This is a genomic window from Janthinobacterium aestuarii (genome assembly GCF_051380835.1).
Lineage (GTDB): Bacteria > Pseudomonadota > Gammaproteobacteria > Burkholderiales > Burkholderiaceae_D > Janthinobacterium > Janthinobacterium aestuarii.
Genome location: NZ_JBNYXU010000009.1, coordinates 166146 through 222457, shown reverse-complemented (window position 1 = coordinate 222457; position 56312 = coordinate 166146). Strand labels below are relative to the sequence as shown.

Here is a 56312-nt window from a genome sequence, read left to right as displayed (position 1 = left end):
GCCCGCCATGTTCAAAAAGCCCGCGTCGGCAAATTCGCGCAGCAGGGCCGATGTGTCGGCCGGCAACTCGTCGAAGCCCGTGTCGCTCATGGGGTTGGGCAAGCCCGCGTTCGGGTAGATGCACACGAAGGTGTCGGCGATCTTGGCCAGCTCTTCCGCGTACGGGCGCATCAGGGCGGCGCCCAGCGCGCAGTTCAGGCCGATGGTCAGCGGTTTCGCGTGGCGCACGGAATTCCAGAAGGCGGGCACGGTCTGGCCCGACAAAATGCGGCCCGAGGCATCCGTGACGGTGCCCGAAATCATCAAAGGCAGGCGCACGACGGTCGGGTTTTGCTCGTAGAACAGGTCGATGGCGAACAGGGCCGCCTTGCAGTTCAAGGTGTCGAAAATGGTTTCCACCAGCAGCACGTCGGCGCCGCCTTCCACCAGGCCCTGCGTCTGCTGCAGGTAGGCGGCCACCAGTTGATCGAAGGTGACGTTGCGCGCGGCCGGGTCGTTCACGTCGGGCGAGATCGACGCCGTCTTTGGCGTGGGCCCGAGGGCGCCGGCGACAAAGCGCGGCTTGTCCGGCGTGGAATACTTGTCGCAGGCGGCGCGCGCCAGCTTGGCCGCCTGCACGTTCATTTCATAGGCCAGGTGGGCCATGTGGTAATCGTCTTGCGCGATCGTCGTGGCGCCGAAGGTATTCGTTTCGATCAGGTCGGCGCCGGCCGCCAGGTAGCGCTCGTGGATTTCCTGAATGATGTGCGGCTGCGTCAGGGTCAGCAGTTCATTGTTGCCCTTGACGAACAGTTCGCGCGCGCCACTGTCGGCCGGTGCGGCGAAATCGATGAAGCGGCCGGCGGGACCGCCACGGTACGCTTCTTCGTCGAGCTTGTACTGCTGGATGATCGTGCCCATGGCGCCGTCGAGGATCATGATCCGCTGCGCCAGAATGGCGCGCAAGGTGGCTTCGGTCGGGGACATGGCGGGGATCACGGTATCGTTCATTTCATGCTTTCAATAGGCAAACGGGCGGCGGCGCGGCGACAGGACTGTACGAGGCGGTTGCGGGTCAGCAGGATCAGCTGACGGAGTGTGCCAGCCGGGTAGGGCAGGCAGAAGGTGGCAATCGCCTGATTTCACCGGGTCTAAAATTATACGGCATCAGGCTGCTTTGGTTTTAAGCAAAAGCGGCCGTTCACCCCACGGCAGGCTTGGTTGCAACACATTGCAACACATCAGCTTGCGCCAAGCCTGCTTCTGAAAATTGCATTCCTGAAAATCTTGCTCAAAACGTTAATTTTTGCATCAAAATTGGCAGGAAGATATGGCCCTCTAGGCTGTGGAAAAATTTCCACATTATTTGCGCCATCTCAGAATCTTTTTAATGAGTTGAATGGCAATAGCTGCCGAGGAAAATAATCTTGGTTTAAGACAATACAGAGTGACGCTAATAATTCCTAGAATAAGTTTTCCAAGTAGATACTTTAACTATTATCAAAACCAATTGAATCAAAAGCATTAATAGTTGTCTTTGGGAATCGAATTAACCCATAATATGGGTTCTTCGAAATCACATTCTCACCAAAAGTCACCAATATGTCACATTTCTTCCGTGTCCTCCCCGGCATCGCGCTGCATCAACATGGTTGCCAGCCATGAAAAACCATCTGCTTGTAGCATTGTTTGTCGTGCTGGGCCTGTCCGCTTGCGGCGGTGGCGGCGGTGGCGGCGGTGACACGGTAGTGGCGACCACGTCGGGCAATCCCGCCGTGATTCCTGCCGTGACGGCTGTCTCGGCGGCGAATGTCGCCGTGGGCGGCAGCCTGGTGGTGACGGGCACGAATCTGAGCCGCGTGACGGCGTTCCAGGTGGGCGGCGTGAACGTTGCCGCCAGCGCCAGCAGCGACACCAGCGTGACCTTGGCCATGCCGGGCGTGCCTGTTACGGGCGCCTTGAGCCTGGTCAGCGCCAGCGGTACGGCGACCACCAGCTATAACGTGAACGTGTACCTGCCGCTGAGCGTGAGTAGTGTCGCGCCGGCAATGGGCGGCGTCGGCTCCAGCGTGACGATCGCGGGCGGCGGCATGGGCGCCGTGACGGCGGTGCAGTTCGGCAATGGTGCGGCGGCAACGCCGCAAAGCCAGACGGCCGGCAGCGTGACGGTGGTGGTGCCTGCGGGCGCGGCGACAGGTGCGCTGACCGTGCGCGGTCCCTACAACGATGTGGCCAGCAGCGACACGTATACGGTCTTGGCAAACGTGGCAGTGACATCGATCGCGTCGGCCGTCAACGGCGCCACCTTGTCGGTGACGCTGCAGGGCAGCAATCTCGACCAGGTCAGTTCGGCCACGGTGGGCAGTACGCCAGCCGTCATCGTCAGCGCCAGTGCCAGCCAGCTGGTGTTGTCCGCGCCAGCGTCGGCAACGGGTAGCGTGATGCTGTCGGCCGCTTCGCGCATCGCCGTGAATGCGGGCACGGTGTCGGCCTTTACCCTGGGCAGCATCGATTTCGCGCAGGTACTGAATCTGAATTCCAGCAATGCAGCCTTGCGCCTGACGCGCGGCAAGCCGGCCGCCGTGCGCGTGTCCGTGCTGGCCACGCAAACAGGCCAGGCCAGCCCGGCCGTGACCTTGAATGCCACGGCCGCCAATGGCAGCAACCTGGGCAGCATCACCATGAGCGGCCCGTCGGTCCTGCCGACGTCGAAAAGCGATTACAGTTTCAACGGCAATTTCAGTGCCGTCCTGCCCTCCGGCTGGATCTTGCCCGGCGTGCGCGTGCGCGTGACGGCTGTGGGCAATGACGGTGTGCAAGTGAGCCAGGAAGCGGCGCCCGTGGTGGCCAGCCTGGCCAGGATCCGCCTGGTACTCGTGCCCTTGAGCACCGATGATGGCGTGGCGCAACTGCCTGACGCCGAGGTGATCCGTGCCGCGCTGCTGCGCGTGTATCCGTATGCGGCGGAAAATATCAGCATCACCACGCGTGCGGCGCTGAGCATGCCTGGCAGCAGCACGGCCGACAGCTGGTGGAGCGATACCCTGGGCAAGCTGGAAAACCAGCGCGCGCTGGAAGACCGCGGTGCCTATTATTATGGTTTTGTGCCGAGAATGTCCTCGACGCGTGCCGCCGGCCTCGCCTACATTAACGTCGCTGGCAGCAGCAACGACTTCACGTCGGCCATCGGCCTGGACGCCAAGTTCAACAGCATTGCCTCCGTCGATCCGTTCGGCAATAGCTGGCCTGAATGGCTGACCACACTTGTACATGAGCTGGGCCACAACCACTCGCTGCAGCACGTTGCCTGCGGCGGTCCAGCCAACGCGGCCACCGACTACCCGTATGCGAATGGCGATCTGGGCCCGCAACCGTTGTACAACAGCAGCTATGCGGGCAGCATTGGCCAGTTGAGCAAGGCAGTCTATGGCAGCACGCCGATGAAAGACGTGATGAGCTATTGCAGCGGCGCCTGGTTCTCCGACTACAGCTATGTGCGCGTGCAGCAATTCCTGGAGAAACGCAGCACGCAGGTTACTGGCAGCAATGTGCTGGCCGCCAGCATGTCCGTGGCCGAGAATGGCTATCTGACGATTTCCGGCCGCATCACGCCAAACGGCGTGGCCTTGCGCCCAGCCGTTGCCTCGTCCACGCGTGTGGGCGCAGCGGCCAGCGGCAGCGGCCATGCTTATACCTTGCGCGTGTTGACGGCGTTGGGACAGACTATCGACTTGCCCTTCGATGGCGTCTCCCTGGCCGACCATGGCGGCAACGCCATGAGCCATTTCCGCGTCAGCTTCGCCAACCCGGGCGACATCAGCGACGTGCAAGTGCTGCAGAATGGCAAGGCTTTGGCCAAGCTGGAGCGCCCGGCGCGCCGCAACAAGGCCGCCGCCAACGATGCCACGTTCGATGCGACACAAAGCGGCGGCAAGCTGGCGCTGGCATGGAATGCCGAGGCGGAACCGTACGCCGCCGTGCTGCACGTGGCCGCCGATGGCCGCAAGACGGTAGTCGCCAGTGACTTGACTGGTGGCAAAGCCAGCGTCGACGTCAGCGCCTTGCCGGCCGGTGGCCGCTTCGAGGTCAGCCTGTCGTCGTCCGTGGGCGCACGCCTGATGAAGGTGCAGCGCCGCTAAGCAAGGGCGCTCGATGCAACAAGGGCTTGCCGCGGCAAGCCCTTTTTTTATGCGCGCAGGCATTGGTGCATAAACTGCACAGATCCTGTGCCTGGCGGGGGCTGCCATTGCCGCCGCCGTCTGCCTAGAATGGGATTCTTATCCACTTGCGGAGCATCCCATGCCCATCCTGAACCTGCGTTTGTCCACGCCACCCGATGCGCGTCAGTCGGTCGCCATTGCCGCCACCCTGAGCCAATTGACGGCGCAACTGTTGCACAAGGCGCCCGAACTGACATCGGTGGCGATCAGCCATCTTGACGCGGCGCACTGGTTTGTCGGCGGGCCCTCGTTGCAGGCGCAAGGCAAGGCCAGTTTTTTCCTCGATATCCTGATCAGCGATGAAACGAATACGGCGGCGGAAAAAGCCGCGTATATCGCCGCCGTGTTTGCCGCCATGCACGAGTATCTGGGCGCCTTGCATGAGGTCAGCTACATCCACGTGCACGACGCGCGCCAGGCGGCCTGGGGCTACGGGGGCTTGACGCAGCAGTTCCGCGCCGTGCGCAAGGCGCTGCAGCAGGCCTGATCAATCCCAGCGGCGATTTTGATAGTGTTGCACGGCAAAATCGACGAAGACCCTGACCTTCGGCGACAGCTGGCGGCTGTGCGGATACAGCGCGTACAAGGTGCGTGGACGCAAGGTGTAGCCGGGCAACACTTCCACCAGCTGGCCGCTGCGCAGTGCGTCGCGCACGATGAAGCCGGCGGCGCCGGCAATCCCGATGCCGCCCACGGCCGCTTCGCGCAGGGCAACACTGGTATTGGCTTGCAGGCTGCCGCGTACGGCCACCTTGTGTGTGGCGCCGTCACCATCGGTGAATGACCATTCCGCCGGCTTCTCGCCGGAGGTGTACATCAGGCAATTGTGCTGCGCCAGGTCTTGCGGCGTGGCCGGATGGCCATGGCGGGCCAGGTAGGCGGGCGAGGCGACGGCTACCGTGCGGCTGCTGGCCAGCCGGCGCGCCACCAGGGTGGAGTCGGGCAAGCCGCGCGCCAGGCGCAGCGCCACGTCGAAGCCGTCGTCGATCAGGTCGACGATACGGTCATTGCAGACGAGATCGATGTGGATGTGCGGGTATTGGCGGCTGAAATCGGGTAGCCAGGTAGCCAGTTCCAGGGTGCCGAAAGCCATCGGCGCATTGATGCGCAGGCTGCCGGACGGCTGTGCCTGATGCATGGCGACGGCGCGGTCGGCCGCATCGAGGGCGTCAAGGATGTCGCGGCTGGCCAGATAGTATTCCTGGCCGGCGGCCGTCAGGGCGAAGCGGCGCGTCGTGCGGTTAAGCAGCTGGGCGCCCAGCTGGCTTTCCAGCTGGCGCACCTGGCGCGAGACGATGGAGTGGGAAATGCCCAACGCGGCGCCGGCGGCCGTGAAACTGCCCAGTTCCACGACGCGGCGCAGGGCGCGCAGGGCGGTCAGCTGGTCCATGGGCGCGTGCCGCCGGTGTCGATTGCTGATTTAAACGAAGCGCTTGCCTTCGAGGGGGAAGCCCTTGATGAACTCGGCTGCGGGCAGGCGCTTGCCGCCCGGTTTCTGCAGTTCCGTCAGACGCAAGGAACCATTGCCGCAGGCCACGACGATGCCGTGCTGGGCGTCGGCCGCCAGTACCTGGCCTGGCGCTTCCTTGCTGTCCGCTTCGATTACCTCGGTGGCCCAGATCTTGATGGTGACGCCATCGACCTGGCCGCAGGCGCCGGGAAACGGATTGAAGGCGCGGATTTTCAGGCCCAGTTCCAGCGCCGGCAGGCTGAAGTCGAGCGCCGCTTCTTCCTTGGCGATCTTTGCCGCGTAGGTGACGCCCGCGTCCGGCTGCGGCACGGCTTCGAGCGGCTGCTGCTGCATCTTGCGCAGGGTTTCGACGATCATCTTGCCGCCCAGGGTGGCCAGCTTGTCGTGCAGCGTGGCGGTGGAGTCGCCCGCTTCGATGGGCGTGCGCTCGATGGCCAGCATGGGGCCCGTATCGAGGCCTTCTTCCATCTGCATGATGGTCACGCCCGTTTCATCGTCGCCCGCTTCGATGGCGCGGTGGATCGGTGCGGCGCCGCGCCAGCGCGGCAGCAGGGAACCGTGGATATTGATGCAGGGTTTGATGTCGAGGGTGCTGCGCGGCAAGATCAAGCCGTAGGCCGCCACCACCATCACGTCGTAGTCCGTGGCCAGCAGGCGCTCGTGGGCTGCCTTTGCCTCGGCGGCGCGCTGCGGGTCCTTGCTGTCCATGCGCAGGGACAACGGTTGCAGCACCTCGATGCCGTGCTGCTGCGCATACTGCTTGACGGCCGAGGCGTGCAGTTGCATGCCGCGTCCCGCAGGGCGGTCAGGCTGGGTCAGCACCAGCGGAATCTCGAAGCCCGCTTCATGCAAGTCTTTCAGGGCCGTGGCGGCGAATTCAGGCGTGCCTGCGAAGATCACTTTCATATGGTTCCTTGACGTGAGGTGCGCAGGCCCGCGCCGAAGGCGCCAGGCTGGCGTGGTGTAACGACTACTGTTGCTTAGTTTATCAGCTGTACTGCAAAAACTCCTTGAACACCTTACAAAACCGTAGCAAGCGGAAGCGAATTGTGGCTGAGAAGCGGAACTGTGCTGGGCACGGGGCCGCCGAGGCAGTGAGCATCGCAGGCCGCAAGTCGCGACGCGCAGTAGGTTTGGTCAGGTGTTTTCAGAAACGGCGGTTCTGCGCACGCAGACTGGCTTCGCGCTCGAGACCACGGATTTCCTTGATCATCTTGGTCTTGATGCGGTTGCGCTTGAGCGGCGACAGGTATTCGACGAATACCTTGCCCAGCAAGTGATCCATCTCATGCTGGATGCAGACGGCCAGCAAGCCATCGGCTTCCAGCTCGTACTGCTTGCCGTGGCGGTCCAGGGCGCGCACCTTGATGCGGGCCGGGCGCTCGACGCCATCGTAGACGCCAGGCACGGACAGACAGCCTTCGTCGTAGACCTGCTTTTCTTCGCTGGCCCAGGTGATTTCCGGGTTGATGAAGACTTGCAGCTGGTTTTTCTCTTCGGTGGTGTCGATCACCATCATCTGGATATGCTCGTCCACTTGCGACGCGGCCAGGCCGACGCCGGGCGCGTCGTACATGGTTTCTGCCATGTCGTCGATCAGGGTTTGCAGGCGCGCGTCAAATTCGGTGACGGGCTTGGCGATCGTGTGCAGGCGAGGATCGGGGTAACGCAGGATATTTAATATGGACATACGGATTCGACTGGTTAAGGTGGGCGCCGGTGCGCCGGATTATTCATGCCTGGGCCATGCGGACGATGGCAGGGCTATTTTATTTTTGAGTACGCTACGGTTGGGCGCGTATGGCGCAACGGCGCGGCAGATGCGTTTGCCAGTGCGTCGATTAGTTTGCTGCAAAGGGAAATTTTATCACAGACACCCATTTCCCTGTGGATGACGGGCCGTTTTGCACGGCCATTGCACGCATTGTTGCGCGCGTCGGTATCGCGTCCGTGCCATGGCGCTAGCATGGGATGGCACAGTACACAGTGAGGTTGTCATGCATGCAATTGCAACGGCGGCAGACACGGCCACGGAACTGGCGGGCTGGCTGCGCCTGCAGCACCTGCCCGGCGTGGGGCCGGTGGCGGCGCGCGCCTTGCTGGCCCGCTTCGGCTTGCCGCCGGCCATCTTCGCCACGCCGTTCGAGGCCTTGCGCGAGGTGGTGCCGGCCAGCGTGGCGCGCGCCATCGTGCAGCCGCCCAAGCCGGTGGCCAACAGCCAGCTGGCGCTTACCCTGCAGTGGCTGGAGCGGCCCGGCAATGCCGTGCTGACCCTGGCCGACGCCGCGTATCCGCCGCTGCTGCTGGAAATTGCCGATCCGCCGCTCTTGTTATATGTGCGGGGGCGGGTGGAACTGCTGTCGCGTCCCGGCGTGGCCATCATCGGCAGCCGCAATGCCAGCGCGCAAGGCATGCAGAATGCGGCCGCCTTCGCGCAAGCCCTCAGTACGGCAGGCTTGACCATCATTTCCGGGCTGGCGCTGGGCATCGACACGCACGCGCACGAGGGCGGCTTGCGCGGCGCGGGTGCCACCGTCGCCGTGATCGGCACGGGCGCCGATTTGGTGTATCCACGGCGCAACCTTGATCTGGCTCAAAGAATTGCTGAACAGGGCTGCATCGTCAGCGAGTACGCACTGGGGCTGCCGGCCATGCCCGGTAACTTTCCGCGCCGCAACCGCCTGATCAGCGGTCTGGCGCGCGGCGTGCTGGTGATCGAGGCGGCGGCCCAGTCAGGTTCATTGATCACGGCGCGCCTGGCTGGCGAGCAGGGGCGCGACGTGTATGCCTTGCCCGGTTCCATCCATGCGACCCTGGCCAAGGGCTGTCATGCGCTGATCAAGCAGGGCGCCAAGCTGGTCGAGTCGGCCGATGACGTGCTGCAAGAGTTGCAGTGGCTGGGCGGCATTCCCAGCGCGCCGGCACTGGTGGAAGACGAGACGCCGCTGCTGGCCGCGCTGGGCCACGATCCCGTCGATGCCGATACCCTGGCCGCGCGCAGCGGCCTGGCCATGGGCGCGCTGATGGCCGAATTGCTGGCGCTGGAGCTGGCGGGCCGGGTCGAACGCTTGCCCGGAGGACTGTTTCAACGCTGCAAATGACAGCTTGTCACTTGTGTGGCGGGCTTGCCGCACGGGCGCGCTTTGTCTGTGCGCACCCTTGTGTCTTAGCGAGCTTAGCTGCTAGAGTAGAGCCATGTTCGATATCCTGGTGTACCTCTACGAGACTTATTATCGCCCCGATGCCTGCCCCGAGCCGGCAGTCCTGGCGCGCAAACTGTCGGCCGTCGGTTTCGACGACGTGGAAATTTCCGAAGCGCTCGTGTGGCTGACGGACTTGAACGCCATGGCCGGCGTCGAACAAACCCTGACGGCCAGTTCCACGGGCACGCGCGTCTATGTGCAGCAGGAAAGCGACGTGCTGGGCACGGCCGCCATCGGTTTCATCCAGTTCCTGGAAAGCGCCAAGGTGCTTTCGCCACTGCAGCGCGAAATCGTCATCGAACGGGCGTTGGCGCTCGACGAGGCACCCGTTTCGCTGGGCAAGCTGAAAGTCATCGTGCTGATGCTGCTGTGGAGCCAGGGCAAGGAACCGGACGCCCTGATGTTCGACGACCTGTTCGTCGACGATGAAGACCTCCCGCCGCGCCTGCTGCACTAATATATAACCATATTCTTCGCTGTCTGTCCGACCCTGGCGCCACCGCCGCGCCATCCCCTTTACTATGTGCTGTACCAGCGCACACGCCAGGCCATTGTGTTTGCGCCTGCGCATTCTTGCTTGCAGATAACTTGCCGAATTCTTCAATAGGCGCTTATCATTGGCCGCTTGACAAGACCACAAGTCACTGTGCCTTGCGCAGACAAAAGCGTCGGCGCCTGGCAATGCACTGTATGATGCGCATGCTGAAACTATCCTAGAGCATTTTTCGAGACTAAAAAATATGACAAAAACCCTCATCATCGCCGAGAAGCCTTCTGTCGCGAACGATATCGCGAAGACGCTTGGCGGCTTTACCAAGCACGATGAGTACTTTGAATCGGATGAATACGTCCTGTCGTCGGCGGTCGGCCACTTGCTGGAGATCGCTGTACCGGAAGAATTCGACGTGAAGCGCGGCAAATGGAGTTTCGCGCACTTGCCGATGATTCCACCGTATTTCGCGCTGAACCCGATCGCCAAGACGGAAGCGCGCCTCAAAGTATTAAACAAGCTGATCAAACGCAAAGACGTCACCACCCTCATCAACGCATGCGATGCGGGGCGCGAAGGCGAGCTGATTTTCCGCCTGATCGCGCAAAACGCGAAAGCCAAGCAACCGGTCAAGCGTTTGTGGCTGCAGTCGATGACGCCGGGCGCCATCCGCGACGGTTTCTCGCACCTGCGCAGCGACGAAGAAATGCTGCCGCTGGCCGATGCTGCCCGCTGCCGTTCGGAAGCCGATTGGCTGATCGGTATCAATGGCACGCGCGCCATGACGGCGTTCAATTCGAAAGAAGGCGGCTTCTACCTGACGACCGTGGGCCGCGTGCAAACGCCGACCCTGTCCATCGTCGTCGAACGCGAAGACAAGATCAAGAAATTCGTGCCGCGCGACTTCTGGGAAGTGCGCGCCGAATTCGTGTGTGCGGCCGGTATCTATGAAGGCCGCTGGCTCGACACGAAGTTCAAGAAGGACGAGAACGACCCCGAGAAGCGCGCCGAGCGCCTGTGGAGCAAGACGGCTGCCGACTCGATCGCCACCGCCTGCCGCGGCCGCCAAGGCATCGTCACGGAAGAGTCGAAACCGACCACCTCGATGGCGCCGGGCCTGTTCGACCTGACCAGCCTGCAGCGCGAAGCGAACTCGCGTTTCGGCTTCTCCGCCAAGAATACCCTGGGCCTGGCCCAGGCGCTGTACGAAAAGCACAAGGTGCTGACGTATCCGCGTACCGATTCGCGCCACCTGCCGGAAGACTACATGCCGACCGTGCTGCAGGCGCTGGAAACGGTCAAGGAAAACAGCAACTACCACCAGTTCGCCAAGCAGATCATCGACAAGGGCTGGGTCAAGCCGAACAAGCGCATCTTCGACAACACGAAGATCTCGGATCACTTCGCGATCATCCCGACGACGATCGCGCCAAAGAATTTGTCCGAGCCGGAACAGAAGCTGTACGACCTCGTCACGCGCCGTTTCATGGCCGTGTTCTTCCCGCCTGCGGAATTCCAGGTCACCACGCGCTACACGGAAGTGTCCGGCCATCAGTTCAAGACTGAAGGCAAGGTCATGACCAATCCGGGCTGGCTGGCCATCTATGGCAAGGAAGCATCGACGGACGCCGACAAGGAAAGCAATGGCAACGGCAACCTGGTGCCTGTGGCCAAGGGCGAGAAAGTGCAGACGGAAAGCGTCAGCGCCAACGGCCTGGTGACGAAACCGCCTGCGCGCTTCACTGAAGCGACGTTGCTGTCGGCCATGGAAGGCGCCGGCAAGCTGATCGACGACGACGAGCTGCGCGACGCGATGGCCGGCAAGGGCCTCGGTACGCCAGCGACGCGCGCGGCCACCATCGAGGGCTTGCTGACGGAACGCTATCTGATCCGCGAAGGCCGCGAACTGATTCCGACGGCCAAGGCGTCGCAGCTGATGACCTTGTTGAAAGGCCTGGGCGTCAATGAATTGACGGCGCCGGAGCTGACGGGCGAGTGGGAATACAAGCTGTCGCAGATGGAAAAAGGCAAGATTTCGCGTGAAGAATTCATGCGTGAAATCGCGCAGATGACGCAAATCATCGTCAAGCGCGCCAAGGAATACGACAACGACACGATCCCCGGCGACTACGCGACCCTGGAAACGCCATGCCCGAATTGCGGCGGCGTGGTGAAGGAAAACTACCGTCGTTTCGCCTGCACCAAGTGCGAATTCTCGATGAGCAAGACGCCGGGTTCGCGCCAGTTCGAAATCGCCGAAGTGGAGCAATTGCTGAAGGACCGCACCATCGGCCCGCTGCAAGGCTTCCGTTCGAAGATGGGCCGTCCGTTCGCCGCGATCCTGCGCATCGTGCGCGATGAAGAGATCAAGAATTTCAAGCTGGAATTCGATTTCGGCCAGAACGACGAGAGCGAAGATGGCGAAGGTGTCGATTTCACGGGCCAGACGCCCGTGGGACCGTGTCCCAAGTGCAACGCCGGCGTGTACGAAATGGGCCTGGCCTATGTGTGCGAACACAGCGTGGCCAAGCCGAAGACGTGCGACTTCCGCAGCGGGCGCATCATCTTGCAGCAGGAAATCTTGCCGGAACAAATGGCAAAACTGCTTAACGATGGCAAGACGGACTTGCTGCCGGGCTTTGTTTCCCAGCGCACGCGTCGTCCGTTCAAGGCTTTCCTCGTGCGCGGCAAGGATGGCAAGGTGAGCTTCGAGTTTGAAGAGCGCAAGGCCAAGCCGGGTGCCAAGACGAAGGCGGCAGCCGCCGAGGTCGAAGGCGAAGAAGGCGCGGCGCCAGCGAAGAAAACGGCCGTCAAGAAAGCGGCAGCCGTCAAAAAGGCGCCAGCGAAGAAAGCTGCGGCCGTGAAAAAGCCGGCCGCCAAGAAGGTGCCGGCGAAGAAAGCGGCAGCGGCCGAGTAATCGGGCGCCAGCCAAACAAAAGCCAGGGATGTCCCTGGCTTTTTTTACGTCCCGATTTTCTTGGCGTTAGTCTGACGCTTAGTCGAGGTAGTCGGAATACTCGCGCTGCGCGTAGTTCTGCAAATTCGCCCACGGCTGCGCCTTGCTGACCGTTGGCTGCAGCTTGACGTCGACCCGGCGGTAGAAGGTATTTGCGCGGTCGCCGCTTTCGATGATCAGCGGAATCTGCTTTTGCTCATCCCACAGGATGCGCTGGAACACGCCATTCTTTTCCACTTCGCGCCAGCGCGCGCCCGTCACGGTCGATGCCTGTTTCGACAGCGGCATGGCGGCCACCAGTTTCGGGTCCAGCAGGTAAAAACTGTTTTCCCAGGAGCCGTCGAAATTGACGTTTTCGTATTCGGCTTTCGGGATGGAAACGACGATCTTGTCATGCGCGTCGATGTATTCCACGCGCACGGTATTCTTTTCCAGCATCACGTGGCGCGGGATCAGCACGGGATTGAAGTGCTTGTGTTCATGCTGCGTGGCCTTCAGCGCCACTTTGGTGTTTTCGCCATGCTTGTGGCCCGCATGCGCGTCCGTCGACGGCGCCAGCACGCGCTCGACCCACACGTGGCCGGGGCGGCGCAGCATCTTTTCTTCGTAGCGGCTCTCGCGCGTCACGCCTTCCGGCGTCAGGACGCGGCTGTAATAGGTGATGCCCAGGTCCAGGTCGGCAGGAGCAGCGGCGGTGGGGGCAGCGTGGGTGCTGGCGGCAAAGCCGGCGGCGAGGAGGACGGCGATCAGGGACGATTTCATGGTGTTGCCTTTACGTGCAGAGGGGCGGAGGGCCTACGCCATCCGCCCCGGTGGGGTTACCGTGTTGATGTGGATCAGAAGCCGAACGCTGCCTTCAGCAAGTCAAACACCTTGGTGTTGTCCAGGGTGCCCTTGAAGGTCTTCGCGCCGGCGCCCGTGGCCAGCAGCTTGACGTCGCCGCCGCCGTGGGTTTCGCTGGCCAGACGCACGCCTGTTTCTTGCAGGTAGTTGTCTTTCAGGGCCGTGGCGCTGTCGACGTTGCTGCGCAGGGCAGGGCGGTTCGGGCCATTGCCGAATACCAGGGTGGTGTAGGTATTGCCATCGGCATCCTTGCTCGGCTGGTTATCCTTGTAGCCGCGGTTGATGTCGAGGATATTGTTACCGCGCTTGCCATAGCCGTTGAAGGCCAGCGTGTGGTCATGGTCGGCCGTGACGACGATCAGGGTATTTTCCAGCTTCGGATCGGTTTCCCTGATCTTCGCGATGGCGGCTTTGACGGCATCGTCGAAGGCGATGGTATCCGTCAGCGCGCGCTTGGCGTTGATGCCGTGCAAGGCGTGATCGATGCGGCCGCCTTCGACCATCAGGAAGTAGCCGTTCGTGTTTTTCGACAGCAAGTCGATGGCTTTCAGCGTCATTTCCGACAGGCTAGGCTGGGTCGCGCCTTCGCCCAGCGGTGGCGTGGCCGTGCGGTCCAGTTCATATTCCAGGTGGCTGCGGGTGCTGTACAGGCCGATGAATTTCTTGCCGCTCGGCGCCGCCGCCATTTCCGCTTTCGTCGCGGCCACGGTGTAGCCCTTGGCGGCAAATTCCGTCAGCAGGTTGCGGCCATCGGCGCGGCCGTATTTGTTGCTCGTCGACCAAGGCGTGAAGTGGTTGCGGCCGCCACCCATCAGCACGTCGACGCCATCGCCCAGGGCCGCGTTGTAACCCGCGCCGCCTGGCGTCGCTTGGGCGGCGATCGCGTATTGCGCATTGCGGTTGCAGATGTGCGAGAACGTCGTCGCCGGCGTGGCGTGCGTCAGTTCCGTGGTGGTGATGGCGCCCACGGCCTTGCCCTTGGCTTTCGCCAGTTCCAGGATGGTCGGCACGCTTTTGCCGCCGGCCGGGCAATTGTCCACGCCCAGGTTGCCGTTGGCGTCGCGGCCCGGTTCCTTGGCGATCGTCTCCTGCGCCATCGAGATGACTTCATTGTTCATCTTGACGCCGGTCATGTAGGCGGCCATCGATGGTGCGCTGTCCGTCGTTTGCGCATCGTTCGAGAACGTCTTGATGCGCGCCGTGCGTTCCAGCGTGTCCATCGTCAGGCTGCCGTCTTCGCCGTATTTGTAGATGCGCGACGCCGTCACGACGGACGGGCCCATGCCGTCGCCGAGGAAGAAGATGACGTTCTTGGCGTCGGCGGCGTAGGCGCCGTTGGCAACGCTGGCGGCCACGAGCGTGGTCAGCAAGGAGAGTTTCAGTGCGGATTTCAATGCGGGTTTCATGAGCTTGTCCAATTCTTGTCTCTTGGGGATTACAGACCGCCGGCCGTCTTGACCAGGCCGAATACTTTGGTGTTGTCGATGGTGCCCAGGAAGGTTTCCGAACCCTTGCCGATGGCGCCCAGGAAGACGTCGGTGCCGCCGTGGGTTTCGTTGCCGGCCGCCGTGCGGATCACCGCTTCCTGGTGGTAAGTATTGGCGCTGGTGACGGTTTCATCGAGGCTGGCCATGGCGGCGCGGCTAGCTTGCGTGCGGTTTTCGCCATTGCCGAAGCCGATGATCGAATACGGTGCGCCATCGAGGTCTTTCTCGACGGCGCCGGTCACGTAGTTCTTCACCACGCCCAGCACGCCAGGGTTGCCGGCCGCCGTCTTGCCCGTGCGCTTGGCGTAGCCGTTCAGCACCAGGGTGTGGTCATGGTCTGCCGTGACGACGATCAGGGTATTGGCCAGGGTCGGATCGGTGAGCTTGGCTTTGTCGATGGCGGCCTTGATGGCGTTGTCGAACGCGACGGTGTCTTGCAGCGCTTTCTTGGCCGTCGTTTCATGCAGCGCATGGTCGATGCGGCCGCCTTCGACCATCAGGAAATAACCCTTCTTGTTCTTGGCCAGCACGTCCATGGCCTTGGTGGTCATTTCCGCCAGGCTAGGTTCCTTGGCTGCATCGCGGTCCAGGTCGTAGCTCATGTGGCTGGACGTGAACACGCCGAACAGGCGCTCCGTCTTGGCCGCATCGACGGCCTTGAAGTCGGTGGCGGTGTTGGCGACCGTGTAGCTTTTCGCTTTCAGCTCGGCCAGCAGGTCGCGGCCATCGGAACGCTTGCCGCCATCCTTGAACGGCTTGAAGAATTGCGCGCCGCCGCCGAGGACGACGTCCAGGCCGGCCGTACCCAGCGCGCTGTTGTAGCCCGTGCCGCCAGGCACCAGGGCCGCGGCGATATCGTTTTCCAGGTCGCGGTGGCAGATGTGCGAGTAGGTCGCGGCCGGCGTGGCGTGCGTCACGCGCGCCGTGCTGACGACGCCGGCGGCAAAGCCCTTGGCCTTGGCCAGTTCCAGCAAGGTGGTGGCGGGCGTGCCGTTGCCGGTGCCGCATTTGTTGGCCAGCTTGTTGCCGTTCGCATCCGTGCCCGGATCGATGGCGACCGTGTTGGCCGACATCGAGATGACTTCATTGTTCATCTTGACGCCGGTCATGTAGGCGGCCATCGATGGCGCGCTGTCGGTCACTTGCGCGTCGTTCGAGAACGTCTTGACGAAGGCCGTTTCCGGCAGGGTGTCCATGGTCAGCGAACCTTCTTCGCCGACCGAATAGATGCGCGCGGCCGTCATGGTGGTCAGGCCCATGCCATCGCCGAGGAAGAAGATGACGTTTTTCGGCGGGGCTTCAGCCACCACCTCTTCTTTTTTTGCATCGCTGCCGCAGGCGGCCAGCATCAGGGTGATGGCGACGCTGCAGCCAGCGACGGAAATTTTTCTGCGTGTCATGTGGTTCATCCGGCTAGGTTTGAAAGAGCTGGCAAGATAACAACCCAATATGACGCCATCATGACGCTGTGACACATTTGACACGTGGATGCGCGTCCGCCCGGCGTGGTGTTTTAGCGCACGTCCTCGGTGGAAAAGTACACCGTGCCGCGCAAGCGGGCCGTTTTTCCCAGTTGTGCGCGCAAGGCCGCTTGCAAGCTGGCGGCAGGAGTTTCCTGCACGCCGGTTTTCGCCACGACGACGTCGCCGTGCGGCGCATCCTGGGGGCTGGTCCAGGCGACGATATGCTCGAAATCGGGGCGGCTGTCGATACGCTTGACGAGGAAGCGCTGCGTGCCGTCGCCCACCTGCAGGTAGCGCGCGCTGGCGTGCGTGGCGGGGGCCGGCGACAGCTGGCGCATCAGCAGGACGCGCTCGACGATGATGGCGGCAGCGCCGTAGCCGGGTTCGGCTTTTCCATCCTTCTCGAAGTGTCCGCGCACCACCGTCGCCTGGAACTGGCGCAGCGGCAGCGGCGCGGCCGGCAGCAAGCGCGCCAGCTCGAAGTGTTCCGGTTCGAGGGTCCACAGCGCCGTATGGCCATCGAGCCGCTGGCGCAGCCGCGCATCGAGGACGGGGTCGGCCAGCCGCATTTGCAGCACCACCTGGTAATCGTGCGGCGCATGGAACATCGGCAGGTGCGAGGCATACAGCCCTTGCTTGCCGCCAAACAGCACCATGCCGTGCAGGCCCCAGGTCAGGGGCGCGGCGTGGGCGAGGCTGGAGGTGAGCAGGAACAGAGAAAGGAAGAGAGTGCGCAGCATGGGTTTCATTGATGAGTTGGAGTGCAACGATGATAGGGGCGATATCATGGATGGTACAGCAACCATTTTTCACTTTTTGTGTCCTGTTTGGAAAACATCATGAACATGAGCCTTGCCGACCTGCGCGTGTTTTGCAGCGCCGCGCGCCAGCCAACCCTGGGCGCGGCGGCGCTGGAATTGCACCTGACGCCATCGGCCGTGTCGAAAGCCTTGCGCCGTCTGGAGGGGGACATGGGCGCGCCCCTGTTTGACCGGAGCGGCAAGCAATTGCTGCTCAACGATAGCGGCCGTTTGCTGCTCGAGCGTGCGCGCACCTTGCTGGCGCTGGCCGAACAGGCGTGCCTGGACGTGATGGGCGAGCGGGGCGCCATCGATGGCCGCATCGCCGGCCCCGCCTTGCTGCTGTGGCGCCACGCGGACACTCTGGCGGCGGCGCTGGACGCCTATCCGCAGGCCAGTGTGCGTTTGCAACCGGCTTTCGAGGATGCGGCGCTGGAGGCCCTGGCGCGTGGCGATTGCCATGCGGCACTCGTAACGCAGGACGCCATCGCCCGGCGCGGCGCCGACTGGCCCGCCACCTGGCACAGCACGGCGCTGGGCAGCATGCGCATGCTGCTGGCGGCCGGGCGCGGCCATGTGCTGGCGCGCAGCGTGCCGGCAGCCTGCGCCTCCGTGCGCTGCGGCATGCAGGACGTCTTGCCGCACGCCTTCGCCAGCCCGACGCACTCCTTGCTGTGCGGCGAGGAGCGTGGCCGCCATGCCGATGGCTGGCGCGGCGTGGCCGGGCGCACTATCCGCTACTGGAGCGACGATGTGCAGTTGCTGATGGGCTATGTGCAGTCCGGCCGGGCGCTGGCCTACCTGCCCGACTTCGCCGTGCGCGCGCACGATTTGTTGCAGGTCGAACTGGCTGGCAGCGTCGATTGCAGCGAACAAATCCTGCTTGTGTGGGATGGCGCGCTGGCGGGGGAGTGGCTGCACGCCTTGGCGCGGCAGTTGTCAATTCATCCGAATTGAGCAACAAACTATTGCGCTTTAACGGGTTTTTCTGCCGGATTGAGCAACGTAAGATGCAGTCATCCCAATCATCTTGTGAAGGCAGATCATGTTCTCCAAAACCATCAGCAGCGTTCTTGTTTCCACCGTGTTTGCCGCCGGCGCCGCCTCGGCCGCCGCCAGCGCTCCCCTGAGCCTGGAAGTATTCAACCCGGGCGAAGAGGCCATCTTCCCCGTCGCTTCCGTGCTGGTCGCGGGCAAACATGACGCCGTGCTGATCGATGCGCAGTTTTCGCGCGCCGAAGCGCAAAAGCTGGTGGAGAAGATCCGCGCCAGCGGCAAGAAACTGACGACCGTGTACATTAGCCACAGCGATCCCGATTTTTACTTTGGCCTCGACGTGATCAAGGCCGCGTTCCCGCAGGCGAAAATCGTCGCCACGCCTGAAACCGTCGCCGAGATCCGCCGCAAGGCTGACGCCAAGGTCGCCTACTGGGGCCCGATCCTGAAAGACAACGCACCGAAAAGCATCGTGATTCCCGAAGCGTTGACGGGCAAGCGCATCGCCCTGGAAGGCCAGTCGCTGGACATCGCCGGCCCGACGCCAGCGCGCACCTATGTGTGGATTCCCTCGATCAAGGCTGTCGTCGGCGGCGTGGTGCTGTTTGGCAATTTGCACGTGTGGACGGCCGATACGCAAAGCGCGCAATCGCGCCAGGACTGGCTCAAGACCCTCGATGGCATCGCCGCCCTGAAACCCGTCACCGTCGTGCCTGGCCACTTCAAGATCGGTTCACCCCTGACGCCGGACAGCATCGGTTTTACGCGCGACTACCTGGTGACGTTTGAAGAGGAAACGGCCAAGGCCGCCAATTCGGCCGCCCTGATCGAGGCGATGAAAATGCGCTATCCGAAGCTGGGCCTCGATGGCGCCCTGGAGACCAGCGCCAAGGTCGCCAAAGGCGAAATGAAATGGTAAAAACCTGCTGCGCGACGCGATTTCCGGCCTGCGATGCTCACTGTGCTCTAGCACAGTTGCGCTTCTCTGCCAGAACTAGCGCCGCTCGCTACGGTTTTTGCAAGTCATCTGTTTCAGTTTTATAAAGGATAGAGTCATGCCCACACTGCACTACATTTTCGACCCGCTGTGCGGCTGGTGCTACGGCGCCGCGCCGCTGGTCGGGGCGGCGCGCGCCGTGCCTGGCCTGACGGTGGCGTTACACGGCGGCGGCATGATGACGGGCAGCAATCGCCGCCAGATCACGCCCGAGTGGCGGGACTATGTGCTGCCGCATGACCGGCGCATCGAGCAAATGTCGGGCCAGCCCTTCGGCGACGCTTATATTAACGGCTTGCTGAACGATACGACGGCCATGATGGATTCCGAACCGCCGATCACGGCCATTCTGGCGGCTGAAGCCTTGGCCTGCAAGGGCCTGGACATGCTGCAGCGCGTGCAGCGTGCCCATTACGTGGACGGCTTGCGTATTGCCGACCTGCCCGTGCTCGTGGCCTTGGCGCAAGAACTGGGCATGGACGGAGCGGCCTTCCAGGCCGAATATGCGCGGCAGGCGGGCGCCGCCACGCAGCGGCATATCGACGCCAGCCGCGCCTTGCTGGCGCAGGTGGGCGGGCAGGGCTTTCCTACGTTCGTGCTCGACGATGGCAGCGGCAAGCTGTCCGTGATCGATATCGGCGGCTTCCTTGGCCAGCCCGCGAAGTTGCAGGCGCAGCTCGGTGGCGTATGCGATGCGCAAGGGTGTGCATTGTAAATAACTATCGATTCGATAAAATCAATTGGCTTTTACTTTGTTGTTGACCTCGTTACACTAGTTCCATTAGTCAACAACGAAGGAAAAGCAGCCATGAGCCAACAGCCGCCATTCAGTACCGCCTCGGGCATCCCCGTCGCCGACAACCAGAATTCCATCAGCGCCGGCCCCCGCGGCCCGCTGCTGCTGCAAGACTTCCACCTGATTGAAAAACTCCAGCATTTCAACCGCGAGCGCATCCCTGAGCGCGTCGTGCACGCGAAAGGTTCGGGCGCCTACGGCACCTTTACCGTCACGCACGACATTACGCGCTACACCAAGGCCAAGCTGTTTGCCGAAGTGGGCAAGCAGACGGCGACCTTTGCGCGCTTTTCCACCGTCGGAGGTGAACGCGGCAGTGCAGACACGGAACGCGACCCGCGCGGTTTCGCGGTACGTTTCTACACGGAAGAAGGCAACTGGGATTTGGTTGGCAACAACACGCCGATGTTCTTCATCAAGGACCCGATCAAGTTCCCCGATTTCGTCCACACGCAAAAGCGCGATCCGCAAAGCAATTTGAAATCGGCCGAAATGATGTTCGACTTCTGGAGCCATGCGCCGGAAAGCTTGCACCAGGTCACCATGCTGTTCTCGGACCGGGGCACGCCGGACGGCTACCGCCACATGGATGGCTTCGGCAGCCACACGTATAGCCTGATCAATGCCGACGGCCAGCGCGTGTACGTGAAATGGCACTTCAAGACGCGCCAGGGCATCAAGAATCTGCCTGCCGCGGAAGCGGGCCGCCTGGCCGGCGCTGACCCTGACTACGCCCAGCGCGACCTGTTCGGCGCCATCGCACGCGGCGATTTCCCCCAGTGGGAAGTCAAGCTGCAGGTGGCGACGCAGGAGCAACTCGATGCATGGGAACAACGCACGGGCTGGAACCCGTTCGACCTGACGAAAGTGTGGCCGCACGCGGACTTCCCGCTGCTGCCGGTCGGTATTTTCGAGCTGAACCGCAACCCGGATAATTACCATGCGGAAGTCGAGCAGGCCGCCTTTTCGCCGGCCAACGCCGTGCCCGGCATGGGCTACTCGCCGGACAAGATGCTGCAAGGCCGATTGTTCGCCTACCACGACGCCCAGCTGTACCGGGTCGGCACGAACCACCAGCATCTGCCCGTGAATGCGGCCCGCTGCCCCTTCCACAACCAGCAGCGCGACGGCGGCATGGCGATCCGTAATGGCGGCGCGGCACAGAATTACGCGAACGTGGCGGCGGCAGGCACGCAGCCGCAAGGACTGGGCCATGGCGAGCCAGCGCTGGCGCTCGATGGCGGCGCGGCGCGCTACGATGGGCGCGGCGTGGAAGACGACTTTACGCAAGCCGGCAATCTGTTCCGCCTGATGTCCGCGCAGGCGAAGCAAAACCTGTTCGACAACCTGGCCGGTCCCTTGAGCCAGGTGCGGCCGGAAACCTTGCAGCGTCAACTCGGCCACTTCGACCGGGCCGATGCCGCCTACGGTGCCGGCGTGCGGGCCGCCTTGCAGGCGCGCGGCGTGGCGCTGTAGTGAGTGTTGCAGGCGGAACAATGCTGTTCCGCCTGTTGTTGATGCAGCGCAAATTAGAGCTGGATATCAAATATTGCAAATATTGCCTTGTGGACATATTTGCCGTCCATGCGTAGACTTGACGGTCTGATCTGACTAGAAAGTCTTGCAATATGAATATCGCGAAGCTGTCGGTGCATGGGGACGACCCCACGCTCAAATCCATCCTCGAAGTCTTGCCCACCGATCCGGAACGACAATGGCGCAAGGGCGAGGCGAAGGGCGCGAATCGCGTGCATCTCGATTCCGGCTTCGAAGTGCTGATCGCGCAGGCGCCCAAAGCGCAAGTGTTGCCCTCGCGCATACGCAGCTACCTGGCCGAATGCCGCTCGCGCGGCGTCACGTTCACGATGCCGCGCATCGTGGCCGAGCTGCAACTGGAGTTGAACGGCGACGACACGGTCGATGCGCCGCTCGACCTGTCGCTGGCCGACATGCAGCACCTGACGGAAATGGGCATCAGCCTGAGCCTGGTGACGCGTTCCGCCGCAGCCTGATTCCCTTGTAATATCGAAGTGGCCGCCCTGAATGCACGGGCGGCCATTTTTCGTCACGGCTCTTCGAGCTCGACGGTGACCATATTGTCGTCCGGCTTGCGGTCGATCAGCTTGTTGTCGGGATCGATGCCCGCCTTGCCGGGGCGGCTGCCGACGATGACGGTGTAGCTCGCCTCGCGGGCCGTCATGCGCAGGCGTTCGCGCAGCAGCGGATGGCCATTCGCATCGTCGACGCCGATCTCGATCCAGTCGTGCAGGGGCGCGTCGTGTTCCTCTCCCTGTTCGCCAGCCGTCAATTTTCCCGCCTGCACGTTGAGGGTGACGGCGTACTTGCCATCGCTGCGTTTGGTGGCCGTGGCTGACAGGGCGCGGTTGTCGAACAGCACGATTTTCTCGAACAGGTCGTCGATCAGATAAGCCTGCTCGGGCGGCGTGACCTGGCGCAAGCCGGCAATCAGCGCCGTCACGCTGGCATACGGCGGGCCTTTCTGGCCATAGGTCTTGAGCAGGTCGCGCAGCACGCCGTTGATCTTGTCTTCGCCGATGATATCTTGCAGCAAGTACATGGCCAGGCTACCCTTGTGGTAGTGGATGTAGGCCTGGTTTTCATTCTCGGCCAGCGGCAATTCCTTCTTGCGCTCTTCGCTGCGCCCCATCAGGTATTGATTCAGGTCATAGCGCAGGAAGCGGCGCATCTTGGCCGGCCCCACGGTTTTCTTCATCACCATCAGTGCCGAATATTCGGCCAGCGTTTCACTGAGCACGGTGGCGCCGCGCGTGTTGCCGCCCACCAGCTGATGCGCCCACCACTGGTGCGCGACTTCGTGCGCCGTGACGTAGAACGGATAGTCGATGTCTTTCGGATTCTTGTCGTCCACCTTGGCGATGAAACCGAGGCCTTCCGAGTACGGAATCGTGTTCGGGAACGACTGCGCGAACGTGGCGTAGCGGGGGAATTCGACGATGCGCAGGATCTTGTGCTGGTAGGGGCCGAAGTTTTTCGTGTAGTAATCGAGCGCTTCCTTGCTGCCGCGCACGAAACGATCGAGATTGTATTCATGCCCCGGCTGGTAATACACGTCGATGGCCACGTCTTGCCAGCGCTCGTGCTTGACGGCGTAGCGGGCCGACTGGAACGCGTAGAAATTCAGGATGGGCTGGTCCATCGTGTAATGGAAGTAATGGCGGCCCTTGGCGATCCAGTCGTTGTCCAGCATGCCCGGCGCGATGGCCGTCTGGCCGTCGACCGTGCTGACGGTGGCGTCAAAGTTGATGCGGTCGGCATCGTTGCTGACGTAGTTGTCGGCCAATCCCTTCGCATCGTCGCGCGGCAAGGCCCGTTCGCGTGCCGGCAAACCGTGTTTCTTGCGGTCGCGCGGGTCCGTCAATTCCTGCTGCGGCTGGTAGCCGATGTGCGGCAGCACGGCATTCGTGAAGAAGGTGCCGTTACCCACCACGGGCGTGTCCTGGCCCAGGCCGAAGATGCCGCGCGGCGCATAGCGGACGTCGAAATCGAGGCCCAGGGTGGCGCCCGGCGCCAACGGCGCGGCCAGGCGGTAGCTGTAAAAGCCCAGCTTGCCGTCATCGAGGCCGGGATGCACGCGCGCGTCAAAACGCAGGCGCATGGTGGCGGTCGGGTCTTGCTGCACAAAAATGTGGCTGATCGGCAGGCTGGTCTTGTTTTGCAGCAGATAGCGGCCCGTGACGATGAGGCTGCGCTGCGCCGGGTAGATGGCCACGTCGAGTTTCACGTCGGTGATTCTCGGTTGCGGCGTGGCGGCAAACTTGCGGTACTGGCGTTCGATGCTGGCGCGGTCCGCATCGCGGGAAAACTCGGACTGGTAATCGTTGGCCACGTGGAAAACGTAGAACAGCACGCCGCCGGCACCGACGAAGATCAGGGCGCCGCCGGCAAAGCTGGCCAGCACGCCATGCGTGAGGCCGTGGCGCGCCAGGCGCAGGCGGATGCGCCAGCTGTCCTGCGCGCCGCGGGGCCAGAACAGCAACGACAGCACCGTCAGCATGACGGCCGCGCCGCTCCAGTACAGCAGGTACCAGCGCTCGCGCAACACAAAGTGGCCGGCGCCGTTCATGGCCGAATACACGACTTCCGGCGTGCTGCCGTACAGCAGCAGCGGGTCGCCCAGGCCCAGCGAGGAAAAGCTGATGCTGGCGATGTGGTACAGAATCATGGCGAAATACGCGAGGTATTTCTGATTGATCAGCACCTGCACGAAGATGGCCAGCACGGCGACGAGCGCATAGTAGGGCAGGTGCGACAGGAACAGCGATTCCAGGTACAGGCCGGGGTCGAGGCGGTAATAGCCCTTGAAGACCTGGATCGACATGCCGCACAGCATGATGACCAGGCTCAGCAAGGCTTGCAGGCCGACCAGCGCCAGCAGCTTCGACAGCAGGGGCAGCCAGTTCGGCACGGGCAGGGCGTCGAGCATCTGATACGTGCCCGCTTCCCGTTCGCGCCACACCAGCTCGCCCGCGTAGAAGGTGGTAATGATCAGCATGAACAGGGCGAACGAGGCGCTGACCATGTCCAGCACCTTTTCCGTGACGGGATAGGTATTCGTGCCGTACATGGAACCCATGTCCAGCGCGCCCGCATACATGGTCAGCACGCCGGCCAGCACGATGACGACAAAATAGATGTTCTTGATGGTTTCGCGCAGGTTCAGCCAGCTCATCTTGAGAAGCAGGGCGGCCAGGTTACGCTGCGCGAAGTCGGGCGTTTCCTGCGTGGACAGCGAGGCGTTCGACAGGCGCTGCGGCGCCTCGCCCTCGCTGCGGCGCCTGGCGGCGCCCGCGTCCGTCGTCGCGTGGAACTGGAAGCGCCAGTAGCCGAGCAGCAAGGCCACGAGGGCGAAGCCGGACCAGATGGCGCGGTTCAGCAGGTACACGCCTTCCAGGGTCACCAGGCGCGTGTTGCGCTCCGCGTTCGGCCAGTATTCCGTCAGGCGTATCAGCGCCGTGGTGCCGAAGGGGTCGATCAGGGCGGCCAGGGTCTTGTAGTCGAGGTCGCGCGCCAGCGACGGCGCCACCAGGTAGCCGATCAGCATGACTACCGAGCTGATGTACACGGGCAGCATGCGCCGCGTGAGTGCCGCGATGACGAAGAAAATGGCGCCAAAGATGAACAGGTTCGGCAGCAGGGTAAATACATACGGCATCAGGTAGGCGAGCGCCCGTTGCGGCCCCAGCCGTTCCGGGTCGATGCCGGGCAGCCAGGCGCCCAGCCAGGCACCGATGACGATGCTGGAAAACACCACGGCCAGCACCAGATAGGCGCCGAGGAAGCGGCCGAATACGTACTGGTATTTCTTGATCGGCGCGCTGAAGAAGAAATGCTGCATGCCGTATTCGAAATCCTGCTGCACCGAGCGGCCCATCATGGCGGCCACCACCACGGCGCCGAAACAGCCCAGCAGGCTGCACGTGAACGCCAGCGAACGCGGCGCGTTGATCAGGAACTTGCCGCCGAAACTGATGCTCGCTTCCTTGAAGACGCCGCCGGCGGCTGCCATCCACAGCATGGCCAGCGCCAGGAACATGGCGAAATACACCCAGGTGGACAGCAGCTTGAGCCGCTGTCGCGCTTCAAAGCGGGCGATGGCAAACATGGCCGTCCCCTCAGTCGCACTGCTGGGCGACGCGGTGGCGCCCGGCAATGGTGGCGAAATACAGGTCTTCCAGGTCGCCGATGGCTTCCTCGAAGCCGTCGCCCGGGTCGTCGTCGCTGTAGACGTGGATCAGGGTACGGCCCGACAGCAAACGCGTGGAAATGACGGCGTGGCGCTGCTGGAAGCTGGCCAGCTCCTTCTTGTCGACAAAGCGCGCCCAGATCTTGCAGCTGACTTCGTCGATCAGTTCCTGGGTCTTGCCGCACAGCAGCAAATGGCCCTTGTTGATGATGGCCATGTTGGCGCACAGGTCGGCCACGTCGGACACGATGTGGGTCGACAGGATCACCGTCTTGTCTTCGCCGATGTCGGACAGCAAGTTGTGGAAGCGCACCCGCTCCTGCGGGTCGAGGCCGGCCGTCGGCTCGTCGACGATGATCAGTTTCGGGTCGCCCAGCAGGGCTTGCGCGATGCCGAAACGCTGGCGCATGCCGCCGGAAAAGCCGCCCAGGCGCTGGTGGCGCACGTCGAACAGATTGGTTTGCTGCAACAAGCCGTCGACGACTTCGCGCCGACGCGCCCGCTGCGACAGCCCTTTTAACATGGCGAAATGGTCGAGCAGCTCGTAGGCCGTCACTTTCGGGTACAGGCCGAAGTCTTGCGGCAGATAACCGAGCATGCGGCGGATTTCGTCCTTGTCGTCGAGCACGTCGTAGTCGCCGAAGAAGATCGAGCCGGAATCGCATTCCTGCAAGGTGGCCAGGGTGCGCATCAGGGTCGACTTGCCGGCGCCATTCGGGCCCAGCAAGCCGAACATGCCCGGCGGTATCGTCAGCGAAACGTTGTCCAGCGCCACTACGCCATTCGCGTAGGTCTTCGACAATTTGCGGATCTGCAATTCCATACAACTCCTAACTCATGCGTTGCTGCCCGATGCGACAGGGCTACTCTATGCTGGCATTGTATTGAATTTAAGACGTACTGGGCAGTTGCATGCGATACACGGCATTTTCGCGTGCCCAGGGTGCAGCTGGGCGGGGTGGATGGCACCCCGCCGCCAGCTCGTTGGCGTGCTTAATTCCGGAATAACACCGATTCGCGGTTGAACCACCAGCGGCACAGCATCAGCAGCGCGCCCGCGATCACTGTCGTCGAGGCCAGGATCACGCCGAACATGCGGTAATCCATGGTGCCCTTGACCAGTTCCTTCATGGCCAGCGACACATTCGTCAGCGGCACCATGGCCCATATCCAGTTCAGCTCGACGCCGGGCAACATGGCCGCCACCGTGGGCAGGATGACGAACAGCATCAGCGGCGTGATCATGCCGGCCGCTTCCTTGTAGCTTTTCGCGTAGATCGAGATCGACAGCAGCAGCGAGGCGAAGATGGCGGCCGTCGGCACCAGCATCAGGGTCACCATGGCCAGGTCGGGCAAGCCGATGCTGCGCACCATGACGGCCATGTTCCCCTCGAGCGAACTGCCGAAGATGGCCAGCAGGGCGCCCATGCTGCCCACCATCAGCACGGCCGAGGTCATGCCGACGGTAAACAGCACGAGGAACTTGGCCACCACGATGGCGCTGCGCGGCACGGGGGCCAGCAGCAGGGTTTCCAGGGTGCCCCGTTCCTTTTCGCCCGCGCCCAGGTCGATGGCCGGATACATGGCCGCCGTCAGGCACACCATCAGCAGCAGATATGGCAGCATGCCGCCGACGATGGCGCCCATCTGCTCGCGCTCGTTGGCCGTCGATTGCTTGTCGAGCACGATGGGGTGCAGGGCAAAGGCCAGCTGGGCCGTGCTCAGGTTCAGGGCCGACAGCGCGTTTTCGCGCAGGCTGGCGTTGTAGGCCTCGACGATCTCGCGCACCCGCTGCTGGGTCACGTCGACCGTGCTGGCGCTGTTGTAATGCAGGGTGACCTTGGCTTGCTGCTGTTGCTGCAGCGCCTCTTCAAACCGGGGCGGGATGACGACGGCGAACTTGATGCTGTCGTCGCCGATGGCACGGCGGATGTCGCCCTCGCTGGCCAGCGGCACTTCGCGCAGGTTGTGCTGCTGCGCAAAACGCGCGCTCAAGCCCGGTGAATGGTCCTTGCCGAACAGCGCGTAGCGCATTTCCGCCGTTTTCGCGTTCTTGAACATATTGCTTGAAACATAAGCGAAGCCGCCAAAGATCAGCGGCATGGCAAAGATGGGGATAAGGATGGTGAAGATCAGCGTCTTGCGGTCGCGTGTGAGTTCCAGCAACTCTTTCAGATAAATGGTCCACATGGCTCAGGCTCCCTGGTTGATGACGCTGACAAAGGCGTCGTACAAGTCCGCGCTGCCGCCCAGGTGGCGCAGTTCGTTGACCGTGCCATTGAAGGCGGTGGTGCCGCGGTTGATGATGCAGACGCGGTCGCACAGCTTTTCCACCTCGTGCAGGTGATGCGTGGAAAAAATCAGCGGCACGCGCAGCGCCTTGTAGCTGGCGATGAAGTCGAGCAGGATCTTGGCCGACATCACGTCGAGGCCCGTCGTCGGCTCGTCGAGGATCACCACCTGCGGCTCGTGCACGACGGTGCGGGCGATTGCGCACTTCTGTTTCATGCCCGTCGACAGCTGATCGGCCCGTTTGCCGCCGTACTCTTCCATTTGCAGCAGGGCAAACAGTTCGTCGCAGCGGCGTTTCAGCTTGTCGGCAGGCATGCCATGCAGGCGGCCAAAGTATTCCACGTTCTCGCGCGCCGTCAGGCGGCCGTACAAGCCCGTCGAACCGGACAGGAAACCGATGCTCTGGCGCGCCACCAGCGGCTGGCGCAGCACGTCGACGCCGTTGACGAGGGCGCTGCCCGCGTCCGCCTGCAAGGCCGTCGACAGCAGGCGCAAAGTAGTCGTCTTGCCGGCGCCATTCGGCCCCAGCAGGCCCAGCACTTCGCCCGGGGCGCAGCTGAAACTGACGTCGCGCACGGCGTGGAACCAGCCCTCGTGTTCGCGCGGATCGCTGACGTGCACGCCCTTGCCTTTGTGGGGCGGCATGCGGAAACGTTTTGCCAGGTGTTTGACCTCAATCATGTGCATCATCCATTCAATGGTGAACAACGAGAGTAGCATGCAAAAAATGTAACTTGCAAGGTGGAAATATCGTTTGATCTATTGAAAAAAACAGCATCTTCATGCAAGCTGGCCCGGTGGGCGCCGCGGACGGCGCGGGAGAGCGCAATGCAAACGATCGATCAGGCAATGCAGGACAAGGTACTGGCCGTGGCCCGCGCCGGCATGACCAGTGCCGAAGCCATCGGTTTCTTCCGCGTCAGCCTGGGGCTGTACTACCTGGCCGGCCTGATGACGGAGGAAACCCTCGATTTCAAGCAGATCGACGCGAAGTACAACCGTTTTATCTACCACTCGATAGGTGGCGGGCACAGCATCGCCAGTGTGCTGCAATTCATGAGCGGCGAGAAAGTCTTGCGCGTGCTGCAATCGGAGCGTTTCCTCGCCGCGTTTGCCCAGCACTGCCCGGACATCCCCGTTGACAGCATTTCCTTCCTGATCTCACTGAACCTGGGCGTGGCGAAAAGCCTGTCCGGCCTGGACGCCGTCGGCCCCGTGGTGGACTGGATCGAGCAGGAAAAAGCGCGCACAAGTCAATAAAGCCCCGATCCCCCTGCGCGCGGCGTGGGGACGGCTGGCCGCTATCGTCCTATAATTCATGTTTTCCCTGACATGAATAGCCACGATGACCGCAAACCGCCATTTTGACCCCCTGGATCGTTTGATTGTTGGCGCCGACAAGGCCCTGCGCGTCATGGCGGGCGTGGCCTCGGCCTCGCGCCCCACGCCGGCCGCGCATGCGCCCGATGCGGAACTGAGCCCGGCCGAGCAGCGCCACAGCGCCGGCTTGATGCGCGTCAACCATGTGGGCGAAGTGTGCGCGCAAGCCCTGTACAACTCGCAGGCGCGCTATGCGCACAGCCCGGCCATCCGCGCCCAGTTCGACGAAGCGGGACGCGAAGAGGAAGACCACCTGGCCTGGACGGCGCAGCGCCTGACGGAGCTGGGCTCGCGTCTGAGCCTGCTCAATCCCCTGTGGTATGCGGGTTCGTTTGCGCTGGGCACCATCGCCGCTCGCATGGGCGACGGCCGCAGCCTGGGTTTTGTGGTGGAAACGGAACGCCAGGTGGAAGCGCACCTGGCCAGCCACCTTGAGGAATTGCCGCCGCAGGACGCCAAGTCGCGCGCCATCGTCAAGCAAATGGCCATCGACGAAGTGGAACATGGCGCCGCCGCCCAGCGACTGGGCGCCATCGACACCCCGGCGCCCGTGAAGGCGCTGATGGGGTTGATGGGCAAAGTGATGACAAAAACCGCGTATTACATCTGATACTTCTGCGTAGGCCGGCGTAGGTCGGATTAGGCCACCGGCCGTAATCCGACAACATTGTTGGCGCTACCGGTGTCGTCGGATTACGCGGAGTCCTGCCCCGCTAATCCGATCTACTCCTCGATGATTTCGAACGAGTGAGTGATTTCCGCTGTTTTCGCCAGCATGATCGACGCCGAGCAATATTTGTCATGCGACAAGGCAACCGCACGTTCCACAGCGGTGGGTTTCAGGGCCTTGCCCCGCACCGTGAAGTGGAAGTGGATTTTGGTAAAGACTTTCGGATCGGTGTCGGCGCGGTCGGCCTTCAGGGTCACTTCGCAGCCGCTGACGGCTTCGCGCCCCCGCTTCAGGATCAGCACCACGTCATAGGCGGTGCAGCCGCCCGTGCCCAGCAAGACCATTTCCATGGGGCGTGGCGCCAGATTGTGGCCGCCGCCATCGGGCGCGCCATCCATGGTCACCAGGTGGCCGGAACCCGTTTCTGCCCGAAAACTCATGCCCGACGGGCCATTCCAGCTGACTTTGCATTCCATCGTACTCTCCGAAAATTGTAAGCGTTTTGTATTGTAATAGAGGAATGCCCATCCATGTGCCGCCCGCCGGGCCGCAGCCGGCCTCGATTGCGGCTTGACGCGGCAAGGCAAAGCCGCTTATACTTGTCGGCTTTCCGTTCGCTCAGGAAAAGTAAATAAGGCAGAGTCCGCACAGCAGCATCGGCGGAACCACCATTTGAGCGTGTAATCTATTAGGAAGTCAACATGAAAACATTTTCCGCTAAAGGACATGAAGTCCAGCGCGATTGGTTCGTGGTTGACGCGACGGACAAAGTCCTCGGACGTGTTGCCAGCGAAGTGGCACTCCGACTGCGCGGCAAACACAAACCAGAATTTACTCCTCACGTCGATACCGGCGACTTTATCGTCGTCATCAACGCAGGCAAACTGCGTGTGACCGGTACCAAAGCTACTGAGAAAATTTACTACCGTCACTCTGGCTATCCAGGCGGCATCTACGAAACCAACTTCCAGAAAATGCAACAGCGTTTTCCAGGTCGCGCGCTTGAGAAAGCGGTCAAAGGCATGCTGCCTAAAGGCCCACTCGGCTACGCAATGATCAAGAAGCTGAAAGTGTACGCGGAAGGTTCCCATCCGCACGCTGCTCAGCAACCTAAAGCACTTGTTCTCTAAGGAACTGACATGATCGGTAATTACAATTATGGAACCGGCCGTCGCAAAAGTGCAGTGGCTCGGGTTTTTATCAAAGTTGGCACAGGCTTGATCGTTGTTAACGGCAAACCAGCAAACGAATACTTTTCGCGCGAAACGGGTCTGATGGTCATCCGTCAACCACTGGAACTGACCGGCAATGTCGAGCGTTTCGACATCAAAGTCAACGTCCATGGCGGCGGTGAGTCGGGCCAGGCTGGTGCAGTTCGTCACGGCATCACCCGCGCTCTGATCGACTACGATGCAGCGTTGAAACCGGAACTGGCTAAAGCCGGCTTCGTTACCCGCGATGCACGTGAAGTCGAGCGTAAAAAAGTTGGTCTGCGCAAAGCACGTCGCGCAAAGCAATTCTCGAAGCGTTAATTTCTACGCTACAGCACCTTCCGGGGTGCTGGTCGAAAAGCCGCTGGACTTTGGTCCCGCGGCTTTTTTGCATTTCAGCATGACTCTGCATTGCGCTGTAAAATACGCGGAAAACCCGCAGGGAGTAGCGTTTCCCTCATCTTTATGCAATCTATACACAAGGAAAGAACATGATCAAAGTTGGCATCGTCGGCGGCACTGGATACACGGGCGTGGAATTGCTGCGCTTGCTCGCTACCCATCCAGATGTCGAGTTGACGGCGATTACCTCGCGCAAGGAAGATGGCTTGCCCGTTGCTGACATGTATCCTTCCCTGCGCGGCCACGTGAGTCTGGCGTTTTCCTCGCCGGACAAGGCCAACCTGGAACAGTGCGACGTGGTCTTCTTTGCCACGCCGCATGGCGTTGCCATGGCGCAAGCTCCAGCCCTGCTGGCCGCCGGCGTGAAAGTCATCGACCTGGCCGCCGACTTCCGTCTGAAAGACCAGGCCAAGTTCGAGCAGTGGTACAAGATTCCCCACACAGCGCCCGAGTTGATCGAGCAAGCCGTGTACGGCTTGCCGGAACTGAACCGTGAAGACATCAAGCAAGCCAAGCTGATCGCCAACCCCGGTTGCTACCCGACCACCATGCAGCTGGGCTTTTACCCGCTGCTGAAAGCTGGCCTGGTCAACGCGGGCAGCCTGATCGCCGACTGCAAGTCGGGCGTGTCCGGCGCCGGCCGCAAGGCGGAGATCGGCATCCTGTTCTCGGAAAGCAGCGACAGTTTCAAGGCCTACGGCGTGGCCGGCCACCGCCACCTGCCGGAAACGACGGCGCAACTGCAGCGTTTCACGGACGAGAAAGTGGCGCTGACCTTCACGCCGCACCTGGTGCCGATGATCCGCGGCATGCATTCGACCCTGTACGCGCAGCTGAACAAGGATGTCAGCAATGAGGAATTGCAAGCCTTGTTCGAAGAGCAATACAAGGATGAACCTTTCGTCGACGTGATGCCGTTCGGCTCGCACCCGGAAACCCGTTCCACGCGCGGCTCGAACATGCTGCGCCTGGCCTTGCACCGTCCAGAGGGCGGCAATACCGTCATCGTGCTGGTGGTGCAGGACAATCTGGTCAAGGGCGCATCGGGCCAGGCCGTGCAGTGCATGAACTTGATGTTTGGCTTGAAAGAAACGGCCGGTTTGCAACACATCGCCGTGATGCCATAACGATCGGCGACCGTGCTTGCGCGGGTCCGGCGCCTTTTTGCCGGACCTGTGATAAATTGGACTGCCACCTACCCCGACAGGATGACGTTCATGTTCGAGCGCAACGCGAAAAATCCCATCGACACCTTGATCGGCGCTTCCACGCGGATCGAGGGCGACTTGCTGTTTTGCGGCGGCTTGCGCATCGATGGCCATGTGCGCGGCAACGTCACGGGCGAGCCGGGCGAACCCACGTATATAGTGCTGGGCGAGGCGGGCCGCATCGATGGCGAAGTGCGCTGCTCGAGCCTGGTCGTCAGTGGCGAGATCAATGGCCCCGTGTATGTGTCCGAAATGCTTGAAATCCAGCCAAAAGCCCGCATTGTAGGAGAGGTCTATTACAAGGTGCTGGAAATGCACAGCGGGGCATTGGTGCAAGGCAAGCTCAGCCGGCACGACAGCGCCGACCCCGTGCTGCACCTGGCCGTATCGGAAATGTGACCCAGAACAACAGTGCTGGTTGACGGTGGGGGGGCGCCCTGAGCGCGACTTGCGCCAACAGTCTATAATGACTTAATGTTTTCTAGTAGGAGTGCCTGATATGAATGCCGTCGCTGAAATGCAAGATGTGATCCCTTCCCCTATTATCTTTACCGATAGCGCCGCTGAAAAAGTCGCGCAGTTGATCGAAGAAGAAGGCAATCCCGACCTGAAATTGCGCGTATTCGTGCAGGGTGGCGGCTGCTCCGGTTTCCAGTATGGCTTCACCTTCGACGAAATCGTCAACGAAGATGACACCACCATGGTCAAGAACGGCGTCCAGCTGTTGATCGATTCCATGAGCTACCAGTACCTGGTCGGCGCGGAAATCGACTACAAGGATGACCTGGAAGGTGCACAGTTCGTGATTAAAAACCCTACCGCGACGTCGACCTGCGGTTGCGGTTCGTCTTTCTCGGTATAAGCAGCACACCTGAGAAAACGCCCATGGCGGTGTTGCATTGCCTCGCCATACTATTCGTACTGTCGTCGGCAATGCGCCTTGCCCTGAACGTTTTTGAGGCGCGCCGGTTTGCCGGTACAGCATCAAAATAGCGGATCGATGATCCGCTATTTGTGTTTCTGAAGCACGCTTCCTCTTTCAGCGTGGATACAGCGCGCCCAGTACCCTCAGTCCTTGCGCTCCCGTCACGGCCGGCAAGTTGCCTGGCTTGCGCAGCGTAAAGCGCCAGGCCAGCCAGGCAAAGGCCAGGGCCTCGACCTGGCTGGGCGCCACGCCCAGCGCTGCCGTCGATTCCACCGCAATGCCCGGCAATGCACGGGCCAGCGCCGTCATCAGGCTGGCGTTCTGCGCGCCGCCGCCACACACGTATACCGTTTCCGCCTGCGCCCCGTCGCGCGCGATGGCGTGCGCCAGGCTGGCCGCCGTCAGCTGTGTCAACGTCGCCTGCACGTCGGCCGGCAGGGCGGCTGAATGGCTGGCCAGCTTGGCGTTCAGCCAGTCGGCATGGAACAGGTCGCGTCCCGTGCTTTTCGGCGCCGGCAAGTCAAAATACGGATCGTCGAGCAATTCCGCCAGCAGGGCGGGGATGACCTGGCCTGTCGCTGCCCAGGCGCCATTGGCGTCGTAGGGTTGGCCCTGGTGCTGCAAGACCCAGCCATCCATCAGCGCATTGCCGGGGCCCGTGTCGTAGCCCGTCACCGTGCCGTCCGCGTGCAGCACGCTGATATTGCTGATGCCGCCGATATTGGCCAGCACCCGCGTGTGGCCGGGCAAATTGAAAATCGCCTGGTGAAAGGCGGGCACCAACGGCGCGCCCTGGCCGCCGGCCGCCACGTCGCGGCTGCGCAAGTCGGCGATGACGTCGATGCCCGTCAGTTCGGCCAGCAGGGCCGGGTTGTTCAACTGGCGCGTAAAACCCAGCTCGGGCCGGTGGCGGATGGTCTGGCCATGTGCGCCGATGGCGGCGACGGCGTCCGGGCCGATGCTTGCATTGTTCAGGAGCATAGTGACGCAGTCGGCGTAATGGCGCACGAGCTGATTTGCCGCCAGTGCTTCGCGTTCGATTTCATTCTGGCCGGCACTTTGCAAGGCCATCAGGTCGTCGCGCAGGCTGGCGGGAAAGGGGATGTAGGCGTCGCCCAGGCTGCGTGTGCCGCCATCGTCGGAAAAGTCGACCAGCGCGCCGTCAACGCCATCGAGGCTGGTGCCAGACATCAGGCCGATATACAGCATGGGTTTTCCTTGAGTACGTAAGTGATGGGGTGCATTGTGCCGCATTTTCCTGTTCACATAAAACAAAGGCACCGGCCATCTGCATGGGCGGTGCCTTTATATGTTGCCCGGAGGCAGTGTTGCTTAGCGCGAAGCCAGTGCCGTGTCGTTCGGACGCAGCAGGGTGAAGCGGTGCATCATGTCAGCCGATACCATGCGGAAGCGGCTCAGCTCGGCGGCCGTCAATGGCGCCTGGGCTTGTACGTTCAGCTTGCTTGGATCTTGTGCCACGCCGCCGACGCGGAATTCATAGTGCAAATGGGCGCCCGTGGACCAGCCGGTGGTGCCGACGTAGCCGATGACATCGCCCTGGCTGACTTTTTGACCTTTTTTCAGGCCCGAAGCGAAGCGGCTCATGTGGGCGTACGCGGTGCTGTAGTTGGCCCAGTGTTTCAGGACAACAACATTGCCATAGCCGTTTTGGCTGCCGACAGAGTCGACCACGCCGTCGCCCGAGGCGCGGATAGGCGTACCTGTTGCTGCAGCGAAATCGATGCCCTTGTGCGCTTTCCAGTTGCCGGAAATCGGGTGCACGCGCATGGAGAAGCCGGACGAGATGCGGGAGAATTCGAGGGGGGATTTCAGGAAGGCTTTTTTGAGGGACTTGCCGTCGAAGCTGTAGTAACCGCCGCCTTGCTTGCTGGCTGGGTCTTCGAACCAAACGGACTGGTAGGTCGTGCCGCGGTTGGTGAATTCACCGGCCAGGATGCGGCCCGCTCGGACGAATTCGCCATCTTGCCAGAATGTTTCGTAGACCACATTAAACGAGTCGCCGCGTTTCAGGTCGGAGCGGAAGTCGATATTGGTGGAGAACATTTCCACGATTTGCGCGGAAATCGAGTCTGGCAGGCGGGTGCCGTCGAGGCTGGAGTCGGTAGCGGCAAACAGGGTGGAGGTAATCTTGCGCGCGTGCATTTCAACGCGGCGTTCCAGCTGGGCTGCCACTTCCGTGGCCACGAACTTGTCGCCCTTGCGGGTGATCAGGATGTTCTTGACCGATTTGTCCGTGCCGTCGACGAGGGTGGCGCGCATCCAGTTGAGGTCGCCGTTTTCGGTCGTTTGCGCTTGCACGCGCTTGCCCGATTTCAGCAACATCACGCCGCGCGCGATCTTGTCGGTTTTAATGAAATTGGCGGCCGCCTGATCATCCACGCCGAGACGGGTCAGCAGGGTGGCGAGGGTATCGCCAGCGCGGACTTTTTCTTCATGGGTGAAATTCTGGTTTACCTGTTCCATCGCGGAAATTTGCGAGGCGAGATCAGGCATTTCCAGGTTTTGGGCGATGGACGTCACCGGCAAGTCCGATGCGTCGGGCGCCATGGGCGACACAGCGACCGCGCCGAAGGCGGCCACGGCGAGCAGCACCGCGGACGCACCAATAATGCGTGCCTTGCGGGTCGTCGTCAGCTGTGTGTACAAGCGTGAGCCTGTGATTTTATGTATAGGGTTCATGCAATCAGTTAAAATTTGCCCTTGAACGTGACCTGAGCTAGCGCTCTTTGTTATTGTTATTTTGATTCGTTTTCATACGGCAAGATTGATGGGATCGAGCATTATAGCAAACTCCGCAAACCTACTACCATTTTGAGATCTACAGTCAAATTTTATGGAAATCAACACCACCGCATCGCCTACAAAGGCTAACGCCGCTCAGACCGCGCTTCCGCTGTCTGACAGAGTACAAGAAGCCCTCGCGATTACCAAGCGTGGCGTCGACGAACTATTGATCGAAAGCGAATTTGCGCAAAAATTAGCACGCTCCGAGAAAACAGGTGTTCCGCTGCGCATCAAACTGGGCCTGGACCCGACCGCACCCGACTTGCATCTGGGCCACACTGTCGTGCTGAACAAGATGCGCCAGTTGCAAAACCTCGGCCATCAAGTCATTTTCCTCATCGGCGACTTCACGTCCATGATCGGCGACCCTTCGGGCCGCAACGTCACGCGCCCGCCATTGACCAAGGAACAGATCGAGATTAACGCGATGACGTATTTCGCGCAAGCATCTTTAGTGTTGGACGCCAGCAAGACTGAAATCCGCTATAACTCCGAGTGGTGCGATCCGCTGGGCGCGCGCGGCATCATCCAGCTCGCTTCCCACTACACGGTGGCGCGCATGATCGAGCGCGACGATTTCACCAAGCGCTTCCAGGGCGGCATTCCTATTTCCGTCCATGAGTTCCTGTACCCGCTGATGCAAGGCTACGACTCGGTGGCCCTGAAATCGGACCTGGAACTGGGCGGCACGGACCAGAAGTTCAACCTGCTGGTGGGCCGCGAACTGCAAAAGCAGTACGGACAGGAGCAGCAGTGTATTTTGACCATGCCGCTGCTGGAAGGTTTGGACGGCGTGGAAAAAATGTCCAAGTCGAAGAATAACTACATCGGCATCACGGAACCGGGCAACACCATGTTCGCCAAGCTGATGAGCATTTCCGACGTCATGATGTGGCGCTACTACGAGCTGCTGTCGTGGCGCTCGATCGCCGAACTGGCCCAGCTGAAGCGCGAAGTCGAGGAAGGCCGCAACCCGCGCGACGCCAAGGTTGCTCTGGCGCAAGAGATCGTCGCCCGCTTCCACTCGCAGCAGGCGGCCGAAGATGCGCTGGCCGACTTCGTCAACCGCTCGAAGGGCGGCATTCCCGACGATATCCCGGAAGTGAGCCTCGCTGGCGCACCGCTGGGCATCCCGCAATTGCTCAAGCAAGCTGGCCTGTGCCCATCCACGTCGGAAGCCATGCGCAAGATCGACCAGGGCGGCGTGCGCATCGACGGCACCGTCATCAGCGACAAGGGCCTGCAAGTGGAAGCCGGTCAGTTCGTGTTGCAAGTTGGCAAGCGCAGCTTTGCGCGCGTCACCTTGACGGCATGATCGCGCTGCTGCAGAGAGTTACGCAGGCCAAGGTCGATGTTGCCGGCGCCACCATCGGCGCCATCGACGCCGGGCTGATGGTGCTCGTGTGCGCCGAGCGGGGCGATACGGAGAAGGAAGCGGACGCCCTGCTGACCAAACTGCTCGGCTACCGCGTGTTTGCCGACGAGGCGGGCAAGATGAACCGCAGCGTGACTGACGTGGCCGGCGGCTTGCTGCTGGTGCCGCAGTTCACCCTGGCGGCCGACACCAAGTCCGGCACGCGCCCGTCGTTTACGCCGGCCGCCGCGCCGCAGGACGGTTTGCGCCTGTTCACGCATTTCGTGGACCAGGCGCGCAGCCGCCATGCAGGCGTGCAAACGGGGCAGTTCGGCGCCGACATGCAGGTGTCGCTTACCAATGACGGCCCCGTCACGTTCTGGCTGCAAGTGAACGCTAAATAAGCGTCAAACAATAACTATAAAGAGGAGCAAGCGATGAAATTGTGGAGCGAGACGTTTCGTGATGGCGGCCTGATGCCGGCCGACAATGCTTTTGCCGAGATCGACCCGGCCAGCCGCGTGCGCCTCGCCGGCAACCGCAATCCCCATCTGGCCTGGGACGAGGTGCCCAACGGCACCGAGTCGCTGGCCCTGTTCTGCATCGACCCCGATGCGCCGCTAGACGCCAGCCTGGCCAACCGCGATGACCAGGCCCTGCCGCTGACGGCGCCGCGCGGCGACTTTTATCACTGGAGCTTGCTCGACTTGCCGCCGGCCATGCGGGTTATTGCCGCCGGTGAATTTTCCAGCGGCATCACGCCGCGCGGCAAGGCGGTCGCTACTGGGCTGCGCCAGGGCATCAACGACTACACGGGCTGGTTTGCCGGCGATGCCGCCATGGCCGGCGATTACTACGGCTATGACGGTCCGTGCCCGCCGTGGAATGACGAGCGCATCCACCACTATATTTTCCGCCTGTACGCGCTCGATGTGCCGCAGTTGGCCTTGCCCGAGCGCTTCACGGGACAGCAAGCCCATGCCGCCCTGTACGGCCACATCCTCGACGAAGCCCAGCTCGTCGTCGCCTATTCGCTCAATCCCGAGTTGGCACTTACCCTGAAGAAATAAAGCATGAGCACCACGATTTTACTGATACGCCATGGCGAGACGGCCTGGAATGCGGGCCGCCGCCTGCAGGGCCATATCGACATCGCCTTGAACGAGGCGGGTCTGGCGCAAGCGGCCGCGCTGGGACAGGCGCTGGCGGACGAACCGCTGGCCGCGATCATCGCCAGCGATTTGCAGCGCGCTCAGCAGACGGCGCAAGCCGTGGCCGACGTGAAAGATTTACCGGTGCAAACGGATCCCTTGCTGCGCGAGCGCTGCTATGGCGCCTTTGAGGGCTTGCTGTATGCGGACATCGCCGCGCGCTATCCGCACGAGTATGCGCAATGGCAATCGCGCCAGATCGACGCCGTGATGCCGTCGGGCGAACGCCAGGCCGAAAGTTTCCGCCAGTTCTATGCGCGCGCGAATGGCGCCATCGCCCGCTGGGCCCAGCAATATGACGGCCAGACGATCGCCATCGTGGCGCACGGCGGCGTGCTCGAGTGCGCTTACCGCGAGGCGGTCGGCATGACGCTCGACAGTCCGCGCGACTTCCAAGTCAAGAATGCCAGCGTCAACCGTTTTTCTTACGCGGACGGCAAGCTGCATTTAGTGCACTGGGGAAATATCGAGCACCTGAGCGCGCCCGCGATGGACGAGCTGGGCTAAGCGGCCCCATCGCCACTCTGACGCACTGAGCTAAAAAATAGTGCTTATTAAATAGGCAGGGAATCGGTTAAAATAGCAGGTTCCTCCGTCCATTCCAGGTTCCTCAGTGCAAATCGGCCCTCACATTCTGCGCAATAACGTTTTCGTCGCTCCCATGGCCGGCGTGACGGATCGGCCTTTCCGCCAGTTGTGCAAGCAGTTGGGTGCCGGCTATGCCGTGTCGGAGATGGCGGCGTCGAATCCGCGCCTGTGGGCGACGGAAAAAAGCTCGCGCCGCACGGACCACGAAGGCGAAATGGAGCCGAAAGCCGTGCAGATCGCTGGCGCCGATCCGCAAGACCTGGCCAACTGCGCCAAGTTCAACGTGGACCGGGGCGCACAGATCATCGACATCAACATGGGTTGCCCCGTGAAAAAGGTGTGCAACAGCTGGTGCGGTTCGGCCCTGTTGCAAGATGAAAGCCTGGTCGAAAAGATATTGCACGCCGTCGTCAACGCCGTCGACGTGCCCGTCACCCTGAAATTTCGCACGGGCTGGAACCGTTCCAACAAGAATGCCCTGACCATCGCCCGTATCGCCGAGCAAGTCGGCATCCAGATGCTGACCTTGCACGGCCGCACGCGTGCCGATGGCTACAAGGGCGATGCCGAATATGAAACCATTGCCGCCGTGAAAGCATCGGTGGGCATCCCCGTGGTGGCCAATGGCGACATTACCAGTCCGGAAAAGGCCCGCTTTGTGCTCGATCAAACGGGCGCCGATGCCGTCATGATCGGCCGCGCGGCGCAGGGCAGGCCGTGGATTTGTCGCGAGATCGACCATTTCCTGCGCACGGGCACCTTGCTGCCGGCGCCGTACGTGGATGAAGTGCGCACCCTGATGGACGAGCACTTGCGCGCCCATTACGCGTTTTATGGCGAATTCCTCGGCGTGCGCACGGCGCGCAAGCACATCGGCTGGTACGTCAAGGATCTGGAAGGCGGCGAAGCGTTCCGCCAGCAAATGAACTTGCTGGAATCGACGGATGCGCAATTGCTGGCCGTCGATCAATTTTTTGAGTCGCAATGGAAATTTGGCGAACGGTTACAATACCGCCTCTCCGAATCCAGTGAAAGTGGCCTGATAGAAGCGGCCACAGCAGCATAAGCAGATAGCAAGGCAGTTGCATAAGTTATAAACAATAGTGATAAGTACGAGTGATAAGAAGTACAAGGAAGAAGTACAAGGGCGAGCGCCTATACAGAGCGTCATGCAATATTAATTACAACACCGAGGCAAGAGGGCTGCACGCGGACCGCATGAGCGACGCGGCACCGGATGGCCAGGTGTTCAGCCGGTTGAAGCATACAAATGAGCAAAGAAAGCATTCAGGAAGTCGTACAGAAAAGTCTAGAAGATTACTTCAATGACCTGGGCGAACAGCAAGCATCGAATATCTACGACATGGTTGTGTTGACCGTGGAAAAGCCCATCCTGGAAGTCGTGATGACACGCGCCGATGGCAACCAGTCGCACGCCGCGCAGATGCTGGGCATCAACCGCAATACCCTGCGCAAGAAATTGCAGGAGCACGGTTTGCTGTAATGCCGGCATGCAAGTGACGCCAAGATTTGAATCCGCCGCAGCAGTCTTCGCCTGAAGACTGAACTGCGCCATTCGCCAAGAACACTTAACCACCTAGCCACAGCCATGATCAAACAAGCTCTCCTCTCCGTTTCCGACAAGACCGGCGTTCTCGAATTCGCCCGCGCTCTGTCCGCCCTCGGCGTCAACCTCCTCTCCACGGGCGGCACCGCTAAATTGCTGGCAGACAACGGTGTTCCTGTCACGGAAGTGGCCGATTACACGGGTTTCCCGGAGATGCTCGATGGCCGCGTGAAGACCCTGCACCCGAAAGTGCACGGCGGTATCCTGGCGCGTCGTGATTTCCCTGAGCACATGTCGAAACTGGTCGAGCACGACATGCCGACCATCGACATGGTGGTGGTCAACCTGTACCCGTTCCAGGGCACGGTTGCCAAAGCCGATTGCACGCTGGAAGACGCGATCGAAAACATCGATATCGGCGGCCCGACCATGCTGCGTTCGGCAGCCAAGAACCACAAGGACGTGGTCGTCATTTGCGATCCGACCGACTACGACGTGGTACTGGCGGAAATGCGTGCGGCCGATGGCAAGGCAGGCGACGTCAGCTACGACACCAAATTCATGCTGGCGAAAAAAGTCTTTGCGCACACGGCGCAATACGATGGCGCCATCACCAACTACCTGACGAGCCTGGGTCCGACGAAAGTGCACGCCGAGCGCGGCGCCTATCCGCAAATCCTGAACGTGGCCTTTGAAAAAGTGCAAGACATGCGCTACGGTGAAAACCCGCACCAGAGCGCCGCCTTCTACCGCGACCTCGTCACCACCGATGGCGCGCTGGCCAACTATCGCCAGCTGCAAGGCAAGGAATTGTCGTACAACAACATCGCCGACGCCGATGCGGCTTGGGAATGCGTGAAGAGCATGGGCGGCTTCGAGCAAAGCGCCGCTTGTGTTATCGTCAAGCATGCGAACCCATGCGGCGTGGCCCTGGGCAAGAATGCGGCGGAAGCGTATGCGCGTGCCCTGCAGACGGACCCGACCTCGGCATTTGGCGGCATCATCGCCTTCAACACGGAACTCGACGGCGCCACCGCGGGCGAAATCGCCAAGCTGTTCGTCGAAGTGTTGATCGCCCCGTCGTTCTCCGCCGAAGCGAAACAGATTCTGTCGAGCAAGCAAAACGTGCGCATGCTGGAAATCCCGCTGGGCAGCGGCGTGCACGCCATGGACTTCAAGCGCGTCGGTGGCGGTCTGCTGGTGCAATCGCCGGATGCGAAAAACGTCGGTATCGGCGACTTGCGCGTGGTGAGCAAACTGCAGCCAACGCCGCAGCAACTGGCCGACCTGATGTTCGCCTGGAAAGTGGCGAAATTCGTCAAGTCGAACGCCATCGTCTTCTGCGGCAATAACATGACCCTGGGCGTGGGCGCCGGCCAGATGAGCCGTATCGATTCGGCCCGCATCGCGTCGATCAAGGCGCAAAACGCGGGCCTGTCGCTGACGGGCTCCGTCGTGGCGTCGGACGCCTTCTTCCCGTTCCGTGACGGTCTCGACGTCGTCGTCGATGCGGGCGCGACCTGCGTCATCCACCCGGGCGGCTCGATGCGCGACCAGGAAGTGATCGATGCGGCGGACGAGCGCGGCGTGGTCATGCTGTACACGGGCACGCGTCACTTCCGTCATTGATATAGATAGAGAGAGTAGGTCGGATTACGCGTACCGCTAATCCGACCTACAGCTACTCGATAAAGTACTCAGCGGCAGGCACCGGTTATTCACCGGTGCCTGCCGTATTCATTATAGAATCTGGCGATGATTATTCTTGGCATCGATCCTGGCCTGCGCACGACCGGCTTTGGGGTCATTGAAAAACACGGCAACAAGCTGCGCTATATCGCGTCGGGGACCGTCAAGACGGGTTCCGAAGGGGAATTGCCGCCGCGCCTGAAGGTCATCTTGCAGGGCGTGGGCGAAATCGTCGGCACCTACCAGCCCGATTGCGCGGCCATCGAAAAAGTGTTTGTCAACGTCAATCCCCAATCGACCTTGCTGCTGGGCCAGGCGCGCGGCGCGGCCATTTGCGCGCTCGTCCATGCGGACCTGTCGGTGGCCGAATACACGGCGCTGCAAGTGAAACAGGCCGTCACGGGCCACGGCAAGGCGGCCAAGGAACAGGTGCAGGAAATGGTGTCGCGGCTGCTGTCCTTGCCCGGCTTGCCCGGCACGGATGCGGCCGACGCGCTGGGCGTGGCCATTTGCCATGCCAACAGCATCGATGCGCTGGCCATGATAGGCGCGCTGGCGCCGCAACTGCAGGGTCTGCGCATGAAGCGCGGCCGCCTCGTAGGTTAAAGCATCACTCTGAAATTTAACATTAGGAATACGCGATGATAGGCCGTCTCTCCGGTATTTTGCTTGAAAAGAATCCGCCACAATTGTTGGTCGATTGCCAGGGCGTCGGCTATGAAGTCGACGTACCGATGAGTACCTTTTACAACTTGCCCCACGTGGGCGAAAAAGTCGTGCTGTTCACGCACCAGGCCATCCGCGAAGATGCGCATTTGCTGTTTGGCTTCGGCAATGCGGCCGAGCGGGCAGTATTCCGCCAGTTGATCAAGATCACGGGCGTAGGCGCGCGCATGGCGCTGTCGATTCTCTCGGGCATGACGATTGCCGATCTGGCCCAGGCGATTACCCTGCAGGATTCCGGCCGCCTCGTGAAGGTGCCGGGCATCGGCAAGAAGACGGCCGAGCGCCTGTTGCTGGAATTGAAGGGCAAGCTGGGAGCCGATATCGGCGCCGGCGGCGCGCATGCGGCGCCGGACGCGCAATCGGACATTTTGAATGCCCTGGTCGCGCTCGGCTATTCGGACAAGGAAGCGCTGGCCGCCGTGAAGAACGTGCCGGCTGGTACCGGTGTGTCGGACGGTATCAAACTGGCGCTGAAAGCGCTGTCGAAAGGCTGATAGGGCATGAGCATCCAGACCGACAGCTTCACGGAACAGCGCATCATCGACGCGGCGCCCATCTCGCACAACGAGGAGGCGATCGAACGGGCCTTGCGCCCCAAGCAGCTCGACGAGTACGTGGGGCAGGAAAAGATCCGCGACCAGCTCGAGATTTTCATCACGGCCGCGCGCCAGCGCAAGGAAGCGCTCGACCATACCTTGCTGTTCGGCCCGCCGGGCCTGGGCAAGACCACCCTGGCGCACATCATCGCGCGCGAAATGGGCGTCAATTTGCGCCAGACCTCGGGCCCCGTGCTCGAGCGCCCGGGCGACCTGGCGGCGATTTTGACGAACCTGGAAGCGAACGACGTCCTGTTCATCGATGAAATCCACCGGCTGTCGCCTGTCGTCGAGGAAATTTTATATCCGGCGCTTGAGGATTATCAAATCGACATCATGATTGGCGAAGGCCCGGCCGCCCGTTCCGTGAAGCTCGATCTGCAACCGTTTACCCTGGTTGGCGCCACCACGCGCGCCGGCATGCTGACCAACCCGCTGCGCGACCGCTTCGGCATCGTCGCGCGCCTCGAGTTCTACAACACGGGCGAACTGACGAAGATCGTCACGCGCAGCGCCGCCTTGCTGAAAGCCCCGATCGATCCGGAAGGCGCAATTGAAATCGCCCAGCGCGCCCGCGGCACGCCCCGCATCGCCAACCGCTTGCTGCGCCGCGTGCGCGATTTCGCGGAAGTCAAAAGCAATGGCGAGATCACCAAGGTGGTGGCCGACCGCGCGCTGGCCATGCTCGACGTCGATTCCGCGGGTTTCGACGTGATGGACCGCAAGCTGCTCGAAGCCGTGCTGTTCAAGTTCGGCGGCGGCCCCGTCGGTATCGGCAACCTGGCGGCGGCCATCGGCGAAGCGGCCGATACCATCGAGGACGTGCTGGAGCCGTATCTGATACAGCAAGGTTTCCTGCAACGCACGCCCCGTGGCCGTGTCGCCACGCCGGCCGCCTATTTGCACTTCGGCGTCAGCGCGCCGCGCATGGGTCCGGGCGGCGAAGCGTGGGAACTGTGATGACGGAAGAGGGTATGCCGGGTATGCAAATCTGGATCGACGCGGACGCCTGTCCCGTTGTCATCAAGGAAATTTTGTACCGGGTGGCCGACCGCCTGGAGTTGCCGCTCACCCTGGTCGCCAACCAGGGCTTGCGCGTGCCGCCGTCGCGTTTCATCCGCACCGTGCAAGTGCCGTCCGGCGCTGACGTGGCCGACCAGGAAATCGTGCGGCTGCTCAATCCCGGCGACCTCGTCATCACGGGCGACATCCCGCTGGCGGCCGACGTGCTGAAAAAGGGCGGCTATGCGCTCAATCCGCGCGGCGAGTTCTACACGAAGGACAATATCGCCCAGCAACTGACGATGCGCGCCTTCATGGAAGAATTGCGCAGCGGCGGCGTGGACACGGGCGGCCCGGCCGCCTTCAGCCAGTCCGACCGGCAACAGTTCGCCAACAGCCTGGACCGGCATTTGAGCAAGCATCACCGCAAGCCGGCCCCGGCGCAGTAATCCGCGGACGAAAAAAAACCGGCGCAAGCCGGTTTTTTTGTGCGCGTGAAACTTAACGCATGACTTTTTTCGTACCCACCACTTCCACCGTCACGCGGCGGTTCTGGGCGCGGCCGGCGGCACTCGTGTTGTCGGCCACCGGTTGCGTTTCTCCCTTGCCTTCCGTGTAGACACGGTTCGTTTCCACGCCTTGCGTCACCAGGTAAGCCTTGACGGCTTCGGCGCGGCGCAAGGAGAGCTTCTGGTTGTAGGTGTCAGGGCCGACGGCATCCGTATGGCCGACCGTGACGATCACTTCCAGGTCCATGCCCGTCAATTGACCGAGCAGCTGGTCCAGCGCCGCCTTGCCTTGTGGCTTGAGCGCCGATTGATCGAAATCAAACAGCGCTTCGGAAGCAAACGACACTTTTTCCGATACGGGTGCTGGCGCCGGTGGGGCCACGATGACGGGTGCCGGCATCGCGACGACAGGGGCGGCTTCTGGCGCCGGCTGGTAGGCAGGCGTGGCGCTGGCCGGGCGGCCCAGTTTATACACGAGGCTGACGGAATACAGGTCCGCATCGCCGCGGTTGCCCACGGCGTCGTTCAAGCGATAACGCTCGACTTCGCCGCGCAAGGCCAGCGCTTCGCTGAACTTGTATTCCAGGCCCAGGCCCAGCTTGGCGTTGAGCTTGCGCTCGCTGGCATGCGTGTTTGTCGAGCCCAGCAGGCGGTTGCCGCTGAATTCCGTGTTGGTCTTGGTGTAATGCATGCCGACCCGGCCCAGCAAGAACAGTCGCTGCGACAGCGGCAGCTGGCCCAGCAAGTCCAGGTTCACGCCGCGAAAGGCAGCTTGTCCGTTGAGTACGCCATTGCCGCTGGTGGTGGACCGGAAATCGAACTTGCCCAGGTCAAAGTAACCGGCTTCCACGGCGAAATACTGGTTCAGCTGGCGGCCGACAAACAGTTTATAGCCGGTGTCGCGCTGGTCCTTGCTGAAGCCGGTGACGGTTTCACCGTTGGCGGCCAGGCTGGCGCGCAGGCGCGGCTCGTCGATGGTGGCGCGCGACTGGCCCACGCCCGCACCGAGGTACCAGGCGCTGTTGGCCCAGTCCGGGTTGATGAAGGTGTTGTCCTGCGCCTGCGCCTGCGCCGCTTGCGCCGCCAGCAGGGCGCCGGTCATCACGCTCAGGGCGCCCAGTGTGTGTGCAATAGTCATGGTCATGTCCCGATTATTTGGTGATCTGGTTGTTGCGCAGGGTGACGGCGGCAGCCGTCAGCACGCGGCCATTGAGCAGGGTCGTGTTGTCGCCTACCGTGATGGCGGCAGACTGGCCCAGGATATTGCCCTTGAAGACGCTGTTCGCGGCCAGGGTGGTCGGGCCGACGGGCAGCCAGCTGACGTTGTCGGCCGTGGCGCCATTGTTCAGGGCGACCACCGAGTTGACGGTCGAGTCCAGGGTCAATGCCGTACGGAAGATATACACGCCAGGACCGTTCAAAGTCAGCGTGCCCGTGATGCTGATGGCGCCCGCATAGCAATACACGCCGGGGCCGAAGGTCTGGCCGCCGAGGTCGATGCCGCCGGCAAAGCTGACATCGCAGGTGCGGCTATTGCCGTCCGTGATGGCCGCCTGCAGGTCCGTCATGGCGCCGGCCAGGATGGCGCCCGATTTGTAGTTGGTAAAACCTGCCGCCTGGGTCGGATCGACCGTTTGCGACGGTGCACCGACATCGCCCGTGATCAGGGTGGTGCCGCCCGAATTATTCGTGATCGAGGTACCGGCCAGCACGCCGAACGATGCGGCGCGGCCCAGGATGATCGGGTTGAGGACGGGCGGGATGGCAACGGCCGTGACAGTCAGCAGCGCGCTGCCCGACTGGCCGCCGGCTGTGGCCGTGATGTTGCTGGTGCCGGCCGCGATGCCGGTGGCGACGCCCGTGTTCAGCACGCTGGCATTGGCGACGGTGCCCGAGGTCCAGGCGGCGCTGTTGGTGATGATGGCGTTCGAGCTGTCCGAATACGTTGCGGTGGCAATGAATTGTTGCTGGGCACCGACAACGATGCTGGCGGTGGCCGGCGTGACGGCGATGCTGACCAGGGTAATGGCCGGCACGGTGACGGTGGTGCTGGCCGTCTGGCCGTTGAAGCTGGCATTCATGACGCTGGTACCAAAGGCGACACCAGTGACCAGGCCGCCGCTGGCGACGGTGGCCGAGGCGGGCGTGGCTGCAACGAAGCTGCTGCCGGCCGTGACGTCGGCGGTGCTGTTATCCGAGTAGGTGGCAATGACGGCCAGCTGACGCGTCGCGGCGACAGGGATGATCGGGTTTTGCGGCGTGACGGCGATGGACAGCAAGGTCGCTGGCATGACGGTCAATACCGTGCTGGCCGTGAGCGTACCCGTGGTGGCCGTGATCTGCGTCGTGCCGGCAACCTTGCCCAGCGCCAGGCCGCTAGCGGCGATGCTGGCCGTGGCGGGATTGGCCGAGGCAAAGGCCGAGACGGCCGTGACGTCGCGCGTGGTGCCGTCGCTGAAGCTGCCGCTCACCGTGAATTGCTGCGTTGCGCCGATGGCGATGGATGGCGCGAGCGGCGCGATGGTGATCGCCGTGAGCGTGGCGGGCGAGACGGTCAACTGGGCCGCTGCGCTCTTGCCGCCGAACGCGGCGCTGATGCTGCTGCTGCCGGCAGCCACGCCAGCGGCAACGCCGCTGCTGGCGTTGACGGTGGCATTGGCCGGCGTGGCCGACGTCCAGCTTGCCTTGGCGCTGACGTCTTGCGCGGAACCGTCGCTATACGTGGCGATGGCTGTAAATTGCTGGCCGGCACCGATGCCGATCGTGGCCGTGGCGGGTGTAACAGTCAGGCTGGACAGGGTGGCGCCCGGCAAGCCGAGGATGGGATCGCGTCCCTGGTCGCCGCCGCCGCAGCCAGCCAGGGCGGCCATGGCCAGCAGGCCTGCCGAGACGATCAGCGGGTTCAGATATCGCTTGAAGAGATTCATATAATTCCTTTGTGCATGGCAGTCATTGCCGGGCATCTGCGGATGAGGTCATCTGGCAGAGCCATGCCGCACTTCGCTACAGGGCGATGGCGTCATTGGCATGCACTATTTCACGGCGGGGACTGCCGGTATGTGCGTTGGCGCGCATAGCGTTCAGCCACCTTGATACAGGCCAAAATACAAGCGGATTCGAGCTGGAAAAACAACAGGAGCACGGGAGCAGGGGCGTAAAAAAGCCGGCGCTGGGCCGGCTTCGGTTAGGGGGGCGGCTGCGATTATTCTTCGCGCACCCATGTCTGCGAGCGGCCAAACATCGGCACGCCGACATAGCCGCGCACTTGCAGCTTGGTGCCGCCTTCCGTCAGTTCGGCCTTGCTCTTGTAGACCTTGCCGGTGGCCGGGTCCGTGATTTCGCCGCCCGTCCACTCCTTGCCGTCATATTTCAGGCCGGACAGGATCACCATGCCGACGATGGGCTGGTCCTTGTTGGCGCCCGTGCACTTGTCGCACTTGGGATTTTGATCTTCATTCGGGGCACGGAACAGTTTTTCGATCTTGCCTTGCAAGACGCCATTGTTTTCCGTGATGACGACGAGGGATTTCGGCTTGCCGCTGGCGTCGTCGATGGTTTTCCATGTGCCGACGGGGGTAAAGTTGCCGTCGCGCGCCGTGGCGCTGCCGGCGATGGCCAGGGCGGCCACCAGTACGCTTGCTTTGAATACTTTATGCATCGCTAGTCTCCATTGGTTTTTCTTGATCGGGTCACGAACAGTGTATATACCAAGGCAAGACCAGCCATCTTGCGCGGCGTCACGGATGACGCCGCGCAATCCTTCCAAACTTGCCTTATGCGCTGGCTAGTTTAGCAAACTGTTCGCGCAGTTTTTCAATTGTCGCCGAAAAACTGAGCAAGCGCTCGTTTTCTTGCGCGACGATGGCGGCCGGGGCACGCGCGACAAAGCTTTCATTGCCCAATTTGCTGTTGACTTTGGCAATTTCCGCCTCGATGCGGGCGATTTCCTTGCCCAAGCGCTCGCGTTCGGCAGCCACGTCGATTTCCACTTTCAGCATCAGCTTGGTGGTGCCGACGATGGCGACGGCCGCAGGCGAGTCCGGCAGCGCATCGACGATCTGCACGTCGGCCAGCTTGCCCAGCGACTGGATGTATGGCGCATACGATGCCAGCGCTTCTTTCTCGCTGGCATTGCCCGCTTCGACGATCAGCGGCACGCGCACGGAAGGCGAGATCTGCATTTCGCCGCGCAGGTTGCGCGTCGCGTCCGTCAAGGCTTTCAGCTGCTGCATCCACGCTTCGGCCGATTCGTCGATCTTGTCGGTGTTAGCGATCGGATACGGCTGCATCATGATGGAATCACCCTCAGCTTTGAGCGTTTTGCCAGCCAAAGGCGCCACCGTCTGCCACAAGGCTTCCGTGACGAACGGAATGATCGGATGGGCCAGGCGCAGCACCACTTCCAGCACGCGCAGCAGGGTGTGGCGGGTGGCGCGCTGCTGGCCTTCCGTGCCCTGTTGCACTTGCACCTTGGCTACTTCCAGGTACCAGTCGCAATATTCGTCCCAGACGAATTTGTAGATGGTGGCGGCGATATTGTCGAAGCGGAAGTCTTCAAAGCCCTTGGCCACGTCCAGTTCCGCCTTCTGCAGCAGCGAGATGATCCACTTGTCCGCTTGCGACAGGTCGGCGTCGTTAGGCGTGCAGTCTTTTCCTTCCGTATTCATCATGACGAAACGGGTGGCGTTCCACATCTTGTTGCAGAAGTTGCGGTAGCCTTCGCAGCGACCCAGGTCGAAATTGATGTTGCGGCCCAGCGAAGCGTAGCTGGCCATGGTGAAGCGCACGGCGTCCGTGCCGTAGGCCGAAATGCCTTCCGGGAATTCCTTGCGCGTGGCCTTGGTGATCTTTTCCGCGTCGCGCGGGTTCATCAGGCCGGTCGTGCGCTTGACGATCAAGCCTTCCAGGTCGATGCCGTCGATCAGGTCGATCGGGTCCAGCGTGTTGCCTTTCGATTTCGACATTTTCTGCCCCGTCGAATCGCGCACCAGGCCGTGCACGTAGACGGTTTCAAACGGCACCTTGCCCGTGAAGTGCGCCGTCATCATGACCATGCGCGCGACCCAGAAGAAAATGATATCGAAACCTGTGACCAGCACCGACGATGGCAGGAACGCCTTCATGTCCGGCGTTTCTTCCGGCCAGCCCATGGTCGAGAACGGCACCAGGGCGGACGAGAACCACGTGTCGAGCACGTCGTCGTCGCGTTTCAAGGGACCGGTGCTGCCGGCGGCCTGTGCCTTGGCGATGGCTTCCGCTTCGGTCTTGGCGACAAAGATATTGCCGGCGTCGTCGTACCAGGCCGGGATCTGGTGGCCCCACCACAGCTGGCGCGAGATGCACCAGTCCTGGATGTTGTTGAGCCACTGGTTGTAGGTGGTGCTCCAGTTTTCCGGCACGAACTTGATTTCGCCGTTGGCGACTTTTTCCAGCGCCGTCTCGGCAATCGATTTGCCCGGGAAGAACGTGCCTTCCGGCGCCGGTTTGCTCATGGCGACGAACCACTGGTCCGTCAGCATCGGCTCGATGACGACGCCCGTGCGGTCGCCGCGCGGCACCATCAGCTTGTGCGGTTTGACCTGTTCCAGCAAGCCTTGCGCGTCGAGGTCGGCGACGATCTGCTTGCGCGCGGCAAAGCGGTCCATGCCGCGGTAGGCTTCCGGCGCGTCGTCCGTGATCTTCGCGTCCAGGGTCAGGATGACGATCTGCGCCAGTTTGTGGCGCTGGCCCACGGCGTAATCGTTCATGTCGTGCGCCGGGGTGATCTTGACGCAGCCCGTGCCGAATTCCTTGTCGACGTATTCGTCGGCGATGATGGGGATTTCGCGGTCGGTCAATGGCAGTTTGAGCATCTTGCCTACCAGCGGCAGGTAGCGCTCGTCCGTCGGATCGACGGCCACGGCCACGTCGCCCAGCATGGTTTCAGGACGGGTGGTGGCCACCGTCAAAAAGCCGCTGCCGTCCGCCAGCGGGTACTTGATGTACCACATCGAGCCGTCTTCTTCTTCCGACACCACTTCCAGGTCGGAGACGGCCGTGCCCAGCACCGGATCCCAGTTGACCAGGCGCTTGCCGCGGTAGATCAGGCCCTGCTCGAACAGGCGCACGAAGACGTCGGTGACGACTTTCGAACGAGGCTCGTCCATCGTGAAGTATTCGCGCTGCCAATCGGCGGAGGCGCCCAGACGGCGCATCTGGCCGGTGATGATGGAACCCGATTTTTCTTTCCATTCCCACACTTTTTCCACGAATTTCTCGCGGCCCAGGTCATGGCGCGAAATCTTTTGCGCGTCCAGCTGGCGTTGCACGACGATTTGCGTGGCGATGCCCGCGTGGTCGGTGCCGGGTATCCAGGCCGTGTTGTGGCCCAGCATGCGGTGGTAGCGGGTCAGGCCATCCATGATGGTCTGGTTGAACGCATGGCCCATGTGCAGGGTGCCGGTCACGTTCGGCGGCGGCAACTGGATGCTGAAGGAAGGTTTTCCGGCATCGAGGGTGGCGGTAAAGTAACCGCGTTGTTCCCACTCGGTGCGCCAGAATTGTTCAATGTCGGCGGGCTCGAAAGACTTGGCTAATTCCATGATTTGGCGTGTGATTGGCAAAAGGAACCATTATAGATGACACGGCATCGCCTGCAGCGTGGCAACCCGCCTTTTTCAGTGTTTTGGCGGCTTTGCGGGCCGTTTTCCCGCAACAGACGGGGATGAAAGGGCTGCCGATGTTATAATGCCGGCCTCGGCGCCTCCTGCCCTATCTTTGCGGACGGCGCCAGCAGACGCAGTTTTATCCAACTCTCGTCCGCGTCACACGGCCAGCGCATCTGCGATGCCAGCCACTTTCAGAGCGTCCCCTGCGGGCTGGGCGCCTGAGCCACGCGCACCGCCAGCGGTGCACCATTCACGGCGGAATACCGCGCGCCACCGTTTGCCGGCCGCGCCGCCACAGTTTAGCCAGGAATGTTGTTATCTGGCCCGTCGTCTTTCGATACGGCACTCCCGCAGCGCGCCTTTGCGCCTGTGGCCGCGCCATGGCCGCGCGCTTTCCCGGTTTTGCTTTTACAAGGAAACCAGCATGAAAAAAATCTCGATCACGATGGCACTCGCCACCCTGGGTGCCTTGCCTGCCGCCCACGCCCAGTCGTCAGTTGATGTGTATGGCTTGATGGATGCGGGCCTGGTGCAGGAAGGCGGCATCAGCAAGCTCACCAGCGGCATATCGGCCGGCTCGCGCCTGGGCTTGCGCGGCACCGAATCGCTGGGTAATGGCTTGCAAGCCGTGTTCACCCTGGAAGCGGGTGTCCTGAGCGACACGGGCCGCTCCGACCAGGCGGGGCAATTGTTCGGCCGCCAGGCTTTTGTCGGCATCGACAGCCCGCTGGGCATGCTGACCGTGGGGCGCCAGTACAACCTGCAAAGCCAGGCCTTGACCGACGTGGCCGATCCATTCGAAGGCGGCCTGGCCGGCGCGGCAACCAACCTGGCCGGCTATTCGGCCACGCGCATCGACAATACCGTGCGCTACACCTCGCCCGAGTTGCGCGGCGTCACGGCCACGGTCCTGTACGGCTTTGGCGAACACACGGGTGTGGCGGCCGACCAGCGCTCGCTGGGCCTGGCCCTCGGCTATGTCAACGGCCCCTTGACCCTGCGCCTGGCGCGCCAGAGCCGTGCCGGCGAACCGGGCAAGGCCGATGTCAACAACACGATTTTGGCGGGCAATTACAACTTTGGCGTGGCCACGGCGTTTGCCGGTTATGGCCGCAACACGGGCGATGGCAGCACCATGTTCTTTGCGGAAAACCCGTATGGCGCGGCGCAGGCGCCGGCCCAGTCCACGGACAGCCGCGACGCCATCGTCGGGGTGTCCGTGCCGCTGGGCGCGACGACCTTGCTGGCCTCGTACGTGCACAAGGATGACCGCGACGCTGCCAACCGCGATGCGCGGCAGCTGGCCGTCGGCGCCACGTATGCCTTGTCCAAGCGCAGCAAGGTGTATGTTGCTTACGCGCACATCCGCAACCGCAACGACGCCGCCTACCTGGTGGGGAATGCCACGGAAGTGGGCACGGGCAACCGCGCCTTCAACGTGGGCCTGCGCCACGCTTTTTAAACCTTTGCGCTAAGCGGGCAGCATGTTGCCTTCGAGCAGCAGTGTTTCGAAGGCGGCCGCGGCCAGCGGGCGGCTGAACAGGTAGCCCTGCATCTGGTCGCAGCCGTGCCGGCGCAGGAAGGCCAGTTGCTGTTCCGTTTCCACGCCTTCGGCGATGACTTTCAAGCGCAGGCTGTGCGCCAGCGAAATGATGGCGCGCACGATGGCCGCGTCGTCCATGTTGTGCGTGATATCGCTGACGAAGGTCTTGTCGATTTTCAGCACGTCGATGGGGAAGTGGCGCAGGTAGGCCAGGCTGGAATAGCCGGTGCCGAAGTCGTCGATGGACAGTTGCACGCCCAGCGTCTTCAGGTTGACCATGATGGCTTTGGCTTGCTCTACGTTATGCATGACCATGCTTTCCGTCAATTCCAGTTCCAGATGGGTGGCATCGAGGCCTGTCTCGGCCAGCGCCTGCGCCACCGCGTGCAGCAGGTTTTTTTGCTTGAATTGCCGCGCCGACAGGTTGACGGCCAGGCGCAGCGGGCCATGGCCGGCCAGTTGCCAGGCGCGCGTCTGCGCGCATGCCGTGCGCAGCACCCAGTCGCCGATGGAGTTGATCAAGCCCATTTCCTCGGCCAAGCCGATGAAGCTGGCAGGCGGAATACGCCCCAGCTGCGGATGTTGCCAGCGCAGCAGCGCTTCCATGCCCACCACCGCGCCGCTGACCAGGTCCAGCTGAGGCTGGTATTCGAGGTGAAACTGCCTGCGTTCCAGCGCGTGGCGCAACTCGCTCTCCAGTTCCAGCCGCTCCAGGGTGCCCGCATTCATGCTCGAAGCATAGAATTGCCACTGGCCTCGTCCCTGTTCCTTGGCGCGGTACATGGCGATGTCGGCGTGCTTGATCAAGGTGTCGGCATCGCGTCCATTATCGGGATACACGGCCACGCCCATGCAGCAGCTGAGAAAAAATTCATATTCGCCCAGTTGCAGCGGCTGGGCCACGGCGTCCTGGATGCGCTGCAAGATGGCCGCGCCCGGTTCGCCAGTGCCATGCTGGGGCAGCAACAGCACGAATTCGTCGCCGCCCAGGCGCGCCACCGTGTCGACTTCACGCGTGGCGTCGCGCAGGCGCTCGGCGACGTTTTTCAGCACCAGGTCGCCCGCATCGTGGCCCAGGGTATCGTTGACGAATTTAAAACGGTCGAGGTCGACGAAAACCACCCACAGGGGCAGGCCGCTGCGCCGCGTCACGGCCATCGCCTGCTCCAGCCGTTCGCGCAGCAGGGTCCAGTTTGCCAAGCCCGTCAGGATATCGTGTCTGGCCTGGAATTCCAGTTCCTGTCCGAAGCGCATGACAGTGCTGATGTCGTATTGCGCCACGACAAAGTGGCTGATGGGGCCATCGCCACCGTCGCGCACGGGTGCGACGAACAGCTCGCTCCAGTAGCAGCTGCCATCCTTGCGGAAATTGCGCACGATGGCCTTGCCTTCGCGCTGTTCGCGCAGGGCCGCCGTAATGGCGTGCATGTCTTGCCGTCCTTGCTTGGGACCCTGCAAGTGTTCCAGGCGCTGGCCGATGACTTCGCCGGCCGCATAGCCGGTGATGCGCTCGAAGGCCGGGTTGACGTATTCAATCAGGTAGCCCGGCGCGTCGGCGCTGCACAGGATGATGGCGTTGGCCGACACTTCGATGATGCGTTCGCGCAAACGCAGCGACTTTTCATTGTGCATGCGCGCGGCGATGTCTTCGGACAGGCGCAAATTGGCAAACTGCAGCGCCGCCGTGCGTTCGCCCGTGATGCGGGTAATTACGGAATTGCGCGAGACCAGCTGATATACATACGCGGCCGCCAGCAGGCTCGACAGCAATCCACCGAGCAGCACATACAGCGAGCCGCGATGGTTGGCATCCAGGCCCATGCCTTTGGCCGGCAGCAGGGCGGCGCCCAAGGTGTGGCCGCTGGCGTGGTACTGCAGCAGCCGGGCGCTTTCCGCTTCGATCTGGCGCGCCGAGGCGTAGCACAGGGCCGTCAGGCACAGCCCGAACGCGAGGGTGAGCAGGGCCGAGGTGGAAACGGAAATGGAGATGCGTTTGAAGAATGATTGCATGGTGGTCCCGTGGCAGCGCCGGTGCCGATCCATGATCAGGCAGGCCGGGCAGTGACTGACTGTAGGGTGCGCGGCGAAATGTCGTCCGTTCGCTACCGAACGGACGGCCATGCCGACAAGAAATATAGTCGGGGCACTGTGCCAGCGCTGTGTTACGCTGCACCGCATGGCGGCCCTCGTTCGGACGCCTTTCATCTTCCCCCTAGCTGACGACTGGAAAACAGGAAACCTGCCCATGTCGAGTCCGCATGTCCAGCTGCACAACCCGAATCAAAACCATTTGCTCGCCGCCATGCTCGACGCCGATTTCGCGCGCCTGGCTCCCCATCTGGAGCAAGTATCGATGCTGCTCGGTGACGTGATCTACGATTCGGGCGACAAGCTGCAGCACGTGTATTTCCCCACCACGGCCATCGTTTCCATCCACTACCTGCTGGAAAACGGCGGCTCGTCGGAAATTGCCGGCGTCGGCAATGAAGGCGTCGTGGGTGTGTCGCTGTTCATGGGCGGCAATTCGACGCCGAGCCGCGCCGTCGTGCAGACGGGCGGCG

At 62.1% G+C, this 56312-nt stretch carries 50 protein-coding genes (2 of these 50 cut by a window edge); 30 read left to right on the top strand and 20 right to left on the bottom strand.

The window, feature by feature from the left end; all coding sequences use genetic code 11:
- On the bottom strand, nt 1–990 hold the beginning of the coding sequence (gene metH / locus ACQ4WO_RS22595; RefSeq protein WP_436483328.1) for a methionine synthase. It extends 2805 nt beyond the left edge of the window; only the first 990 of its 3795 coding nucleotides appear in the window; the start codon lies at nt 988–990; its stop codon lies beyond the left edge, outside the window.
- 650 nt (nt 991–1640) lie between these two features.
- Between metH and ACQ4WO_RS22590 the strand changes: the two genes are divergently transcribed.
- Both ACQ4WO_RS22590 and ACQ4WO_RS22585 read left to right on the top strand, forming a co-directional pair.
- Nucleotides 1641–4118 carry an IPT/TIG domain-containing protein gene (locus ACQ4WO_RS22590; RefSeq protein WP_436483327.1) on the top strand — a complete coding sequence of 826 codons (2478 nt, stop codon included), beginning with the start codon at nt 1641–1643 and terminating at the stop codon, nt 4116–4118.
- Nucleotides 4119–4278: 160 nt separating this feature from the next.
- A complete protein-coding gene (locus tag ACQ4WO_RS22585) occupies nt 4279–4686 on the top strand; it encodes a tautomerase family protein (RefSeq protein ID WP_436483326.1) in 408 nt (135 codons plus the stop codon).
- On the opposite strand, the gene ACQ4WO_RS22580 is transcribed toward ACQ4WO_RS22585, so the two are convergent.
- The 3 genes from ACQ4WO_RS22580 to def all read right to left on the bottom strand — a co-directional run bounded on the left by ACQ4WO_RS22580 (nt 4687) and on the right by def (nt 7360).
- Nucleotides 4687–5589, bottom strand: coding sequence for a LysR family transcriptional regulator (locus ACQ4WO_RS22580; RefSeq protein WP_436483325.1), 903 nt, complete (start codon nt 5587–5589; stop codon nt 4687–4689).
- Between the two features lie 30 nt (nt 5590–5619).
- Nucleotides 5620–6576 (bottom strand): methionyl-tRNA formyltransferase, encoded by a 957-nt coding sequence (gene fmt / locus ACQ4WO_RS22575; RefSeq protein ID WP_436483324.1) that lies wholly within the window; start codon nt 6574–6576, stop codon nt 5620–5622.
- 241 nt (nt 6577–6817) lie between these two features.
- Nucleotides 6818–7360 carry a peptide deformylase gene (gene def / locus ACQ4WO_RS22570; RefSeq protein WP_034749294.1) on the bottom strand — a complete coding sequence of 181 codons (543 nt, stop codon included), beginning with the start codon at nt 7358–7360 and terminating at the stop codon, nt 6818–6820.
- 307 nt (nt 7361–7667) lie between these two features.
- Between def and dprA the strand changes: the two genes are divergently transcribed.
- The 3 genes from dprA to ACQ4WO_RS22555 all read left to right on the top strand — a co-directional run bounded on the left by dprA (nt 7668) and on the right by ACQ4WO_RS22555 (nt 12280).
- The gene (gene dprA, locus ACQ4WO_RS22565) at nt 7668–8771 is read left to right on the top strand and encodes a DNA-processing protein DprA (protein WP_436483323.1); all 1104 of its coding nucleotides are present in this window, start codon (nt 7668–7670) and stop codon (nt 8769–8771) included.
- A 94-nt stretch (nt 8772–8865) separates the two neighbouring features.
- Nucleotides 8866–9330, top strand: coding sequence for a Smg family protein (locus ACQ4WO_RS22560; protein ID WP_436483322.1), 465 nt, complete (start codon nt 8866–8868; stop codon nt 9328–9330).
- A gap of 283 nt (nt 9331–9613) precedes the next feature.
- Nucleotides 9614–12280 (top strand): DNA topoisomerase III, encoded by a 2667-nt coding sequence (locus tag ACQ4WO_RS22555; RefSeq protein ID WP_436483321.1) that lies wholly within the window; start codon nt 9614–9616, stop codon nt 12278–12280.
- A 78-nt stretch (nt 12281–12358) separates the two neighbouring features.
- Here the strand turns inward: ACQ4WO_RS22555 and ACQ4WO_RS22550 are convergent, their stop codons facing one another.
- The 4 genes from ACQ4WO_RS22550 to ACQ4WO_RS22535 form a co-directional block, all read right to left on the bottom strand.
- Complete coding sequence (locus ACQ4WO_RS22550; protein WP_436483320.1) at nt 12359–13081, bottom strand: hypothetical protein; 723 nt, start codon at nt 13079–13081, stop codon at nt 12359–12361.
- A 74-nt stretch (nt 13082–13155) separates the two neighbouring features.
- Entirely contained in the window at nt 13156–14568 is a 1413-nt protein-coding gene (locus tag ACQ4WO_RS22545) for an alkaline phosphatase (RefSeq protein ID WP_436483319.1), read from the bottom strand.
- A 29-nt stretch (nt 14569–14597) separates the two neighbouring features.
- Nucleotides 14598–16049 (bottom strand): alkaline phosphatase, encoded by a 1452-nt coding sequence (locus tag ACQ4WO_RS22540; protein WP_436483318.1) that lies wholly within the window; start codon nt 16047–16049, stop codon nt 14598–14600.
- Between the two features lie 113 nt (nt 16050–16162).
- Nucleotides 16163–16852, bottom strand: a complete 690-nt coding sequence (locus ACQ4WO_RS22535) for a hypothetical protein (protein WP_436483317.1) — start codon at nt 16850–16852, stop codon at nt 16163–16165.
- Between the two features lie 99 nt (nt 16853–16951).
- On the opposite strand from ACQ4WO_RS22535, the gene ACQ4WO_RS22530 reads away from it, so the two are divergent.
- The 5 genes from ACQ4WO_RS22530 (at nt 16952) to ACQ4WO_RS22510 (ending at nt 21713) form a co-directional block, all read left to right on the top strand.
- Nucleotides 16952–17869: a LysR family transcriptional regulator gene (locus tag ACQ4WO_RS22530; protein WP_436483316.1), complete on the top strand. Its 918-nt coding sequence runs from the start codon at nt 16952–16954 to the stop codon at nt 17867–17869.
- Between the two features lie 88 nt (nt 17870–17957).
- The gene (locus ACQ4WO_RS22525; protein ID WP_436483315.1) at nt 17958–18827 is read left to right on the top strand and encodes an MBL fold metallo-hydrolase; all 870 of its coding nucleotides are present in this window, start codon (nt 17958–17960) and stop codon (nt 18825–18827) included.
- A 136-nt stretch (nt 18828–18963) separates the two neighbouring features.
- Nucleotides 18964–19620, top strand: coding sequence for a DsbA family protein (locus tag ACQ4WO_RS22520; protein ID WP_436483314.1), 657 nt, complete (start codon nt 18964–18966; stop codon nt 19618–19620).
- A 93-nt stretch (nt 19621–19713) separates the two neighbouring features.
- Nucleotides 19714–21177, top strand: a complete 1464-nt coding sequence (locus ACQ4WO_RS22515; protein WP_436483313.1) for a catalase — start codon at nt 19714–19716, stop codon at nt 21175–21177.
- A 152-nt stretch (nt 21178–21329) separates the two neighbouring features.
- Nucleotides 21330–21713 carry a hypothetical protein gene (locus ACQ4WO_RS22510; protein WP_128141263.1) on the top strand — a complete coding sequence of 128 codons (384 nt, stop codon included), beginning with the start codon at nt 21330–21332 and terminating at the stop codon, nt 21711–21713.
- Between the two features lie 53 nt (nt 21714–21766).
- Here the strand turns inward: ACQ4WO_RS22510 and ACQ4WO_RS22505 are convergent, their stop codons facing one another.
- The 4 genes from ACQ4WO_RS22505 to ACQ4WO_RS22490 all read right to left on the bottom strand — a co-directional run bounded on the left by ACQ4WO_RS22505 (nt 21767) and on the right by ACQ4WO_RS22490 (nt 28399).
- A complete protein-coding gene (locus ACQ4WO_RS22505) occupies nt 21767–25345 on the bottom strand; it encodes an ABC transporter permease/M1 family aminopeptidase (protein ID WP_436483312.1) in 3579 nt (1192 codons plus the stop codon).
- A gap of 10 nt (nt 25346–25355) precedes the next feature.
- Nucleotides 25356–26249 (bottom strand): ABC transporter ATP-binding protein, encoded by an 894-nt coding sequence (locus tag ACQ4WO_RS22500; protein ID WP_034749256.1) that lies wholly within the window; start codon nt 26247–26249, stop codon nt 25356–25358.
- Between the two features lie 170 nt (nt 26250–26419).
- On the bottom strand, nt 26420–27616 hold the full coding sequence (locus tag ACQ4WO_RS22495) for an ABC transporter permease (protein WP_436483311.1): 1197 nt from the start codon (nt 27614–27616) through the stop codon (nt 26420–26422).
- Nucleotides 27617–27619: 3 nt separating this feature from the next.
- Nucleotides 27620–28399 carry an ABC transporter ATP-binding protein gene (locus ACQ4WO_RS22490; RefSeq protein ID WP_436483310.1) on the bottom strand — a complete coding sequence of 260 codons (780 nt, stop codon included), beginning with the start codon at nt 28397–28399 and terminating at the stop codon, nt 27620–27622.
- Between the two features lie 147 nt (nt 28400–28546).
- On the opposite strand from ACQ4WO_RS22490, the gene ACQ4WO_RS22485 reads away from it, so the two are divergent.
- Together ACQ4WO_RS22485 and coq7 are read left to right on the top strand one after the other, a co-directional pair.
- A complete protein-coding gene (locus ACQ4WO_RS22485; RefSeq protein WP_139091743.1) occupies nt 28547–28978 on the top strand; it encodes a hypothetical protein in 432 nt (143 codons plus the stop codon).
- An 85-nt stretch (nt 28979–29063) separates the two neighbouring features.
- Nucleotides 29064–29708, top strand: coding sequence for a 2-polyprenyl-3-methyl-6-methoxy-1,4-benzoquinone monooxygenase (gene coq7, locus ACQ4WO_RS22480; RefSeq protein WP_046683453.1), 645 nt, complete (start codon nt 29064–29066; stop codon nt 29706–29708).
- Nucleotides 29709–29821: 113 nt separating this feature from the next.
- Here coq7 and ACQ4WO_RS22475 read toward each other — a convergent pair whose 3' ends face one another.
- Nucleotides 29822–30244 carry an OsmC family protein gene (locus ACQ4WO_RS22475; protein ID WP_034749235.1) on the bottom strand — a complete coding sequence of 141 codons (423 nt, stop codon included), beginning with the start codon at nt 30242–30244 and terminating at the stop codon, nt 29822–29824.
- Nucleotides 30245–30469: 225 nt separating this feature from the next.
- Here ACQ4WO_RS22475 and rplM point away from each other — a divergent pair, with 225 nt between their 5' ends.
- From rplM to erpA, 5 genes are all read left to right on the top strand, one after another.
- Nucleotides 30470–30898 carry a 50S ribosomal protein L13 gene (rplM, locus tag ACQ4WO_RS22470; RefSeq protein ID WP_010393282.1) on the top strand — a complete coding sequence of 143 codons (429 nt, stop codon included), beginning with the start codon at nt 30470–30472 and terminating at the stop codon, nt 30896–30898.
- A gap of 9 nt (nt 30899–30907) precedes the next feature.
- Complete coding sequence (rpsI, locus tag ACQ4WO_RS22465) at nt 30908–31300, top strand: 30S ribosomal protein S9 (protein ID WP_010393285.1); 393 nt, start codon at nt 30908–30910, stop codon at nt 31298–31300.
- A gap of 170 nt (nt 31301–31470) precedes the next feature.
- Nucleotides 31471–32508: an N-acetyl-gamma-glutamyl-phosphate reductase gene (gene argC / locus ACQ4WO_RS22460; protein ID WP_436483309.1), complete on the top strand. Its 1038-nt coding sequence runs from the start codon at nt 31471–31473 to the stop codon at nt 32506–32508.
- A gap of 90 nt (nt 32509–32598) precedes the next feature.
- Entirely contained in the window at nt 32599–32988 is a 390-nt protein-coding gene (locus tag ACQ4WO_RS22455; protein ID WP_034749532.1) for a bactofilin family protein, read from the top strand.
- A 100-nt stretch (nt 32989–33088) separates the two neighbouring features.
- A complete protein-coding gene (gene erpA, locus ACQ4WO_RS22450; protein WP_029496047.1) occupies nt 33089–33451 on the top strand; it encodes an iron-sulfur cluster insertion protein ErpA in 363 nt (120 codons plus the stop codon).
- Nucleotides 33452–33628: 177 nt separating this feature from the next.
- Here the strand turns inward: erpA and ACQ4WO_RS22445 are convergent, their stop codons facing one another.
- Both ACQ4WO_RS22445 and ACQ4WO_RS22440 read right to left on the bottom strand, forming a co-directional pair.
- Complete coding sequence (locus tag ACQ4WO_RS22445) at nt 33629–34723, bottom strand: anhydro-N-acetylmuramic acid kinase (RefSeq protein ID WP_436483308.1); 1095 nt, start codon at nt 34721–34723, stop codon at nt 33629–33631.
- A gap of 123 nt (nt 34724–34846) precedes the next feature.
- Nucleotides 34847–36214: a M23 family metallopeptidase gene (locus ACQ4WO_RS22440; RefSeq protein WP_436483307.1), complete on the bottom strand. Its 1368-nt coding sequence runs from the start codon at nt 36212–36214 to the stop codon at nt 34847–34849.
- A 154-nt stretch (nt 36215–36368) separates the two neighbouring features.
- Between ACQ4WO_RS22440 and tyrS the strand changes: the two genes are divergently transcribed.
- From tyrS to ACQ4WO_RS22385, 11 genes are all read left to right on the top strand, one after another.
- On the top strand, nt 36369–37634 hold the full coding sequence (gene tyrS / locus ACQ4WO_RS22435; RefSeq protein WP_034749219.1) for a tyrosine--tRNA ligase: 1266 nt from the start codon (nt 36369–36371) through the stop codon (nt 37632–37634).
- The gene (dtd, locus tag ACQ4WO_RS22430) at nt 37631–38077 is read left to right on the top strand and encodes a D-aminoacyl-tRNA deacylase (protein WP_436483306.1); all 447 of its coding nucleotides are present in this window, start codon (nt 37631–37633) and stop codon (nt 38075–38077) included. Before tyrS ends, dtd begins: the two co-directional genes overlap by 4 nt.
- 33 nt (nt 38078–38110) lie before the next feature.
- Nucleotides 38111–38743 (top strand): YbhB/YbcL family Raf kinase inhibitor-like protein, encoded by a 633-nt coding sequence (locus tag ACQ4WO_RS22425; protein WP_436483305.1) that lies wholly within the window; start codon nt 38111–38113, stop codon nt 38741–38743.
- Nucleotides 38744–38746: 3 nt separating this feature from the next.
- Nucleotides 38747–39391: a histidine phosphatase family protein gene (locus tag ACQ4WO_RS22420; RefSeq protein ID WP_436483304.1), complete on the top strand. Its 645-nt coding sequence runs from the start codon at nt 38747–38749 to the stop codon at nt 39389–39391.
- 106 nt (nt 39392–39497) lie between these two features.
- A complete protein-coding gene (dusB, locus tag ACQ4WO_RS22415; RefSeq protein WP_436483303.1) occupies nt 39498–40538 on the top strand; it encodes a tRNA dihydrouridine synthase DusB in 1041 nt (346 codons plus the stop codon).
- Between the two features lie 204 nt (nt 40539–40742).
- Entirely contained in the window at nt 40743–40976 is a 234-nt protein-coding gene (locus ACQ4WO_RS22410; RefSeq protein ID WP_008445162.1) for a helix-turn-helix domain-containing protein, read from the top strand.
- Nucleotides 40977–41081: 105 nt separating this feature from the next.
- Nucleotides 41082–42668 carry a bifunctional phosphoribosylaminoimidazolecarboxamide formyltransferase/IMP cyclohydrolase gene (purH, locus tag ACQ4WO_RS22405; protein ID WP_139091735.1) on the top strand — a complete coding sequence of 529 codons (1587 nt, stop codon included), beginning with the start codon at nt 41082–41084 and terminating at the stop codon, nt 42666–42668.
- A gap of 126 nt (nt 42669–42794) precedes the next feature.
- Nucleotides 42795–43334, top strand: a complete 540-nt coding sequence (gene ruvC, locus ACQ4WO_RS22400; protein WP_092716830.1) for a crossover junction endodeoxyribonuclease RuvC — start codon at nt 42795–42797, stop codon at nt 43332–43334.
- Nucleotides 43335–43369: 35 nt separating this feature from the next.
- The gene (gene ruvA, locus ACQ4WO_RS22395) at nt 43370–43948 is read left to right on the top strand and encodes a Holliday junction branch migration protein RuvA (RefSeq protein WP_034749203.1); all 579 of its coding nucleotides are present in this window, start codon (nt 43370–43372) and stop codon (nt 43946–43948) included.
- A gap of 6 nt (nt 43949–43954) precedes the next feature.
- Entirely contained in the window at nt 43955–45010 is a 1056-nt protein-coding gene (gene ruvB, locus ACQ4WO_RS22390) for a Holliday junction branch migration DNA helicase RuvB (RefSeq protein ID WP_046683444.1), read from the top strand.
- Between the two features lie 23 nt (nt 45011–45033).
- A complete protein-coding gene (locus ACQ4WO_RS22385; RefSeq protein WP_436483367.1) occupies nt 45034–45501 on the top strand; it encodes a YaiI/YqxD family protein in 468 nt (155 codons plus the stop codon).
- A gap of 52 nt (nt 45502–45553) precedes the next feature.
- Here the strand turns inward: ACQ4WO_RS22385 and ACQ4WO_RS22380 are convergent, their stop codons facing one another.
- The 4 genes from ACQ4WO_RS22380 to ACQ4WO_RS22365 form a co-directional block, all read right to left on the bottom strand.
- Complete coding sequence (locus ACQ4WO_RS22380; RefSeq protein ID WP_436483302.1) at nt 45554–46699, bottom strand: OmpA family protein; 1146 nt, start codon at nt 46697–46699, stop codon at nt 45554–45556.
- Between the two features lie 13 nt (nt 46700–46712).
- A complete protein-coding gene (locus ACQ4WO_RS22375; RefSeq protein ID WP_436483301.1) occupies nt 46713–48488 on the bottom strand; it encodes an ice-binding family protein in 1776 nt (591 codons plus the stop codon).
- Between the two features lie 275 nt (nt 48489–48763).
- Nucleotides 48764–49219, bottom strand: a complete 456-nt coding sequence (locus ACQ4WO_RS22370; RefSeq protein WP_436483300.1) for a DUF2147 domain-containing protein — start codon at nt 49217–49219, stop codon at nt 48764–48766.
- A gap of 115 nt (nt 49220–49334) precedes the next feature.
- Nucleotides 49335–52142, bottom strand: a complete 2808-nt coding sequence (locus ACQ4WO_RS22365; protein WP_436483299.1) for a valine--tRNA ligase — start codon at nt 52140–52142, stop codon at nt 49335–49337.
- 490 nt (nt 52143–52632) lie between these two features.
- Between ACQ4WO_RS22365 and ACQ4WO_RS22360 the strand changes: the two genes are divergently transcribed.
- Nucleotides 52633–53670: a porin gene (locus tag ACQ4WO_RS22360; protein ID WP_436483298.1), complete on the top strand. Its 1038-nt coding sequence runs from the start codon at nt 52633–52635 to the stop codon at nt 53668–53670.
- A gap of 9 nt (nt 53671–53679) precedes the next feature.
- On the opposite strand, the gene ACQ4WO_RS22355 is transcribed toward ACQ4WO_RS22360, so the two are convergent.
- Nucleotides 53680–55761 (bottom strand): putative bifunctional diguanylate cyclase/phosphodiesterase, encoded by a 2082-nt coding sequence (locus ACQ4WO_RS22355; RefSeq protein ID WP_436483297.1) that lies wholly within the window; start codon nt 55759–55761, stop codon nt 53680–53682.
- A 235-nt stretch (nt 55762–55996) separates the two neighbouring features.
- Between ACQ4WO_RS22355 and ACQ4WO_RS22350 the strand changes: the two genes are divergently transcribed.
- Nucleotides 55997–56312 carry the start of a Crp/Fnr family transcriptional regulator gene (locus ACQ4WO_RS22350; RefSeq protein WP_436483296.1) on the top strand. 425 nt of this gene lie beyond the right edge of the window, so the window shows 316 of its 741 coding nt (coding positions 1–316); its start codon is at nt 55997–55999; its stop codon lies beyond the right edge, outside the window.

What these genes read in the sequence shown, in the direction of transcription:
- tyrS (WP_034749219.1), top strand. Translation starts at nt 36,369, where the DNA reads ATGGAAATCAACACCACCGCATCGCCTACAAAGGCTAACGCCGCTCAG.
- argC (WP_436483309.1), top strand. Translation starts at nt 31,471, where the DNA reads ATGATCAAAGTTGGCATCGTCGGCGGCACTGGATACACGGGCGTGGAA.
- ACQ4WO_RS22540 (WP_436483318.1), bottom strand. Translation starts at nt 16,049, where the DNA reads ATGACACGCAGAAAAATTTCCGTCGCTGGCTGCAGCGTCGCCATCACC.
- erpA (WP_029496047.1), top strand. Translation starts at nt 33,089, where the DNA reads ATGAATGCCGTCGCTGAAATGCAAGATGTGATCCCTTCCCCTATTATC.
- ACQ4WO_RS22385 (WP_436483367.1), top strand. Translation starts at nt 45,034, where the DNA reads ATGCAAATCTGGATCGACGCGGACGCCTGTCCCGTTGTCATCAAGGAA.
- ACQ4WO_RS22585 (WP_436483326.1), top strand. Translation starts at nt 4,279, where the DNA reads ATGCCCATCCTGAACCTGCGTTTGTCCACGCCACCCGATGCGCGTCAG.
- ACQ4WO_RS22485 (WP_139091743.1), top strand. Translation starts at nt 28,547, where the DNA reads ATGCAAACGATCGATCAGGCAATGCAGGACAAGGTACTGGCCGTGGCC.
- dprA (WP_436483323.1), top strand. Translation starts at nt 7,668, where the DNA reads ATGCATGCAATTGCAACGGCGGCAGACACGGCCACGGAACTGGCGGGC.
- ACQ4WO_RS22500 (WP_034749256.1), bottom strand. Translation starts at nt 26,249, where the DNA reads ATGGAATTGCAGATCCGCAAATTGTCGAAGACCTACGCGAATGGCGTA.
- ACQ4WO_RS22520 (WP_436483314.1), top strand. Translation starts at nt 18,964, where the DNA reads ATGCCCACACTGCACTACATTTTCGACCCGCTGTGCGGCTGGTGCTAC.
- ACQ4WO_RS22530 (WP_436483316.1), top strand. Translation starts at nt 16,952, where the DNA reads ATGAACATGAGCCTTGCCGACCTGCGCGTGTTTTGCAGCGCCGCGCGC.
- ACQ4WO_RS22425 (WP_436483305.1), top strand. Translation starts at nt 38,111, where the DNA reads ATGAAATTGTGGAGCGAGACGTTTCGTGATGGCGGCCTGATGCCGGCC.
- ACQ4WO_RS22515 (WP_436483313.1), top strand. Translation starts at nt 19,714, where the DNA reads ATGAGCCAACAGCCGCCATTCAGTACCGCCTCGGGCATCCCCGTCGCC.
- ACQ4WO_RS22455 (WP_034749532.1), top strand. Translation starts at nt 32,599, where the DNA reads ATGTTCGAGCGCAACGCGAAAAATCCCATCGACACCTTGATCGGCGCT.
- ACQ4WO_RS22510 (WP_128141263.1), top strand. Translation starts at nt 21,330, where the DNA reads ATGAATATCGCGAAGCTGTCGGTGCATGGGGACGACCCCACGCTCAAA.
- ACQ4WO_RS22360 (WP_436483298.1), top strand. Translation starts at nt 52,633, where the DNA reads ATGAAAAAAATCTCGATCACGATGGCACTCGCCACCCTGGGTGCCTTG.
- ACQ4WO_RS22490 (WP_436483310.1), bottom strand. Translation starts at nt 28,399, where the DNA reads ATGATTGAGGTCAAACACCTGGCAAAACGTTTCCGCATGCCGCCCCAC.
- ACQ4WO_RS22365 (WP_436483299.1), bottom strand. Translation starts at nt 52,142, where the DNA reads ATGGAATTAGCCAAGTCTTTCGAGCCCGCCGACATTGAACAATTCTGG.
- ACQ4WO_RS22410 (WP_008445162.1), top strand. Translation starts at nt 40,743, where the DNA reads ATGAGCAAAGAAAGCATTCAGGAAGTCGTACAGAAAAGTCTAGAAGAT.
- ACQ4WO_RS22580 (WP_436483325.1), bottom strand. Translation starts at nt 5,589, where the DNA reads ATGGACCAGCTGACCGCCCTGCGCGCCCTGCGCCGCGTCGTGGAACTG.
- ACQ4WO_RS22445 (WP_436483308.1), bottom strand. Translation starts at nt 34,723, where the DNA reads ATGCTGTATATCGGCCTGATGTCTGGCACCAGCCTCGATGGCGTTGAC.
- ACQ4WO_RS22590 (WP_436483327.1), top strand. Translation starts at nt 1,641, where the DNA reads ATGAAAAACCATCTGCTTGTAGCATTGTTTGTCGTGCTGGGCCTGTCC.
- ACQ4WO_RS22535 (WP_436483317.1), bottom strand. Translation starts at nt 16,852, where the DNA reads ATGCTGCGCACTCTCTTCCTTTCTCTGTTCCTGCTCACCTCCAGCCTC.
- rplM (WP_010393282.1), top strand. Translation starts at nt 30,470, where the DNA reads ATGAAAACATTTTCCGCTAAAGGACATGAAGTCCAGCGCGATTGGTTC.
- ruvC (WP_092716830.1), top strand. Translation starts at nt 42,795, where the DNA reads ATGATTATTCTTGGCATCGATCCTGGCCTGCGCACGACCGGCTTTGGG.
- def (WP_034749294.1), bottom strand. Translation starts at nt 7,360, where the DNA reads ATGTCCATATTAAATATCCTGCGTTACCCCGATCCTCGCCTGCACACG.
- ruvA (WP_034749203.1), top strand. Translation starts at nt 43,370, where the DNA reads ATGATAGGCCGTCTCTCCGGTATTTTGCTTGAAAAGAATCCGCCACAA.
- ACQ4WO_RS22440 (WP_436483307.1), bottom strand. Translation starts at nt 36,214, where the DNA reads ATGAACCCTATACATAAAATCACAGGCTCACGCTTGTACACACAGCTG.
- ACQ4WO_RS22505 (WP_436483312.1), bottom strand. Translation starts at nt 25,345, where the DNA reads ATGTTTGCCATCGCCCGCTTTGAAGCGCGACAGCGGCTCAAGCTGCTG.
- ACQ4WO_RS22370 (WP_436483300.1), bottom strand. Translation starts at nt 49,219, where the DNA reads ATGCATAAAGTATTCAAAGCAAGCGTACTGGTGGCCGCCCTGGCCATC.
- ACQ4WO_RS22420 (WP_436483304.1), top strand. Translation starts at nt 38,747, where the DNA reads ATGAGCACCACGATTTTACTGATACGCCATGGCGAGACGGCCTGGAAT.
- ACQ4WO_RS22475 (WP_034749235.1), bottom strand. Translation starts at nt 30,244, where the DNA reads ATGGAATGCAAAGTCAGCTGGAATGGCCCGTCGGGCATGAGTTTTCGG.
- rpsI (WP_010393285.1), top strand. Translation starts at nt 30,908, where the DNA reads ATGATCGGTAATTACAATTATGGAACCGGCCGTCGCAAAAGTGCAGTG.
- dtd (WP_436483306.1), top strand. Translation starts at nt 37,631, where the DNA reads ATGATCGCGCTGCTGCAGAGAGTTACGCAGGCCAAGGTCGATGTTGCC.
- ACQ4WO_RS22560 (WP_436483322.1), top strand. Translation starts at nt 8,866, where the DNA reads ATGTTCGATATCCTGGTGTACCTCTACGAGACTTATTATCGCCCCGAT.
- coq7 (WP_046683453.1), top strand. Translation starts at nt 29,064, where the DNA reads ATGACCGCAAACCGCCATTTTGACCCCCTGGATCGTTTGATTGTTGGC.
- fmt (WP_436483324.1), bottom strand. Translation starts at nt 6,576, where the DNA reads ATGAAAGTGATCTTCGCAGGCACGCCTGAATTCGCCGCCACGGCCCTG.
- ACQ4WO_RS22545 (WP_436483319.1), bottom strand. Translation starts at nt 14,568, where the DNA reads ATGAAACCCGCATTGAAATCCGCACTGAAACTCTCCTTGCTGACCACG.
- ACQ4WO_RS22555 (WP_436483321.1), top strand. Translation starts at nt 9,614, where the DNA reads ATGACAAAAACCCTCATCATCGCCGAGAAGCCTTCTGTCGCGAACGAT.
- ACQ4WO_RS22495 (WP_436483311.1), bottom strand. Translation starts at nt 27,616, where the DNA reads ATGTGGACCATTTATCTGAAAGAGTTGCTGGAACTCACACGCGACCGC.
- purH (WP_139091735.1), top strand. Translation starts at nt 41,082, where the DNA reads ATGATCAAACAAGCTCTCCTCTCCGTTTCCGACAAGACCGGCGTTCTC.
- ruvB (WP_046683444.1), top strand. Translation starts at nt 43,955, where the DNA reads ATGAGCATCCAGACCGACAGCTTCACGGAACAGCGCATCATCGACGCG.
- ACQ4WO_RS22375 (WP_436483301.1), bottom strand. Translation starts at nt 48,488, where the DNA reads ATGAATCTCTTCAAGCGATATCTGAACCCGCTGATCGTCTCGGCAGGC.
- ACQ4WO_RS22355 (WP_436483297.1), bottom strand. Translation starts at nt 55,761, where the DNA reads ATGCAATCATTCTTCAAACGCATCTCCATTTCCGTTTCCACCTCGGCC.
- ACQ4WO_RS22525 (WP_436483315.1), top strand. Translation starts at nt 17,958, where the DNA reads ATGTTCTCCAAAACCATCAGCAGCGTTCTTGTTTCCACCGTGTTTGCC.
- ACQ4WO_RS22550 (WP_436483320.1), bottom strand. Translation starts at nt 13,081, where the DNA reads ATGAAATCGTCCCTGATCGCCGTCCTCCTCGCCGCCGGCTTTGCCGCC.
- ACQ4WO_RS22380 (WP_436483302.1), bottom strand. Translation starts at nt 46,699, where the DNA reads ATGACTATTGCACACACACTGGGCGCCCTGAGCGTGATGACCGGCGCC.